The organism is Pseudomonas sp. 2725 (assembly GCF_050434585.1).
GTDB classification, from domain to species: domain Bacteria; phylum Pseudomonadota; class Gammaproteobacteria; order Pseudomonadales; family Pseudomonadaceae; genus Aquipseudomonas; species Aquipseudomonas jessenii.
Genome location: NZ_JBNDIV010000008.1, coordinates 114279 through 170254, shown reverse-complemented (window position 1 = coordinate 170254; position 55976 = coordinate 114279). Strand labels below are relative to the sequence as shown.

Annotated in this window: 53 protein-coding genes and 3 pseudogenes (2 of these 56 cut by a window edge); 28 read left to right on the top strand and 28 right to left on the bottom strand. The window is 57.8% G+C overall.

What is annotated here, in order from left to right; genetic code table 11:
- On the top strand, positions 1-282 hold the 3' end of the coding sequence (locus ABIE16_RS22955; RefSeq protein ID WP_429522008.1) for a hypothetical protein. The gene continues 495 nt to the left of window position 1, outside the view; the window shows 282 of its 777 coding nt (coding positions 496-777); its start codon lies beyond the left edge, outside the window; its stop codon occupies positions 280-282.
- Between the two features lie 151 nt (positions 283-433).
- Here ABIE16_RS22955 and arsH read toward each other — a convergent pair whose 3' ends face one another.
- The 4 genes from arsH to ABIE16_RS22935 are packed head-to-tail and all read right to left on the bottom strand — an operon-like array spanning position 434 to position 3294.
- Positions 434-1129 (bottom strand): arsenical resistance protein ArsH, encoded by a 696-nt coding sequence (gene arsH / locus ABIE16_RS22950; protein WP_057715353.1) that lies wholly within the window; start codon positions 1127-1129, stop codon positions 434-436.
- A gap of 11 nt (positions 1130-1140) precedes the next feature.
- On the bottom strand, positions 1141-1611 hold the full coding sequence (locus ABIE16_RS22945; RefSeq protein ID WP_429522007.1) for an arsenate reductase ArsC: 471 nt from the start codon (positions 1609-1611) through the stop codon (positions 1141-1143).
- Positions 1612-1639: 28 nt separating this feature from the next.
- Positions 1640-2923, bottom strand: a complete 1284-nt coding sequence (locus ABIE16_RS22940; protein WP_057715351.1) for an arsenic transporter — start codon at positions 2921-2923, stop codon at positions 1640-1642.
- A gap of 23 nt (positions 2924-2946) precedes the next feature.
- Positions 2947-3294: a metalloregulator ArsR/SmtB family transcription factor gene (locus ABIE16_RS22935; protein WP_429522006.1), complete on the bottom strand. Its 348-nt coding sequence runs from the start codon at positions 3292-3294 to the stop codon at positions 2947-2949.
- A gap of 158 nt (positions 3295-3452) precedes the next feature.
- On the opposite strand from ABIE16_RS22935, the gene ABIE16_RS22930 reads away from it, so the two are divergent.
- Positions 3453-3956: a GNAT family N-acetyltransferase gene (locus tag ABIE16_RS22930; RefSeq protein WP_429522005.1), complete on the top strand. Its 504-nt coding sequence runs from the start codon at positions 3453-3455 to the stop codon at positions 3954-3956.
- A gap of 42 nt (positions 3957-3998) precedes the next feature.
- On the opposite strand, the gene ABIE16_RS22925 is transcribed toward ABIE16_RS22930, so the two are convergent.
- From ABIE16_RS22925 to ABIE16_RS22895, 7 genes are all read right to left on the bottom strand, one after another.
- Positions 3999-4832: a DUF2950 domain-containing protein gene (locus tag ABIE16_RS22925; protein WP_057715348.1), complete on the bottom strand. Its 834-nt coding sequence runs from the start codon at positions 4830-4832 to the stop codon at positions 3999-4001.
- 80 nt (positions 4833-4912) lie between these two features.
- Positions 4913-6460, bottom strand: coding sequence for a DUF3300 domain-containing protein (locus ABIE16_RS22920; protein WP_154910533.1), 1548 nt, complete (start codon positions 6458-6460; stop codon positions 4913-4915).
- A gap of 165 nt (positions 6461-6625) precedes the next feature.
- On the bottom strand, positions 6626-7903 hold the full coding sequence (locus tag ABIE16_RS22915) for a flavohemoglobin expression-modulating QEGLA motif protein (protein ID WP_429522004.1): 1278 nt from the start codon (positions 7901-7903) through the stop codon (positions 6626-6628).
- 87 nt (positions 7904-7990) lie between these two features.
- Positions 7991-10117 carry a TonB-dependent receptor family protein gene (locus ABIE16_RS22910; protein ID WP_429522003.1) on the bottom strand — a complete coding sequence of 709 codons (2127 nt, stop codon included), beginning with the start codon at positions 10115-10117 and terminating at the stop codon, positions 7991-7993.
- A 106-nt stretch (positions 10118-10223) separates the two neighbouring features.
- Complete coding sequence (locus ABIE16_RS22905) at positions 10224-10964, bottom strand: Mut7-C RNAse domain-containing protein (RefSeq protein ID WP_057715344.1); 741 nt, start codon at positions 10962-10964, stop codon at positions 10224-10226.
- Between the two features lie 56 nt (positions 10965-11020).
- The gene (locus ABIE16_RS22900) at positions 11021-12154 is read right to left on the bottom strand and encodes an ATP-binding response regulator (RefSeq protein WP_429522002.1); all 1134 of its coding nucleotides are present in this window, start codon (positions 12152-12154) and stop codon (positions 11021-11023) included.
- A 117-nt stretch (positions 12155-12271) separates the two neighbouring features.
- Positions 12272-17134, bottom strand: coding sequence for a HAMP domain-containing protein (locus tag ABIE16_RS22895; protein WP_429522001.1), 4863 nt, complete (start codon positions 17132-17134; stop codon positions 12272-12274).
- Positions 17135-17417: 283 nt separating this feature from the next.
- On the opposite strand from ABIE16_RS22895, the gene ABIE16_RS22890 reads away from it, so the two are divergent.
- Both ABIE16_RS22890 and ABIE16_RS22885 read left to right on the top strand, forming a co-directional pair.
- Positions 17418-18059, top strand: coding sequence for a response regulator (locus ABIE16_RS22890; protein WP_057715341.1), 642 nt, complete (start codon positions 17418-17420; stop codon positions 18057-18059).
- Positions 18060-18357: 298 nt separating this feature from the next.
- Complete coding sequence (locus ABIE16_RS22885) at positions 18358-18678, top strand: hypothetical protein (RefSeq protein WP_223473749.1); 321 nt, start codon at positions 18358-18360, stop codon at positions 18676-18678.
- 152 nt (positions 18679-18830) lie between these two features.
- On the opposite strand, the gene ABIE16_RS22880 is transcribed toward ABIE16_RS22885, so the two are convergent.
- The gene (locus ABIE16_RS22880; RefSeq protein WP_340315729.1) at positions 18831-19484 is read right to left on the bottom strand and encodes a hypothetical protein; all 654 of its coding nucleotides are present in this window, start codon (positions 19482-19484) and stop codon (positions 18831-18833) included.
- Between the two features lie 276 nt (positions 19485-19760).
- A complete protein-coding gene (locus tag ABIE16_RS22875; RefSeq protein WP_090454856.1) occupies positions 19761-20039 on the bottom strand; it encodes a DUF2790 domain-containing protein in 279 nt (92 codons plus the stop codon).
- 491 nt (positions 20040-20530) lie between these two features.
- Between ABIE16_RS22875 and ABIE16_RS22870 the strand changes: the two genes are divergently transcribed.
- Both ABIE16_RS22870 and ABIE16_RS22865 read left to right on the top strand, forming a co-directional pair.
- Entirely contained in the window at positions 20531-21505 is a 975-nt protein-coding gene (locus ABIE16_RS22870; protein WP_429522000.1) for a quinone oxidoreductase family protein, read from the top strand.
- Positions 21502-22428 carry a LysR family transcriptional regulator gene (locus ABIE16_RS22865; RefSeq protein WP_429521999.1) on the top strand — a complete coding sequence of 309 codons (927 nt, stop codon included), beginning with the start codon at positions 21502-21504 and terminating at the stop codon, positions 22426-22428. Before ABIE16_RS22870 ends, ABIE16_RS22865 begins: the two co-directional genes overlap by 4 nt.
- Positions 22429-23372: 944 nt before the next feature.
- Here ABIE16_RS22865 and ABIE16_RS22860 read toward each other — a convergent pair.
- On the bottom strand, positions 23373-23711 hold the full coding sequence (locus ABIE16_RS22860) for a hypothetical protein (protein WP_218498403.1): 339 nt from the start codon (positions 23709-23711) through the stop codon (positions 23373-23375).
- A 314-nt stretch (positions 23712-24025) separates the two neighbouring features.
- Here ABIE16_RS22860 and ABIE16_RS22855 point away from each other — a divergent pair, with 314 nt between their 5' ends.
- The 5 genes from ABIE16_RS22855 to ABIE16_RS22835 are packed head-to-tail and all read left to right on the top strand — an operon-like array spanning position 24026 to position 29060.
- Entirely contained in the window at positions 24026-25498 is a 1473-nt protein-coding gene (locus ABIE16_RS22855) for a c-type cytochrome (RefSeq protein WP_429521998.1), read from the top strand.
- Between the two features lie 49 nt (positions 25499-25547).
- Complete coding sequence (gene ctaD, locus ABIE16_RS22850; protein ID WP_429522079.1) at positions 25548-27320, top strand: cytochrome c oxidase subunit I; 1773 nt, start codon at positions 25548-25550, stop codon at positions 27318-27320.
- The gene (locus ABIE16_RS22845) at positions 27317-28009 is read left to right on the top strand and encodes a cytochrome c oxidase subunit 3 (RefSeq protein WP_429521997.1); all 693 of its coding nucleotides are present in this window, start codon (positions 27317-27319) and stop codon (positions 28007-28009) included. The genes ctaD and ABIE16_RS22845 overlap by 4 nt, the downstream gene beginning before the upstream one ends.
- 6 nt (positions 28010-28015) lie before the next feature.
- A complete protein-coding gene (locus tag ABIE16_RS22840) occupies positions 28016-28729 on the top strand; it encodes a heme-copper oxidase subunit III family protein (RefSeq protein ID WP_340315736.1) in 714 nt (237 codons plus the stop codon).
- A 13-nt stretch (positions 28730-28742) separates the two neighbouring features.
- Complete coding sequence (locus tag ABIE16_RS22835; RefSeq protein WP_057715332.1) at positions 28743-29060, top strand: cytochrome C oxidase subunit IV family protein; 318 nt, start codon at positions 28743-28745, stop codon at positions 29058-29060.
- A 36-nt stretch (positions 29061-29096) separates the two neighbouring features.
- On the opposite strand, the gene ABIE16_RS22830 is transcribed toward ABIE16_RS22835, so the two are convergent.
- Together ABIE16_RS22830 and ABIE16_RS22825 are read right to left on the bottom strand one after the other, a co-directional pair.
- A complete protein-coding gene (locus tag ABIE16_RS22830) occupies positions 29097-29657 on the bottom strand; it encodes a hypothetical protein (RefSeq protein WP_057715331.1) in 561 nt (186 codons plus the stop codon).
- A 130-nt stretch (positions 29658-29787) separates the two neighbouring features.
- A complete protein-coding gene (locus ABIE16_RS22825; protein ID WP_057715330.1) occupies positions 29788-30081 on the bottom strand; it encodes a hypothetical protein in 294 nt (97 codons plus the stop codon).
- Between the two features lie 291 nt (positions 30082-30372).
- Between ABIE16_RS22825 and ABIE16_RS22820 the strand changes: the two genes are divergently transcribed.
- Positions 30373-31341 carry a LysR family transcriptional regulator gene (locus ABIE16_RS22820; RefSeq protein ID WP_057715329.1) on the top strand — a complete coding sequence of 323 codons (969 nt, stop codon included), beginning with the start codon at positions 30373-30375 and terminating at the stop codon, positions 31339-31341.
- 20 nt (positions 31342-31361) lie between these two features.
- Here ABIE16_RS22820 and ABIE16_RS22815 read toward each other — a convergent pair whose 3' ends face one another.
- Positions 31362-31823 carry a RidA family protein gene (locus ABIE16_RS22815; RefSeq protein WP_057715328.1) on the bottom strand — a complete coding sequence of 154 codons (462 nt, stop codon included), beginning with the start codon at positions 31821-31823 and terminating at the stop codon, positions 31362-31364.
- Positions 31824-32082: 259 nt separating this feature from the next.
- Between ABIE16_RS22815 and ABIE16_RS22810 the strand changes: the two genes are divergently transcribed.
- From ABIE16_RS22810 to ABIE16_RS22790, 5 genes are all read left to right on the top strand, one after another.
- Positions 32083-32769, top strand: coding sequence for a hydrolase (locus ABIE16_RS22810; protein WP_008020170.1), 687 nt, complete (start codon positions 32083-32085; stop codon positions 32767-32769).
- Between the two features lie 164 nt (positions 32770-32933).
- Positions 32934-33335, top strand: coding sequence for a helix-turn-helix domain-containing protein (locus tag ABIE16_RS22805; RefSeq protein WP_429369766.1), 402 nt, complete (start codon positions 32934-32936; stop codon positions 33333-33335).
- A gap of 205 nt (positions 33336-33540) precedes the next feature.
- Positions 33541-33960 carry an organic hydroperoxide resistance protein gene (locus ABIE16_RS22800; RefSeq protein ID WP_429521996.1) on the top strand — a complete coding sequence of 140 codons (420 nt, stop codon included), beginning with the start codon at positions 33541-33543 and terminating at the stop codon, positions 33958-33960.
- 32 nt (positions 33961-33992) lie between these two features.
- A complete protein-coding gene (locus tag ABIE16_RS22795; RefSeq protein ID WP_429521995.1) occupies positions 33993-35006 on the top strand; it encodes an alpha/beta hydrolase in 1014 nt (337 codons plus the stop codon).
- Between the two features lie 196 nt (positions 35007-35202).
- Complete coding sequence (locus ABIE16_RS22790; RefSeq protein WP_429521994.1) at positions 35203-35823, top strand: tyrosine-type recombinase/integrase; 621 nt, start codon at positions 35203-35205, stop codon at positions 35821-35823.
- Positions 35824-35907: 84 nt separating this feature from the next.
- Here the strand turns inward: ABIE16_RS22790 and ABIE16_RS22785 are convergent, their stop codons facing one another.
- A complete protein-coding gene (locus tag ABIE16_RS22785; RefSeq protein ID WP_429522078.1) occupies positions 35908-36171 on the bottom strand; it encodes a winged helix-turn-helix transcriptional regulator in 264 nt (87 codons plus the stop codon).
- Positions 36172-36298: 127 nt separating this feature from the next.
- Here ABIE16_RS22785 and ABIE16_RS22780 point away from each other — a divergent pair, with 127 nt between their 5' ends.
- Complete coding sequence (locus ABIE16_RS22780) at positions 36299-36868, top strand: carboxymuconolactone decarboxylase family protein (protein WP_057716630.1); 570 nt, start codon at positions 36299-36301, stop codon at positions 36866-36868.
- On the opposite strand, the gene ABIE16_RS22775 is transcribed toward ABIE16_RS22780, so the two are convergent.
- A complete protein-coding gene (locus ABIE16_RS22775; protein WP_057715324.1) occupies positions 36831-37058 on the bottom strand; it encodes a hypothetical protein in 228 nt (75 codons plus the stop codon). The two genes, ABIE16_RS22780 and ABIE16_RS22775, sit on opposite strands and share 38 nt — an antisense overlap.
- Positions 37059-37472: 414 nt before the next feature.
- Between ABIE16_RS22775 and ABIE16_RS22770 the strand changes: the two genes are divergently transcribed.
- A complete protein-coding gene (locus tag ABIE16_RS22770; RefSeq protein ID WP_057715323.1) occupies positions 37473-38042 on the top strand; it encodes a YSC84-related protein in 570 nt (189 codons plus the stop codon).
- A gap of 182 nt (positions 38043-38224) precedes the next feature.
- Here the strand turns inward: ABIE16_RS22770 and ABIE16_RS22765 are convergent, their stop codons facing one another.
- From ABIE16_RS22765 to ABIE16_RS22750, 4 genes are all read right to left on the bottom strand, one after another.
- Positions 38225-39142 carry a bifunctional helix-turn-helix transcriptional regulator/GNAT family N-acetyltransferase gene (locus ABIE16_RS22765; RefSeq protein WP_057715322.1) on the bottom strand — a complete coding sequence of 306 codons (918 nt, stop codon included), beginning with the start codon at positions 39140-39142 and terminating at the stop codon, positions 38225-38227.
- Between the two features lie 179 nt (positions 39143-39321).
- Positions 39322-39747 (bottom strand): GNAT family N-acetyltransferase, encoded by a 426-nt coding sequence (locus ABIE16_RS22760; protein ID WP_218498409.1) that lies wholly within the window; start codon positions 39745-39747, stop codon positions 39322-39324.
- Positions 39748-39825: 78 nt separating this feature from the next.
- Positions 39826-40152 (bottom strand): isochorismate lyase, encoded by a 327-nt coding sequence (locus tag ABIE16_RS22755; RefSeq protein ID WP_090454865.1) that lies wholly within the window; start codon positions 40150-40152, stop codon positions 39826-39828.
- Between the two features lie 217 nt (positions 40153-40369).
- A complete protein-coding gene (locus ABIE16_RS22750; protein ID WP_429521993.1) occupies positions 40370-41014 on the bottom strand; it encodes a TetR/AcrR family transcriptional regulator in 645 nt (214 codons plus the stop codon).
- A gap of 136 nt (positions 41015-41150) precedes the next feature.
- Between ABIE16_RS22750 and ABIE16_RS22745 the strand changes: the two genes are divergently transcribed.
- Positions 41151-42890, top strand: coding sequence for an FAD-binding protein (locus ABIE16_RS22745; RefSeq protein ID WP_429521992.1), 1740 nt, complete (start codon positions 41151-41153; stop codon positions 42888-42890).
- Positions 42887-43906 carry a zinc-dependent alcohol dehydrogenase gene (locus ABIE16_RS22740; protein WP_429521991.1) on the top strand — a complete coding sequence of 340 codons (1020 nt, stop codon included), beginning with the start codon at positions 42887-42889 and terminating at the stop codon, positions 43904-43906. Before ABIE16_RS22745 ends, ABIE16_RS22740 begins: the two co-directional genes overlap by 4 nt.
- Before the next feature lie 37 nt (positions 43907-43943).
- On the opposite strand, the gene ABIE16_RS22735 is transcribed toward ABIE16_RS22740, so the two are convergent.
- Together ABIE16_RS22735 and ABIE16_RS22730 are read right to left on the bottom strand one after the other, a co-directional pair.
- Positions 43944-44750, bottom strand: coding sequence for an SDR family oxidoreductase (locus ABIE16_RS22735; RefSeq protein ID WP_429521990.1), 807 nt, complete (start codon positions 44748-44750; stop codon positions 43944-43946).
- 8 nt (positions 44751-44758) lie between these two features.
- Positions 44759-45286 carry a VOC family protein gene (locus tag ABIE16_RS22730; protein ID WP_429521989.1) on the bottom strand — a complete coding sequence of 176 codons (528 nt, stop codon included), beginning with the start codon at positions 45284-45286 and terminating at the stop codon, positions 44759-44761.
- A 758-nt stretch (positions 45287-46044) separates the two neighbouring features.
- Here ABIE16_RS22730 and ABIE16_RS22725 point away from each other — a divergent pair.
- The 4 genes and pseudogenes from ABIE16_RS22725 (at position 46045) to ABIE16_RS22710 (ending at position 49252) form a co-directional block, all read left to right on the top strand.
- Entirely contained in the window at positions 46045-46350 is a 306-nt protein-coding gene (locus tag ABIE16_RS22725) for an SDR family NAD(P)-dependent oxidoreductase (protein WP_429521988.1), read from the top strand.
- A 26-nt stretch (positions 46351-46376) separates the two neighbouring features.
- Positions 46377-46859: pseudogene (locus tag ABIE16_RS22720) on the top strand (HvfX family Cu-binding RiPP maturation protein); the annotation flags it as partial.
- Positions 46860-47114: 255 nt separating this feature from the next.
- Positions 47115-47561, top strand: a complete 447-nt coding sequence (locus tag ABIE16_RS22715; RefSeq protein WP_057715312.1) for an HvfA family oxazolone/thioamide-modified RiPP metallophore — start codon at positions 47115-47117, stop codon at positions 47559-47561.
- Positions 47562-47803: 242 nt separating this feature from the next.
- Positions 47804-49252 carry an amidase family protein gene (locus ABIE16_RS22710; protein WP_429521987.1) on the top strand — a complete coding sequence of 483 codons (1449 nt, stop codon included), beginning with the start codon at positions 47804-47806 and terminating at the stop codon, positions 49250-49252.
- A gap of 117 nt (positions 49253-49369) precedes the next feature.
- On the opposite strand, the gene ABIE16_RS22705 is transcribed toward ABIE16_RS22710, so the two are convergent.
- The 3 genes and pseudogenes from ABIE16_RS22705 to ABIE16_RS22695 all read right to left on the bottom strand — a co-directional run.
- Positions 49370-50311, bottom strand: coding sequence for a GlxA family transcriptional regulator (locus tag ABIE16_RS22705; protein ID WP_057715310.1), 942 nt, complete (start codon positions 50309-50311; stop codon positions 49370-49372).
- Positions 50312-50538: 227 nt separating this feature from the next.
- Positions 50539-50670: pseudogene (locus ABIE16_RS22700) on the bottom strand (IS30 family transposase); the annotation flags it as partial.
- A gap of 322 nt (positions 50671-50992) precedes the next feature.
- A pseudogene (locus tag ABIE16_RS22695) lies at positions 50993-51535 on the bottom strand (patatin-like phospholipase family protein); the annotation flags it as partial.
- A gap of 661 nt (positions 51536-52196) precedes the next feature.
- Between ABIE16_RS22695 and ABIE16_RS22690 the strand changes: the two are divergent.
- The 3 genes from ABIE16_RS22690 to dsdC form a co-directional block, all read left to right on the top strand.
- Positions 52197-53537: a gluconate:H+ symporter gene (locus tag ABIE16_RS22690; protein WP_429521986.1), complete on the top strand. Its 1341-nt coding sequence runs from the start codon at positions 52197-52199 to the stop codon at positions 53535-53537.
- Positions 53538-53580: 43 nt separating this feature from the next.
- A complete protein-coding gene (dsdA, locus tag ABIE16_RS22685) occupies positions 53581-54933 on the top strand; it encodes a D-serine ammonia-lyase (RefSeq protein WP_429521985.1) in 1353 nt (450 codons plus the stop codon).
- A gap of 161 nt (positions 54934-55094) precedes the next feature.
- Positions 55095-55976, top strand: partial view of a DNA-binding transcriptional regulator DsdC gene (dsdC, locus tag ABIE16_RS22680; RefSeq protein WP_057716629.1) — the 5' portion only. The gene runs 87 nt beyond the window's last position; the window shows 882 of its 969 coding nt (coding positions 1-882); its start codon is at positions 55095-55097; the stop codon falls past the right edge of the window.

The window sequence follows — 55976 nt, the reverse complement described above, 5'->3', positions numbered from 1 at the left end:
GCCGCAAGAGCGGCTGGCGTACCGCGCGCAGAAGCGGATGCAGCCAGGGACGCTGCCCGGGCCACTGCAGATGCAGCGAGGGACGCCGCCAAGGCTGAAGCAGATGCCGCCAGGGATGCTGCCCGGGCTACCGCGGATGCTGCCAGGGACGCCGCCAAAGCCGAGGCGAACGCAGCCAGAGAAGCTGCCAAAGTTGAGGCGAAAGACGCCCGAGAGGATATGGCGGACGCCCCGGATGCCCCGGACGAACCGGATTTCGACGCGGTTGAGGTAGAGAACTAGACCTGCACGTTCGGCAATGAACACGGCAGGCATACCGTAGAAAACGTCCCGGGAGCTTGAGGGACGTATCGGCAAAGAGTCGCAAGCCCCGAAGCATCGTGGGGTTTGCGACTTTGTTTCGGCTATCGAGCCAAGGCGAACATTTCTACAGTCAGATCGACCGCTGATTCACGCGCTGACTCAGTTCCTGCGCGGACTCTTTGCGTTCCGAGTAGCGATCAACCAGATCGGGGCGATCCCGTAGCAGCAGGGTAAATTTCACCAGTTCCTCCATGACGTCCACCACCCTGTCGTACAGCGACGAGGGTTTCATGCGATTGGTGTCGTCAAACTCCAGAAAAGCCTTTGGCACGGAGGATTGATTGGGGATGGTGAACATGCGCATCCAGCGCCCCAGCACACGAAGCTGATTCACCACATTGAAGGACTGGGAGCCGCCGCAGACTTGCATGACCGCGAGGGTTTTCCCTTGGGTTGGGCGAACCGCCCCCAACGCCAACGGCACCCAGTCGATTTGCGCCTTGAACACCGCAGACATGGAGCCGTGGCGCTCTGGCGAGCACCAGACCTGTCCTTCGGACCATTGCATCAGTTCGAGCAGCTCCTGGACTTTCGGGTGATCGGAGGGCGCGTCGTCCGGTAGCGGCAGGCCTGATGGGTTGAAGATCCGTGTCTCGGCACCGAAGTGTTCGAGCAACCGGGCTGCTTCCTCGACCAGCAGGCGACTGAACGACCGCGCACGAGTCGAACCGTATAGCAATAGGATACGCGGTTTGTGCTGGTCGTCGCGTCCACTGTCGATGGGCTGGGTCAGTGATGTGTCGAGATTGGGCAGGGGATGGGTCATGGGGGCTCCGGTCATAGCGTGCCGATGCGGTCGAGTTCCCGCTTCAGCGCATCGCGGTCGAGTTGTGCAAAAGGCAGGTCGAGGAATGCCCGGCAGCGCGTTTCGATGCGCGCCAGGGTCGAGTGGAACGCCGCCGATACCGTTGCTTCATCCCCCTTTATGTCCGATGGGTCTTCCAGGCCCCAATGAGCTTTCAATGCCGGCCCGAAGTACACGGGGCACGCCTCACCAGCGGCCTTGTCGCAGACCGTGATGACGATGTCCGGCGGGTTGGCTTCGAAAGCCTCATTGCCTTTGCTGCTCAAGCCGTCGATGGCGATGCCGGCTTCTTGCAACGTGCTCAGGCTGCGGGGCTGCACCTGTCCCTTGGGGAAGCTGCCGGCACTGATCGCCTCAAAACCTTGCGGGGCGAGATGGTTGAACATGGCTTCGGACAGGATGCTGCGACAGCTATTGGCGGTACACATAAACAGAACGCGCATGGTGATTCCTCTTTGCAGTCGCACAGGGCTAAACGCTCAGGCGCAGGGCCAGGGCAGACAAGGTGATGAACAGAATCGGCAGCGTCAGGACCACGCCAACCTTGAAGTAGTAACCCCAGGTAATGCGGATGCCCTTGCGCTCCAGCACATGTAGCCAGAGCAAGGTGGCAAGACTGCCGATGGGGGTGATTTTGGGACCGAGGTCAGAACCGATGACATTGGCGTAGATCATGGCTTCACGCACCACACCGGTGGCGTCACTGGCCTGAATCGACAGGGCACCCACCAGCACCGTGGGCATGTTGTTCATGCCCGATGACAGCAACGCCGTGAGCAGGCCAGTGCCCAGCGCGGCGCCCCAGATGCCGAATTCGGCCATGTGGTTCAGCGCCATGGTCATGTAGGTGGTCAGTCCGGCGTTTTTCAGCCCGTACACCACCAGGTACATGCCCAGCGAAAAGATCACGACCTGCCAGGGCGCCTCGCGCAGCACCCGTCGCGTTGAAATCACATGCCCACGTGCAGCCACGGCGAACAGCATCGCGGCACAGACCGCTGCAATGGCACTGATGGGAATGCCCAAGGGTTCCAGAGCAAACAGCCCGATCAGCAACAGGGCCAGGACAATCCAGCCGACGCGGAAGGTCAGGGGATCACGCACGGCGCGTCGCGGGTCCATCACGTCATCGAGAGAGTAGTGCCTGGGGATGTCACGCCGGAAAAACCAGTACAGCACCACGAGCGTGGTCGCCACGGCAACGAAATTGACCGGCACCATGATGGCGGCGTACTCGCTGAAGCCCAGGTCGAAGTAGTCGGCCGAAACGATGTTGACGAGGTTGGACACCACCAGGGGCAGGCTCGCCGTGTCGGCAATGAAACCGGCCGCCATGACGAACGCCAGGGTAGACGCTGGCGAAAAACGCAGTGCGAGCAGTATTGAAACAACGATGGGGGTCAGGATCAGGGCTGCACCGTCGTTGGCAAACAGCGCGGATACGCCGGCCCCCAGCAGAATCGTGAAGACGAACAGGCGACGCCCGTCACCCTTGGCCCAGCGCGCCACATGCAATGCCGCCCACTGGAAAAACCCGGCCTCATCGAGCAGCAGACTGATGATGATGAGCGAGATGAAGGTTGCGGTGGCGTTCCAGACAATGGCCCACACCAGTGGAATATCGTCCAGCGTCACGACGCCTGCCAGCAGGGCCAGGATGGCTCCCAGGGAGGCGCTCCAACCGACGCCCAGGCCCTTGGGTTGCCAGATGACTAACACCATGGTGAACAGGAAAATGATAAACGCAGTAAACATGCGGAGTCTCGATGAATGAAGGGTCAGCAGCAGGCGGAAGTGTTGAGCGGACGGTCGCCCATCGCGGCAAGGCGAGTGCTGTCGTTCGAAAGCCAGTCGGCGTTTGCCAGCAAGGTTGTCTCGAGAACGTCGCGAACCCATGCGGGCAGATCGGGATTGAGCCGGTAATACACCCACTGCCCCTGACGGCGGTCGAGAAGCAGGCCACAGCCGCGAAGCTGGGCAAGGTGGCGGGAAATTTTGGGCTGACTGTCGTCCAGGGCGCAGACCAGCTCACACACGCATAACTCGCCTTCACAAGTAATGAGCAAAGTGGCCCGGGCGCGGGTTTCGTCGGACAGACATTTGAATACGGCGGCAGGATTGAGCATTGGCGTGGCTCGATACATATGGTTATTCGAATATACGATTTTCCATATGTGTTGTGCAAGCCGCTCGGGCTCGCGAAGGGAAGGCTCGGCCCGACCAGGTTGTTCAGGTATGAGATAGACTCGAGCCGATTCGGCACAAGGCACAGGAGAGGCGGTGAATGGAATCATTTAGCGTACGCGAGCTGAAAATGACTGACGCTCAAGCGTTGCTGGCTTTCGAAATCCAGAACCGTGAATGGTTCGAATCCCATATCGATGCGCGCGACCCTGCTTTTTACTCGTTGCAGGGTGTCGCCGATCATATCGAAAGCTATTTGTCCGATTTCGCCATCGGCGCCTGGCACCCCTTTGTCATCGAGGATTCCAGTCAGAGAATCGTCGGTCGAGCCAATCTGAAAAGCATCGACTCATCGACGGGTTCTGCCGAAGTCGGCTATCGGATCGATCAACGCGTGTGCGGGCAGGGGCTGGCAACACGGGCGCTGAGGCACCTGATCCAGGAGGCCCGGATACGTTGGGGACTTGCGCAACTGGTTGCGTATGCCTTCAGGGAGAACGCCGGCACCAGAAAAGTCCTGGATCGGTGCGGATTCAAGCTTGAGCAACCCTCCTGCAACGACAACACGGGGGGCGAAGATCGATTCGTCCTGTCGATCAGATAACTGCGTTCAACCATTCTGAAGGCTTGTAGCAGGTCATGCCTGCTACTCCTGATCTTCGGGCACCTCTTTCCAGCTGTCATCCGGATCAAAACGTTTCATCGCCAGCGCCAGTTTTTCACCTTCGGGCCCCAGGTCTTTTTCGAATACCTGTCCTTCATGACTGATCATGAAACTCATCACGCCGGTGTCGTTGTATTTTGCCGGCCAGGCGATCAGCGCAAAGCCGCGGCTCATCTTGTCACCGATGAGGTAGCTGTAGGCGCCACCCGGTGCCGAAGGACCCTGGCCATGAAGGATGCGGAAGCGATAGCCATGCCACTCTTCGTCGGCTATGGCTTTGCCGAACGAAGGCCCCAGCGGGCTGATCTGGCCGCTGTCGTCTTCGTCCCAATAGAGTCCATCGTGCATGCCGGGGGTGCTGAAGATTTTCTGCGCATACTCGAGTGCGCCATCATCGTCCCGATCCACTGACGCATAGTCCATCTGGGCGTCGTGATAGGCCAGCACCGATTGCACCGCGGCAAGTTCATTGCGGCCGATTTGACGTGCACGGATCTCTGCACTGCCGGCCTTCATGTCGAAGCGCCAACCGTTCTCGTTCTTTGTAAGGGGGATAGGCAGTGTCCAGTTCTCACTGCCGACCGCCAGGACAGCCTTGCGGTCACTGGTGTTTTCAAAGTGGTGTTGCTCGCGGTACTGCTGCAAGAACGCATCCACATCTTTGCGCTGCACGCCTTCGCGGGGGATGTAATTGTGCCAGTCATTGCCCAGCAGTTCGGTCAGGCGTGCCTGGTCGGCGTGTTCCGTGCCCAGTGCTTCGACAAAGGCTTCTGCAGCCTTTTCCGGGGTTGGAAAGGCCTGCTGTGCCGTCGCCATGCACGACCACAACAAGCCGGTGGCTATAACCAGGACATGAGGGAGCAAGCCCGTGAGTCCCTTCAATCGAGGATGGTTGTTCAACGACGGCCCCCCCTTTGACGCGATGGTGGATTGGACGGCCGGCTGACCTGGTGGCCGGCTGATCGCGAAGCACTGGGGCGTTGGGCGGAAACCTGGCTGGCCCGGCCACGATTGGCCTGGACGTTGGCCTGGGATGGTGAGCGTGCGCCGGCGAACGCATTGTTGCGGGCACTGCCGGCACTGGCGGCAGGCCGTTTACTCGTCGCTTGCCGCGTCTGCGCGGAGCCTTCTCTGCGCTGATTCAACTGGGCGCTCTGGTTCCTGGGTTGCTGGGTCTCTCTCCTGGGCTGCTGATTCTCCCGGGTGTTCCTGGCCGTGCCCTGGCTTCTGTCCGCCGCCTTCGGTCTGTCTGCACCGGCCTGTAACCGGTCGCCGCCCGAGGCCCCGGACTGGAGTTTGCGTGTTTGATCACGGGCTTCGCGGTTGCTGGTGGCAGGTCGTTCGATACCGTGCCTGTCCATTGAGGTGCGGGCATTTTCACGGGCCTGGGCGCGTTGGGCATTGTCCCCGCGATAGGCTTCACGCTGGTTGGCACCGTTGAGTTGGCGGCCGTACTGTGCGCGGCTTGCGTTGTCTCGATAGGGCACGCCATTACGGTGCACCGGGTTGTGTTGCCATTTGTTGTTGGTGATCCGGTTGTTGGCATTGATGTTGTTGTAGCGATTGACGTCGATGTCGATGTCGTTATTGCCCCAGTCACATTCACCCCACAACGATCCAATGATCGCCACACCGGCACCAAACGCGAGTCCGGCCATCAGGGCCTGACCAGGGTAATAGGCCGGTGGCGGTGGATAGTACGCGGGCGGCGACGCCGGGTAGGGCCAGGTACCGTAGGTGGTGGTCGGGTTATAGGTGGGGACGTACACCACCTGCGGATCGGCAGGCTGAATGATGATGGTGGAGTTGCTGGCGGGGGCCGATTCAGGGGCTGGAGCCGGTGCCGCAGTCGTGGTCGCCGGTGCCGGTGCCGCGACATTCTGGATCGTCACGTTCTGATATTGGTTGCTCTGCAGATTGCCGGCTGCCTGTGCCTGGCGCCGCAAGCGTTGCGCGCTTTCCATGACATCGTCGGGCTGCGCCAGGAAGGCATCGCCCAGGCGCTGGACCCAGACGGGATCCTGTCCGAGCAATGCCAGCACCTGCGGGAAGGCGACCAGTGCCTGCACGCTTGGATCCCATGGCTGGTTCGCCACCTGTTTGACCGCGTCGTCACCCTTGGCGTCCGGGTGGGCTTTGGACCAGTTGACCGCCTCGCCGACTTCCCCGGGGTAGGTGGTGGCCATCAGCACCTGTGCAAACAGTGGGTCCGGGTAAAGCGCAATGGGCGCCAGCATCTGATCCAGTTGTTCCTGGGTGAATACCGGATCCTTGGCCGCCGGGGCGACGGGCGCTGCATTGGCTGTGCTTGCCGGTGCGGGTGCTGCGGCGGGTGCCGGAACCGGGGCAGGTGCTGCAGCGATCCCCTCCGTACCCAGTGCCAGGCAGGACGATCCGCTCAAGAACAGTACGGCCGACAACGCGTAAAGTAATGGATTGTGCATTGCACCCCCCATGGGGTCAGGCAGGCTTGAAATGAGTGGATCAATCCCTGGCAGGTGAAGCCGACTTTGCAAGCCACAGAGCCTGACCTCGACACCGCTTCCTAATGGTAGCAGTTGATTTTAAAAAGCCAGGTTGACTTTCAAACGGTGTGATCCTGTTCCTGGTCAATGTGCACTGGCATCGCTTTCGTGTTCTTCGGCGAATGCCATGAACACATCCAGGTCCAGCACCTCCAGCTTGATCTGGGCGATGAACGCCGAGAAGGCCAGGTTGGCGGCCAGCAGGCGCAGGTCGCTGGCCCAGGCCGGAAGATAGACCGGCCCCTTGAGCCAGCCAGACTCGAACAGGGGCGCCAGGCGCACGGTGTCAGCCAGGCTGAGGCGCCCTGCAAACAGATGCCCGACCAGTTCCGGCCGGTTGTCGCGGATAGCAATGCGCAGCAGGGTGTGGACGCCGAGCAACCCGGTCAGGTAGGCGGCGTCCTTGGTGAACGCCGAACCGCCCCGCAGGTCGGCGCCGCGGAACACCCGTTGGGTTGAGCGGAAGGATTCCTCTTCTGTCTGTCCGGCCGCCAGAAAGCCTTCGAACACCTGGATGAAATCCGCACCCTCCAGTGCCTGCTGGACGGCGAGCACGCGCAGGGCCAGGCGCCGCAGGCGGTTGATGTCCATGCTGCCGGTGAACAGTTCGGCCAGGGTGGCAATACCTTCCTGGGTCTGGGTGGTGCGGGGCGCCCCCAGGCCCAGGCTCGTGAGGTTAGGCTGGCGCGCGCCGTTCTGTGCCGTGGCGACATGTACGAACGCCTCGTGTTGCAACAGCTGATGCTTGTCCAGTTCCGAGAACAGTGCGCTGGCCCGCAGGCGAATGCGGCTCGATCCGGCGATGGCCTTGGCGGCCAGGTTCGGATCGAGCACGACCGTGATTTGTCCGACGCCGAAGAATCGGTCCAGTTCCGGTTGAATCCAGGCGGCGAACGCCTTGGCCGGGATCTCGGCCGGGCAGGGTGGAATCCGCGCACTGCCCAGCAGGGCGTCGGTGGTCTTGAGGAAGAACCGGGCCGCGTCAAGCATGCTCAGTTGCAGGCGTGTGTAATAGAAATCCGGGCGCCGGTACAGCGCGGATGAATACTGCGTAAAGGCGGGAGTACCGATGGCTCCCAGCATGTGCCCGGCCGTGGCATAGCTACGGGCGGTCATGGCCAGGTAATTGCCGGCCGGATGCCCCACATCGCAACGGCGGATAAAGGTTTCCAGGGCGGCGATGTCGGCGCTGTGGTCGCGGGGCTGCAACTGGACCTGGGGTAACTCGGCCCGCCCGCCGCGCCATTTCGCCAGGAAGTCTTCCTCGACGCCGTCCGGCCAGGACAGGGCATCCAGCACGCGGATCTTGCGGGTCAGGCCGGGTAGGGCGGCATCGAGTTCGGACAGGGCGGCGGCGCTCATGGATAGCTCCTTGAGGGACGAAGTGGCGTTACAAAAGCTTAGTCGTCGCGCGCGGTTGTGTGCGTTTACGAAGTGAGGTAAACGGCCTCAGAGCAGGCTCCACGACACCCCGATGTACATTGCCATGCCCTCACCGGGGGTGGATCGTGCCGCGTCCAGCCCTTTGTCGTCGTAGCCCGGCGTGACCGTGGCGGCATAGTGCTTGTCGGTCAGGTTGCGCAGGTCCAGCCAAGTCTGCCAGTCGCCCTTGGGCGCGTTGTAGCCCAAGGTCGCGCCGAATATGGCATAGGGATCGGCGTAGTAGCTGTTGGCGTAATCGACGGCCACCTTCGACACCCATTGCGTGTTGACCGCGGCGAAGAAGCCTTGTGGCCAGTCGTAGCGCAGTTCGCCCTGGTAATAGTGCATCGGCAGACCCGGCAGGCGGTTGTCGCCGAAGCGCTCATCGTCGCGGTAGTGGAAGTCACTGAAGGTATAGCTCTGGCGCAGGCTCAATTGGCCGCCATCGCCCGGCGACCAGAGGGGGCTCAGCAGGCTGGCTTCCACGCCCTGGTGCACGGTCGGGCTGGCGTTGAGCTCGTAGGGCGTGGTGGCGTTGGCGTCCGGCAGCACCGAAAGCAATTCGTGGCGCACCTGGGCGTAGTACCAGGCCAGGCTCCACTGCCCCAGCGTGCTGTCGCCACGGCCGCCGATTTCCAGGGTGGTGGCGGTCTGGTTTTGCAGCGTGACCGGTTTGCGCTGGGCGCCCGTGGCGACGCCACTGCCGGCGGGGAATCGGATGTTCGAGCTATAGATCAGCGACCACGGATGTGGCGCCTCGACCGAGCGGCTGAGATTGCCGAACAGTTGCAGGTCCGGTGTCAGTTGGTAGCGCAGGCCCACGCGCGGGGCGTAGTCCCAGTCGTGCAGGCTGGTCTTGCCACCTTCCTGCGGGTAGGTGACAGCGCTTTCACGGCGGGTGTAGATCGCGGCGAGGCCGGTGGTCAGCCACAGGTCGTCGGCGATTTCCAGGTCATTGCCGACATGCAGGACCGTGTCCGAGCCCTGGTAGGTGAAGTTGCGGATCAGCGTGCCCGGTGCGTAACCGGCGGTGTTGCCGGTGGGGATGCGCACGAACTCGCTGGCACCGGCGTTGGGCAGGTGTTTGGTCACTCGCAGGCCCAGGGTGCTTTGGCTTTCCAGCCCCCAGAGCGTGTCGCGACGCTTGTAGTCGAACGTGCCGCTGACATCCGTGTACGCCACCTTCAGGCGGTTGGGGCCCTCGCTCAGGTCCATGGGATAGTCGTGGTAGACAAGGCCGGTCTGGATGCTCGTATCGTCATCGATGTACCAAGTGGTCTTGTTGCCGATAAAGGTGCTGCCCGGCTCGTCGCGGTGGTCGTCCCGCGCCACGTAGGCAGGGTTGGCCGCCCGTGGGTTGTGCTCGATGGAGTGTTTGGTCACCCGTCCCGCGAGATCGTTGTCGGTCTGGCGGTGGCGCAGGTAGAAGCGTGTTTCCAGGTTGGGGTTGAAGCGATAGCCGAAGTTGGCGATGACACCCTGGCTCTCGCTGGCCGTGTGGTCCTGGTAGCCGTCGGCGTTGGCGTCGGTCATGGCCACGTAGTAATCGAAGGCGCCGAGCACCTGTCCGGAGCTGACCTGGCGCTGCTGATAGCCGTGACTGCCCATTGCGTAGCGTACCTGCAACTTCGGCGCGTTGTAGCCGGTATGGCTGACGTAATCGATGGCTCCGCCCAGAGCCAGGGCGCCCCGGTCGAACCCGTTGGCGCCGCGCAGCACTTGCACATGGTCGAGCCACAGCGGTTCCAGCAACTCATAGGGCGTGCCGCCGGGGCCGGTCAGCGGCAGACCGTCGAGCATGGTGTACAGCCCGGAGGCGTGGGCGCCCGGTGCACGGTTGATCCCCGATCCGCGGATAGAGATCTTCACCCCTTCGTTGCCCGCCGACTGGGCATAGATCCCCGGCTGGTAAGCCAGCACATCCTGATTGCTGGCCACGCGGCCCTGCAACGGACGGCGCATGTCGACCACGTTGGTGCCGCCGGGCACCTGGGCCAGCCGGGCCCTGGCGTCCTCGATCCCCTGGTCTTCGTCGCTCTGGTCCTCAGCGCCAATCAGCACTTGTCCCAGCTCCAGGCCCTGAGCCTCGGTCATGGCCGGATAAACAAGGGCCAGGCCCAGCAGCGCAGCGGGCAAGGAATGAGGCGAGGGCATTGGGAAAACTCCAGACGTACGGGAACGGGCAATGAACAGTGCGACGCAAGAAGGAACGAAGGGAGCACATGGCAATTTTGTTATTTTGCCCGCCAAGGACTGGCGGCTATCGATTCAGCAGCGGTGCCAGCAATGCGCACATACCGCGCCAGTGCGAACCTTCCCAGTAAACCCGTTGGCAGGCGTCGCAGCGCAGGAAGTGCGAATAGAGGACGCCAATGCGTGGCGGCACCTGCGTCCGGGCCAGTTCCAGGCTGATCTCGTGCAGCGGCAGGTTGCAATGCAGGCACAGGCTGAATGGCCGCGCACTACGCGCCAGGTCGAGGCGCTCGTACAATTCGCGCAGCTGCAGCGACGGTTTCAGGGCATGCACATAACAGCCGTGGCTGATGATTCGCCGCTTGAGCAGTTCGCGGTCGCGGGTCAGCACGATGCGTCCTTGCTGCGCAGCGATCTCGGCGATCTCGCTATCCTCGAAGCCATTGTCGTAGAGGGTGTCGAAGCCGCTCATGCGCAGCAGGCTGGCCAGCCCGCCAAGGTGCGCATCCGCGACGAAACGCAGCACCCGTAAAGGTTGCGCACGAACCTTGAGCAGCGGGCTGATGTCCAGCGCTTCGAACTTGGGATACACCGCCAGCCGGTCATTGTCGAGGATCACCCGCTCCAGGCCCACCGACTCACCGTTGAGCAGCACCAGTTCGACCTCGGTGTGCGGTATCCCGAGCGCCTCGATCATGTGCTTGACCGTCGCCCCTTGCGCGCACTCACAGGTGAAGGGTTGCCGCCGCCGTTCGGCCGGCAGGAAATCGTTGAGCTCCTCGTAGAAGCGGAAAGTTGCACTGGTCATGTTGAACAGTATGGCAGGGCTGCAGTGTGGTTGTTCTGGTGTTGATGCCAGCCGGGTCAGTCCAGTGGCAGCGATATCGTTAATCTCGTTCCTTTGTCCGGTGCGCTGTCGATCGTGAACTCCCCGCCCAGCATGCTGATGCGTTCCTTCATCCCCACCAACCCGAACGAGTTCAGTTTTTTGCGATCCGTCATGCCTACGCCGTTGTCTTTGATCTGCAGGAAAAGTCGGCGACCCTCCCTGGAGAGTTCGATATGCACCTGTGTCGCTTGCGCGTGCCGGGCAATATTCGACAGCGATTCCTGCACGATGCGGAACAGAGTGGTGGCGGATTTTTCATTCAGATCGCAACGGAAGTTTTCGTCTTTCGCCGACATCGTGCAATCGATCGCGCTGCGCTGCCGGAACTCTTCAAGTTGCCACTCGATCGCTGCCTGCAATCCCAGATCGAGTACGGGTGGCCGAAGATCATTGATGATACTGCGGACACTGCGGATGGCTGTATCGAGGTGATTCAGAGCATCGCTGGCCTTTTCGTTGAGCTTGGGGTGCATGGTACTGGTGCGCGTCTGCAACATGGAGACATCGATTCGCAACGCCAGCAGACTCTGCCCCAGCTCGTCATGGATGTCCCGTGCGATCCGCTTTCGCTCTTCTTCCTTGATGTGCTCCTGATAGGAGGCCAGTTCACGCAGCTGCAGCTTCGATTGCAGCAATTCTTCGGCCTGCATTGTCAGTTTGCGCTGCAAGTAGAACAGGTCGACAAACACCTGGATCTTGGCGCGAAGAACCTCGGCCACAATCGGCGAGAAGATGTAATCGACTGCGCCGGCCGTATAACCGCGGAAACGCTCGGAATCGGTGTCGGCCTCCGCCGTGACGAAGATAATGGGCGTGTGGGCCGACTTCGGGCGGCCGTGAATGAGTGCAGCGGTTTCAAAACCGTCCATCACTGGCATTTTCACGTCGAGCAGAATGACGGCGAAGTCGCGCTGCAATAGCAGGCGCAGCGCCTCGCGTCCGGAAGTCGCCGTGGCAATATCGAGGCCCATGTCGGCAATCACCGCGGCGAGCGCCGTGAGCTTGGCGGGATTGTCATCCACCAGCAACACGGATGCTGGCACGCCATCAGGCGGGAGCGGGTGCCGCACCTGGGTTCTCTCATTGAATACCGGGGGTTCCTGCTGCATATTTATGCCACTTCGGTTTGCGCTAGCGCCTCTTGCCGTTACGGCAACACCGGTAAAGTCGAGCCGGCCTTGCGCACTTTGCCACCTTTGCTGTCGCGCAATCAGCGCGGCACAGAATCATCGATAGAGCCATTTGCGCATCAGTGACAGTAGCTGGTCGGTGTCCACCGGCTTGCTGACATAGTCCGAGGCTCCTGCCTCGATGCACTTTTCACGGTCACCCATCATCGCCTTGGCCGTCAGCGCAATCATGGGCAGGGCTTCAAATCTTTTGAATGTACGGATCTGGCGCATGGTTTCAAAGCCATCCATCTCGGGCATCATGATGTCCATCAGCACGATGTCGGTATCGGGCTGCTGCTGCAGCAGTTCTATGGCGGTTCGGCCGTTTTCGGCCGTGGCCACCAGCATTTTGTTGCTCTCAAGCACGCTGGTCAGGGCAAAAATATTGCGCACGTCATCGTCGACCACCAGGGCCTTTTTACCCTCGAGACTGTCCGAACCCTCATAGAGTTTTTCCAGCATTCTGCGCTGGGTCTGCGACAGCCTGGCGACGACACGGTGTAGAAACAGAGCGGTTTCGTCGAGTATGCGCTCGGGGGACTGAACGGCCTTGATGACGCTCTTGCCGAGCAGTGTCCTGAAACGCTCGTGTTCCGGTTTGGTCAGCGTCTCTGCACCATAGACGACGATCGGCAATTCACGCATGGCGTGGTCTTCCTGCAACGCCTCGAGAAACCTGATGCCGGATGCGTCGGGCAGTTTGAGATTGATTGCCATGCAGTCGTAGCGTCTCTTTGCCAGTTTCTTCATGGCGTCAGCGCCGCTGTCGGTCGCTGTGATCTTCACGTCGGTGTTATCGAGCAGATCGAGGATGCGGGCGCGGTTCCCTTCGTCGCCGTCGATGAGCAGCAGGTCCCGGGTCTTGCGCCGAGCGAATGCCACGATGGCGGCCAGCGCATTTTGAATCTCGTCGGCTGTGACCGGCTTGAGCAGATAGTCGAAAGCGCCATAGCGCAGCCCGCGGGTGTGGTCGTCAGCGATCGAGATGATCTGGACCGGGATGTGACGCGTGGCGAAATTGCGCTTCAACTGCTCGAGCAGCGACCAGCCATCGATGTCCGTCAGGCCCGGGTCCAGCGTGATCGCGGCGGGTTTGAAGCGCTCGACAAGCTCCAGTGCATCCGCGCCACGGGTCGTGACGATAGCCCTGAACCCCTTCTGGTGCGCGGCCTCGAGCAGAATGCTGGCGAATCGGGTGTCGCCCTCGAGCATCAGCAGCACTTGATCCCCGGGTTGGACAGACTCGCGGTCGTCCAGTACCTGTGCAGTCGGGTTTGACATGAGGTCGCGCTTGACCTGGCCAGGTACTGCCTCTGTCGCTGATTCGTCTAGCGTCTGACCCTGGGTATCCTGTGTACGCAAGGGCACGTACAGCGCGAAAGTACTGCCCTTGCCGATCTCACCGGGGATCAGTCGCAGCTCACCGCCCAGCCGGTGTGCGAGCTCGCGGCTGATCGACAGGCCGAGGCCGGTGCCGCCGTATTTTCGTGAGGTTCCGGTATCGCCCTGCTGGAACGCTTCGAAGATCAGCTTTTGCTTGCCGGCAGAGACGCCAATGCCGGTGTCGGTGACCACGAAGGCGACCACCGCATCGGCACGATTGAGTTCGCTGTTATCCACGCTCCACCCGGACACAGCGGGCGCGATGCTGATCTTGACGCTGCCTTGCTCAGTGAACTTGAAGGCGTTGGACAGCAGGTTCTTGACCACCTGCAGCAGGCGCTTTTCGTCGGTCCGGATGACGGGGGGCAGGGTAGGCGCCAGTTCAATCGTGAAGGAGAGGCCCCGGCTTTCGGCGACCGGCCGGAAGGTGCGTTCGATCTGGTCGTGCAGGTCGGCGAACAGCGCTTCATTCAGATCCAGTGTGACCGTACCCGACTCGATCTTGGACAGATAGAGAATCTCGTCGATCAGCTCCAGCAGGTCTTTGCCCGCGCTACGGATGGTCTTGGCATATTCGACCTGCCTGGGAGTGAGATTGTGTTCCGCGTTGTCGCTGAGCTGGCGGGCCAGGATCAGCAAGCTGTTCAATGGCGTTCTGAGCTCATGGGACATGCTGGAGAGGAATTCGGACTTGTACTTCGAGGTCAGCGTCAGTTGCTCCGCCTTCTCCTCCAGCGATAGCTTGGTGATTTCGACTTCGCGGTTCTTGCGCTCGACTTCGGCTTTCTGCTCCGCCAGCAGTCCAGCCTTGTCCCCCAGTTCCTCGTTGGTCTGTCTCAATTCTTCTTGTTGCTTTTGCAGCTCCTGCGCCAGCGATTGCGACTGCTTGAGCAGTTCTTCGGTACGCATATTGGCTTCGATCGTGTTGAGCACGATACCAATCGATTCAGCAAGCTGATCAAGGAAGGTTTGATGAATGATGCTGTAGCGCGTGAACGAAGCCATTTCGACGACGGCCTTGACCTTGTTCTCGAACAGGATCGGCAACACGATAATGTTCAGCGGGGCGGCGGCACCCAGTCCGGATGAAATCGCGACGTAATCTGCGGGTACATCGGTCAGCAGGATGCGCCGCTTCTCGTAGGCGCATTGCCCGACCAGGCCCTCGCCGAGCCGCCACTCATCGTTCACATTGATGTTTCCCTTGTACGCATAAGCGGACAGTAGCTTGAGTTTCGCAGGATCGGGCGGGCTCTCGTTCATCATGTAGAACACACCGTGCTGGGCGTTGATCAGCGGAGCCAGTTCAGACAGCACCATCTTGGAGACTGCCGCCAGATCGCGCTGGCCCTGCAGCAGACGGTTGAATTTCGCCAGATTGCTCTTGAGCCAATCCTGCTCCGCGTTTTGCCGCGTGGTTTCCCGCAGGTTGCGGATCATCTCGTTGACGTTGTCCTTGAGCTCCGCCACTTCACCCTTAGCTTCCACCTCCACGTAACGCGTCAGATCGCCCTTGGTCACGGCAGTCGCCACATCGGCGATTGCGCGCACCTGATTGGTCAGGTTGGCCGCCAGACCGTTCACGTTGTCGGTCAGATCGCGCCAGGTGCCGGCAGCACCCGGCACGTTGGCCTGGCCCCCCAGCTTGCCCTCGACGCCCACTTCACGCGCCACCGAGGTCACCTGATCGGAGAACAGCGCCAGCGTATCGGTCATACCGTTGATGGTGTCGGCCAGTTCGGCGATCTCACCCTTGGCTTCCAGTGTCAGCTTCTTCTTCATGTCGCCGTTGGCTACCGCGGTCACCACTTTCGCGATGCCTCGCACCTGGCTGGTCAGGTTGGCGGCCATGAAGTTCACGTTTTCGGTCAAATCCCTCCAGGTGCCGGACACGCCTTGCACCTGTGCCTGTCCCCCGAGCTTTCCTTCGGTGCCGACTTCGCGCGCCACCCGCGTCACTTCGGCGGCAAAGCTATTGAGCTGGTCCACCATGGTGTTGATGGTGTTCTTCAGCTCCATGATTTCGCCCTTGGCTTCCACGGTAATCTTGCGCCCCAGGTCGCCTTTGGCCACCGCCGTCGTCACGTCGGCGATGTTGCGCACCTGATTGGTCAGGTTGGCCGCCATGCTGTTGACCGAGTCGGTCAAATCTTTCCAGGTTCCACCGACGCCTGTCACCTTGGCCTGGCCACCGAGCTTGCCGTCGGTCCCCACTTCGCGAGCCATGCGCGTCACTTCGTCGGCAAAGGTCGAGAGCTGGTCCACCATCGTGTTGATGGTTTCCTTGAGTTGGAGAATTTCTCCTTTCGCTTCGGCTGTGATCTTGCGTGACAGGTCGCCGTTGGCCACCGCCGTCGTCACGTCGGCAATGTTGCGCACCTGGGTGGTCAGGTTGGCCGCCATGCCGTTGACCGAATTGGTCAAGTCCTTCCAGGTACCGGACACGCCGGTCACTTCGGCCTGTCCGCCCAGTTTGCCTTCGGTACCGACTTCCAGTGCGACGCGTGTCACCTCCGCAGCGAAGCTGGAGAGCTGGTCGACCATCGTGTTGATGGTGTTTTTCAGTTCGAGAATCTCGCCCTTGGCTTCAACCGTAATTTTCTTGCCGAGGTCGCCGCGCGCCACCGCCGTCGTCACCTGTGCGAGGTTGCGCACTTGGGTGGTCAGGTTGGCCGCCATGCCGTTGACCGATTCGGTCAGGTCGCGCCAGGTGCCTGATACGTCGCGCACTTCCGCCTGACCGCCCAACTTGCCTTCGGTACCGACTTCCAGCGCCACGCGGGTCACCTCCGCAGCGAAACTCGAGAGCTGGCCGACCATCGTATTGATGGTGTTCTTCAGCTCGAGAATCTCACCCTTGGCTTCGACGGTAATCGTCTTGCCCAGATCGCCTTTGGCCACCGCAGTCGTCACGTAAGCGATGTTGCGCATCTGGGTGGTCAGATTGGCGGCCATGTCGTTGACGGAGTCGGTCAGGTCTTTCCAGGTGCCGGACACCCCTTTGACATTGGCCTGCCCACCGAGAATCCCTTCAGTGCCGACTTCGCGCGCCACGCGGGTCACCTCGGAAGCGAAGGAGCCCAGTCGCGTCACCATGGTGTTCACGATCTCGGCGGATTTGAGGAACTGACCCCGCAGTCTCAGGCCGTTGAGTACCGGCGGTACCTGCTGGTTCAAATTACCCTCGGCAACCGAACCGACAACGCGAATGATCTCGTTCATCGGGCTGATGAGGTCGCTGGTGAGCGCATTGCTCGAGTTGACGATCTTTTGCCATGAGCCTTTCATCATCGGCAATTCGATACGCTCATCGACCTTGCCCTGCTTGCCGATCAGACGCGCCACGCGTTCGAATTCGGTGGTGGTGTCGGCTGCCATGTCGATGATCTCGTTGAGCGTGTCGGCGATCTTGCCCGGCATGCCGGTCCAGTCTTGCGGCATACGCGTAGTGAAGTCACCTTTGCGCAACGACTTCAGCGCTGCCAGCAACGTCTTCATGTCGAAAACTTCGATCGGTGTCGTCACTGTGGCCATGCCTCTGTCCAGTCATAATTGATGCCACGGGCAAGGCATTACCCATGGGCGTGCAGACAATCCTAAGAGCTTAGGCGCCGCTAACGCCTGAGGCAAAAGTGCAAGTGTGCTCTGTGCCTGCTAACGTCAAACTCTGCAGTAGATTCCATGGCTTGCTGGCCACTGGCCGCAGGGCTGGTGTGGGAATGCATGGGCGCGCGCCACTGTGCCGGCGGGTTCAACATCATCTGTACGTCGAGACACGATACGGCCGGGGCCATGCGGGTGCGAATGGAAAATACAGATGATTGACCACAAAATCAGAGTCTTGCTGGTGGATGATCACAGCATCGTGCGTAGCGGCGTGCGACGCATGCTGGAGACTGCCGGCGAGATCGACGTAACGGGTGAAGCCGAGACGGCACAAGACGCAATGCTCCTGGTCCGGGAGCAGGATTTCGACGTGGCGCTGGTGGATATTCAGCTTCCCGACAAGACCGGCCTCCAACTCCTCAAACTTATGCGTGCGCACAAGCCCAAGCTCGCCGTTCTGATGCTGAGCATGCATTCGGTCGAGGCCTATGCGTTACGCGCAATCAAGCTCGGCGCTGCGGGCTACCTCACCAAAGATATTTCCGCAGCCACCCTGGTTACGGCAGTTCGCAAGGTGGCCTCAGGTGGCAAGCACGTCAGTCCTGAGCTGGCGGAAAAACTGGTCAACGCTATCGGCAAAGGCGACGCGGCGCCCCACGAAGCGCTATCCGACCGGGAGCTTGAAGTACTCAAGCTCCTCGCTGCAGGCGAGAGAATTGTCCGCATCGCTCAGATATTGCACTTGAGCCCGAGTACCGTCACGACGTACCGGGCACGTATCCTGGAAAAAACAGGGATGGACAGCAACGCGAAACTGGCCCGCTATGCACTCGAAAACGGCCTGTTGACTTAGATCGCCCTGCCATCCGACGCAGCCGGGCACCAGACTGTTTGTAGTGGAATCGCTACAAGCTCTTGGTCGAAATCTCCACAAAGATGTCCTGCTAACGTCGATAGCGGGAGCCGTTCCAATCAAGCATATTTACCTCTCGACAAATTTTCGTTCGCTCAATGGAGTTGTCTTCGTCAAAGTCTTGTACCGCCATGGCCTTCAGGATATGCATGAGAGCAAGTTTCACGAGTCAGAAAAGACTCCGGAATTGATACTCGCAAGTTGAGCGCGGAGTGCACGTTGCATTCATGTTGAATCAATGTTCAAACTGGAGGGCATCATGATGATAGGTTATTGGTTATGCGCATTGCTGTGGGGAGTGGTGCTGCTGGAGGAGATCCAACTCATACCCCGACAGGAATGGAAAGACGAGGGCCTGAAAAAGGTTCTGTTGCTGCGCCGGACTAGAAACCGGACAGGCTACTTTATTGCGTTGATCGCGGGCGCCATGTGTCTTTATAGCGAAATCCTGGTGGCGCCGGTCGATCAGAGTGTTTTCAATCCGGAGTTGATACTTGCCCTATGTGGTGTTCTTTGGGGTGCATATCTTTCCGTAGTCTGCATGAAGGGGAAGCGATAGATGCCTGTCTCCATGACTACTGCGGGTAATTGAAGTTTCAGTATCGTCGCCCGGCGGGGAAACTTTGCCGGTCAGGCGCTCAACTCAAATTTTGCGAACGGCTAACAACGGATTTTATTGGCTAAAGCTGAACTTCCTTGTTCAACTTGGCTTCACCATCCAGCGAGGGCGGCATTTCCCAGGGGCCTGGTGCCTTGCTCCAAACGCGCTTCGGTGTCTCTGTCTTTTGCCCAGGCGGTGAGCAGTACCATCATCCCGAAACCGCCGACGATGAGTACCGGATAGGCTGCCAGCAACTCCACCAGCGAGTACTTCCAGGCCAGCGGACGACCAATACCCAGCATGGCGGCATAGAACCATGACACGCCAGAGAGGGCGCCGGAAAACAGCGCCAGCATGCGCAGGCTGAAGGAGAGTTTGAGTAACGAACCGGCTTTTTTCAGTGCCGGCAATACCGCGCTATGCAACAGGATGCCGTTAAAGGTCAACAGCACTACTATGCCGATTTTGGCTTGCAGTTTTGGATTGAGGAAATATTCCATCCCCTTGCCGGCATAATCGATCCCGACAATACCAATGCCCGTAATCCAGAGCGCTACAAGTGCAAGCACTACGGTTTTTTGAAGGCTTTCCATGTGCGCGTCATCGTGGTGGCCTGACGCATCTCCCTTCAGGAGTTGCTTGACCATTGCAATGTCGCTGGTCAAGACCAGCCCGATTGCCACACAGCAGGCGATAAGATGAAAATATACAACGCCCAAACGCACATATTCCACGGTGGACGAAGAAAACATACTAAGTTCCATGGTGACCTCTTGGCTTCAATAGTGAATCAACTTGGCTCTCGGCACGGCTTGATTGGAATTTACCGTTGCTGACTGCCATTTAGATCCAGTAATTGTTATGGGTTAATCTTGCGACATTACGCCGCCAAGATAATAGTGAGTTTCTCGAATGAACTTTTAGTCATTCGATCATGTCCATTTTCAGGTAACCAAAAACCTCAATCGCACTGAGTGCATGGGAGGTTTAACTTCCGCTTCTGGGGGGCGGTGAGGCCCGGAACTCGATCGACGAGCGAATCAGGCAATGCTGGTAGGGTCGGCGGGGCTTCCACCCCATTCGAGGAAACGGATCTTGTGAACCTCGCCCTCGCTGTCTTCGTAGACCAGGGTCACCGGTACCACGCCGGTCTTGTCGGATGTATCGGTGCGCTGCAGTACCCGTTTCACATCGATCTCCATCCCGTAGTGGTATTCGACGGCTGAAACATGCGCACCGGGTTCTTGCAGGCTGCTCTGGTCAAAGACACTGGGTGCGAGACTGGAAATCACGGCACTGACAATCGTGGCCATGCTCATAAGGCTGTACCTCCACTGAAGTTCGCTTGACAAGGACTTAATGTGACACGTGGTGAAAGTGAAGTTCACTTGACCGCGACGAACGCGCCTGCCTGAAAAGCCTGTAGTGGCTGCAAACTCCCGGCAATTCCCCACGCTTGACGCCTCTCGACCGTTCGTCCTTTAACCCCCGTATTTGCTGGAAAAAGTCCGTTTTTCAAGGAGGTCATGACATGTCATGACCGATTGTCACGCGTCGGGTATTGGCCGATTTCTGCCTGTCACCGAGGGCTATATCCGACCCATGGAGGACTCTCGGAGGCAATCTTTGGCATCTCCAAAATCACAATGAAACCAACATGCTCCACGTAGTAAAGCGTGCTATCCGCGATTATATTGCTGCAACAGGTGCATTAATGTCCTGCAATAAACCCGTCTTGTTCATCAGTGGGTTAGTTATCACACTGAGGTCACTCATTTGATAACGGCTTCTGACTGAAGGAGAGATGACCATGGTATCTGCGATCCGGTTTAACCAGTTCGGCAACCCTGAAGTACTGAACCTGGAGACACTGAGCGAACAAGCGCCCGGCCAGGGCGAGGTATGGCTTGAGCAAGAGGCTGTAGGTGTCAACTTTCTCGACGTTACTCAACGAAAAGGGGCGGTGCCCATTGCTTTGCCATCTGGGCTTGGGCTGGAAGGCGCGGGGCGTGTCGCCGCTGTGGGTGCGGGTGTCAGCAACGTGCGAGCAGGGGATCGCGTCGCCTATGCCACCGGCCCCTTGGGTTCCTATGCTTCGGCCCGGCTTTATCCGGCAGCGCGGCTGATCAGAATTCCGGATTCGCTGTCATTTGACGATGCAGCAGCCGTCATGTTCAAGGGCATCACTGCGCAGTACCTGTTGAAAGCCACCTATCCTGTGGGGCCCGGTACAACCATTCTTCTCTACGGTGTGGCTGGAGGGCTGGGGGAAATAATGGTGCCGTGGGCGAAGCACTTGGGTGCCATCGTGATCGGCGTGGTTTCAAAGCAGGCCAGTGTCGAGAAAGCTCTGGCGTCGGGATGCGATGAAGTCCTGGTGTTCGATGCGGACAGCCTGGCTTCCCGGGTCGCTCGTATCACCAAGGGTAAAATGGTCGACGTCGTCTATGACCCGATTGGGCGTGTTTCTTTCCAGGCATCCCTGGATAGCTTGCGACCACGAGGCCTGATGGTATCGTTCGGAGCCTCATCAGGTGCGCCGTCAGCGGTGGAACTGTCGACACTCAATACCAAAGGCTCGCTGTTCCTGACACGTCCTTCGTTGGCAGCCCATACGGCGAGTGTCTCTGAGTACCAGGAACGAGCGCAGGATGTGTTGGCCGCCATTGGTGCAGGTATTATCAAACCTTCGGTCCGGGCAAGTTACCCTCTGGCGGACGCAGCATTGGCGCATGCGGACCTGGAGTCGGGGCGTTCATCGGGGGCGATCATTCTAAAACCATGAATCTTGATGTTCTGAACAATCAGCACAGCGACGAAATCGCTGCGTTTCTGGCCGTGGCCTCGCAAGGCTCGTTTGTCGGGGCAGGCCGGCTATTGCAGCGACACCCAACAGTCGTTTCGAAACGACTCGCCGCAATGGAAAAGCGCCTTGGCGTTCGGCTTGTGGAGCGCTCCACCCGCCAGGTTCGAATTACTGAAACAGGTGCCAGGCTGGAGCAACGCCTTCGCTCAGCCATCGAATTGATGAATGAAGCGCAGCAGCAAGCGTCCGAGGGCGCCAGCGAAATCCGCGGTACTTTGCGCCTTGCATTGCCGGCAGCCATGGGCAGGCGTTGGCTTGGCCCGATGCTGCCGGAGTTTCTCAAGGCTCATCCGCATGTCTCGATCATCGCTGACTATAGCGAGCGTCTGGTCGACATCATCGATGAAGGTTTTGACGCGGCGATCCGAATCGGAGAGTTGGACGACAGCCGGCTGATAGCCAAAAAACTGAGTGACCATCGCCGGATACTGTGTGCCTCGCCTGCTTACATCACAAAGCACGGCATGCCCGAAACGCCACAGGACCTGATCAGGCACAATTGCCTTCGCTTCAGTGGCCTTGCGTCTTTTCCTCAGTGGAGACTCCATCGCGGCAATGAACTGCAGACGGTTTTTCCCAAAGGAAACCTGACGGCCAATGACAGCGAATCATTACTTGCAGCGGCCTGCGCCGATGCGGGAATACTGGGGGCAGGTGACTGGTTGATGAGTCGTGATATTGCTGCCGGGGGACTGTTGCAGGTCCTTCCTGACTGGCAATTGGATACCGCCGGTGGGGTCTACCTGGTCAGGCCATCAGCCAAGTTTCCGGGTGCCGTGGTCGTCGCGTTCAAACAATGGATCGAGTCAAAGTTTACCCCCGCGCCCCCATGGACCATCTGACCGGCTGACCTTCGATTCACCTGACCGACACATGGCTGCCGGTCATGTGTGTTCATAAAATCAGCATTGCATCAAAGCCAATACAGGATAGTAACGGACCACAACCAGCCGATGCAGAGGGTGATGGCAAGGTAGATCGCCACAATCATCAGAGGCTGATTCCACATGACACACCTCCCATAACCGTTTTCTTTGCATGGGTGCCTGGTAAAACGGGCGCTCGTCGCATGAGCAATAACTCGTCAGAACACTCCAAGGGTCAATTCCATCGCCAGTACAGCGGACAACGCCAGCGTCATCACCAACGCGATAAACATCAGGCCCAACTCGGCCAGCTGCTTATATAGGGCCATCGGCCGTTTCGTGATTCGAGCAATTGATCTATCAGTGGAAGCCATCACTCATCCTCACTCTTGCGTGGAATACGCACCACAGGCTTGACTTGGGCAGTAAGGCGATGGAACCGCATGGTGGTGTCGCGCGTTTCATTTCCTACCCCTCGCGTCATGCCGAATCCGGCGAGCCCCGCCGTCTCCATGATGTCCGGGACGACAGCTGTTGCGGGTACCAGGGGTGGTGCAACTAATGAGCCATTTCAATACGGCGAAGAAAAAACTCAAATTAATTAACAAGCTGTTTGCGAGGGGTTTCAAGCGAGAGAAAGGGGGGAGGGGGGAATATTCCTCAAAGTTGGTGGTAAACGCCTGGTTGGGTGGGTGTAGTACCCCATTTTTGGAGAGAGTAGCGGCCCTGTTTCACCGATTGTTTTTGGTAGGGGCTACTTGTCCCTGAGGCGAGGTGGATTTAACGGGGCGGAAGGGCCGCTTCTAACTGTGGTTTCAACCGGTCGAAGCAACACACTGAATTCTGTTTAATAGACGAGTGAGTTTTCGGCACCGCACATTACCCGCAGAGAAACATCGATGCCGAGAATCACGTAACCGCTACTCAAGCAGCTGATCTATCAACACCGCATTGGTGTAGATCAAACTGCCGTCACTCGCCCGGTGTCCAACCAGATGGAACTGTCCGCGTTCGTGGTGCAAATAGACACGCATCTGACAGTCGGACAAGGGGGCGTATCCCTCGGGCATGATCAGATCCATCGAGTCCATATCGACATCGACCATGGCTTCCGGCTCGTGGGTCTTCTGCAAGCGCTCTTCGGCCTCCTCCAGACGGACATGGAGAGGTCCGTCGACGTAGAAATGGACTTCCCCCATCGGGGTGGACTTTTGGGCGCCGCTGGTTTTGCACCAACCTTCGATCGTCAGGGCACTCATGACGAAACCTCCCATGTGGATTGCTGGAATCTGTATCTATCGTTCCTGCTCGATGCCATCACTTATGTTGGATGACTGCACAAGGGCAGGGTTCGATTTTTGGCGCCGCTTCTGGCCGACCCTGCTGCCCGTCATCAGACATTCAGTATAGCCGGTCGCCGGGCCTCGCTTGCCAACCTCACGTACAACCCGATGGGCTCTATACTTCTTACTGACTTTGCCGCCCCGATGGGTGGTATTTGTCTGCCCTGCTTGGACGTCAGTGGCGATGCTTTTGCATAACCAATGAACAACAGGAATAGGATGAAGAGGAAATGGCAATAGCAATTGTCCTGATACTAATCGTTATTGCATCAGTGCTATTCCACATACTGGCGCCTTGGCACGCGACACCGGCAGCTTCCAACTGGGGTTCCATAGACACCACCCTGTTCATCACCCTGATCATTAGCGGAATATTTTTCATTGCCATCACGGTATTCATGGCTGTAGCGGTGATGCGGTATCGTCACAAGGAGGGTGCCAGGGCGGCCTACCAGCCAGAAAATAAAAAGCTGGAACTGTGGTTAATTATCATAACGTCGGTAGGTATTGCCGGGATGCTGGCGCCAGGTCTTGTTGTCTACAACGATTTCATCCGGGTGCCGAAAGAGGCTTACGAACTTGAAGTGGTCGCCCAGCAGTGGCAGTGGGCCTTTCGTTTTCCCGGGCAGGACGCAAAGCTGGGCAAATCGGATATCAGGTTTATTGATTCCGCCAATCCCTTCGGCCTTGATCCCAAGGATCCTGCAGGGCAAGACGATGTGCTTGTAATGAATAATGAAGTTCGCCTTCCGCTCGACCGGCCGGTGAAAGTCTTGTTGCGCGCTAAAGATGTCCTGCACGATTTCTATGTACCGCAAATTCGCAGCAAGATGGATATGGTGCCAGGAATGGTGTCGTACTTTTGGTTTACGCCAACTAAAACCGGAAAATACGAAGTCCTTTGCGCTGAGTTTTGTGGTGTAGGTCATTACAACATGCGCGGCCATATGATCGTGGAAGAGCAGGGCGTCTTCGATCAATGGCTCAACGGCCAGCCGACTTTTGCGCAGACATTGACGACAACTGCCAAACCCGGTCGCGACAGCGTGCTGGAAAAAGGCCGCCAGTTGGTCGAACAGCTCGGCTGCAAGGCCTGCCATAGCCAGGATGGCAGTGCCAGTCTCGGCCCGGGATGGAAAGGGCTGTACGGCCGCACTGAACAGTTTGCCGATGGCACCAGTGCGGTGGTCGACGAGGCCTACCTGAAAGAGTCGATTCTCGATCCGAAGGCCCGGCTGGTACAGGGCTACCCGCCGGTGATGGTGGCCTATACTCTCAAAGACGATGAAATGGGCGCTGTCATCGCCCTGATCAAATCACTGGGCGCTGCGGGGCAAGACGATGAACCTTCGACCGGCGAAGCGTCGAGCCCGGGTGAAGACCTGGTGGCGCAGGGGCAGCGACTGGCCGGCTCGCTCGGCTGTCTGGCCTGCCACAGTGTCGATGGCAACAAGGGCGTCGGCCCCAGCTGGCAGGGCCTGTATGGCAAGACGCAAACCCTTGCCGACGATACGAGCGTAAAGGTCGACGAGGGCTATATCAAAGAATCGGTTCTGCATCCCAATGCCAAAATCGTCAAGGGCTATGCAGCCGTCATGCCGGCCCTGGCTCCGAGTGACGAGGAGCTCAATGCACTGATCGCTTTTATCAAATCCAAAGCGAATGCTGACGCAGATGCGAGCAAGGCGGAGCCAGGGAAGTAGCCGTAAAACAGCCAGGAATGCACTGAAACTTCGGCAGGAGGATGACGTGATGGCCTATGCGGAGCAAGCCGAGACAGAAGCACTGCACGAGCCCAAGAGTTTCCTGACCAAATATATCTGGAGTCAGGACCACAAGGTCATAGCCATTCAATATTCCGTGACGGCCATCTTCGTGGGTCTTATCGCTCTGGTGTTGTCCAGCTTGATGCGCATGCAGATAGGTTTCCCCGGCAGTTTGGCGTTCATGGACGCCAGTACTTACTATCAGGCGATGACCATGCACGGCATGATCATGGTCATTTACTTGCTCACAGCCTTGTTTCTGGGTGGTTTCGGCAACTATCTGATCCCGCTGATGGTGGGCGCCCGCGACATGGTCTTCCCCTATGTCAACATGCTCAGCTACTGGTTCTACCTGGTGGCGGTACTGGTGTTGCTCAGCAGTTTTTTTGTCCCTGGCGGCCCCACAGGTTCGGGCTGGACGCTCTATCCGCCACAGTCCATTACCCAGGGGACACCGGGGGTCGAGTGGGGCATTGTCCTGATGCTCGTCTCACTGGCGATTTTTATCGTCGCCGCCACCATGGGCGGGTTGAACTACGTCACCACGGTGTTGCAGGCGCGCACGCACGGCATGACCTTGTTTCGCATGCCGCTCTCGGTATGGGGCATCTTCATGGCCTCGATCATGGCCTTGCTGGCCTTCCCGGCGTTGTTTGTCAGTGCGGTCATGATGTTGTTCGACAAGCTGTTGGGCACCAGCTTCTTCATGCCGGCGATGATCTCGCTGGGGCAGCAGCTCGATCACCAGGGTGGCAGCCCGATATTGTTCCAGCACCTGTTCTGGTTCTTCGGCCACCCGGAGGTCTACATCGTCGCTCTCCCTGCGTTTGGTCTGGTCTCCGACTTGATCAGTACCCATGCGCGTAAAAATATCTTCGGCTACCGAATGATGGTGTGGGCCATTATTGCGATTGGCGTACTCAGTTTTGTGGTCTGGGCGCACCATATGTATGTCAGTGGAATGAACCCGTACTTTGGCTTTTTCTTCGCCGTCACTACCTTGATCATCGCGGTGCCGACGGCGCTGAAAGTCTATAACTGGGTACTGACCCTGTGGCGCGGCGACATCCACCTGACGGTGCCGATGCTGTTTGCCCTGGCCTTTATCGTCACCTTCCTGGTCGGCGGTCTGACCGGGTTGTTTCTCGGCAATGTGATCGTGGACATCCCGCTCTCGGACACCTATTTCGTCGTGGCCCATTTTCATATGGTCATGGGGGTAGCCCCGGTACTGGTGGTGTTCGGAGGCATTTATCACTGGTACCCGAAAGTCACCGGGCGCCTGTTGAACGACACCCTGGGCAAGTTGCATTTCTGGATAACCTTTCTGGGCACCTACGCCATTTTCTTCCCCATGCACTACTTGGGTTTCCAGGGCATGCCACGTCGTTACTACGCCTATGAAAACTACGCGTTCATCCCGCAGTCCGCGCAAGACTTGAATGCCTTCATTACGGTGATCGCATTGACTGTCGGCGTTTCCCAGTTGCTGTTCCTGTTCAACCTGGCCTGGAGTGCATTCAAGGGCAAGCCCGCAGGCAGTAATCCCTGGGGGGCGGCCAGCCTGGAATGGCAAACGCCGGACACCCCGCCGAAACACGGTAACTGGGGCGCGAAGTTGCCGGTCGTGCATCGCTGGGCCTATGACTACAGTGTGCCGGGCATAGAGCAGGATTTCGTGCCGCAAACGGTCTCCGCCGAGGAGCTGGAGCAGATGCGGCAACTCAGTGCCGGAACCAAGGCGGACATCAAGACATGAACAGGCTGCTATTGAGAAACGCCGACGGCGCTGATCCCGGCGGTAGCTGGAGTCGCGACCCTGAGGGTATTCCGGCCGCCGAGGATGCCGATAGAAGGCAAACCGCAAGGGTAGGCCTGCGCTTGTTTCTGGTGGTGGTGAGTTCGTTATTCTTCCTCTTCCTGATCGCCTTTATTGCCCGTTCTCAAATGGCCGACTGGCTACCCCTGACAGAGCCTTTGGCGCCGTTAGGCAATCTCCGGCCGCTCTGGCTGAATTCGGCTTTTCTGGTATTGAGTTGCATCGCACTGCAATGGTCGCGTATGGCCGCCCGAAAGGCTCGGCTGGGCGCAACGGTCATTGGTTTTGCATTGGGGGGTGTGTTTGCCATTGCCTTTCTGGCGGGGCAATTCTGGGTCTGGCAGCAGTTTGTCGCCTGGGGCTACTTTGTCGCCAGCAATCCGGCCAACAGTTTCTTCTACCTGTTGACCGGCCTGCATGGGCTCCACCTGCTGGGCGGGCTGATCGCCTGGTGCTGGATCGTCGCCAGATTTCTGCGTCATGTGCCACTGGCGCAGCTTGGTGCCAGCGTAGAGCTCTGTGCCATCTATTGGCATTACTTGCTGGGCCTTTGGTTCGTGCTTTTCGCGCTGCTGGCCAGCACGCCGCAAACCTATGAAGCCATCGCCAGATTCTGCGGCCTGAGGTGAACAGTCATGGCATTGCACCCACAAGCCCAAGTCGAATCCAGTTCATCCAATCCACCAGGTTCGCCGCCTGCACCGGGATGGCAGGGCATCGCCAGCGATTGGTCCTCGGATAAAGAGGCCTTCAAGCAGGTGCCCTGGGGCAAGGCGATGATGTGGATATTCCTGCTCAGCGACACGTTTATATTCACCTGTTTTCTGACCGGATACATGTCGGTACGCATGACCATCACCAGCGCCTGGCCGAACCCCAGTGAAGTGTTCGCATTGACGATCGGCGGCAAGGAAATCCCGCTTATTCTGATCGCCATCATGACCTTTGTGCTGATCAGTAGCAGCGGCACCATGGCCATGGCCGTCAATTTCGCCTATCGCCGTAATCGCGCGAAAACCGCGGCCCTGATGCTGGCGACCGCTGCCTTGGGTGTGACTTTCGTCGGCATGCAGGCATTTGAATGGAGCAAGCTCATCGCAGAAGGGGTGCGTCCCTGGGGGAACCCCATGGGAGCGGCGCAATTTGGCGCCAGCTTTTTCATGATTACCGGTTTTCACGGACTGCATGTATCAATCGGCGCCCTCTACCTCAGCATTGTGGCGCTGAAGGTATGGCGCGGAGATTATGAGCGTTCCGGCAACTATCAGAACGTCGAGATAGCCGGGCTTTACTGGCACTTCGTGGATTTGGTGTGGGTATTTATTTTTGCATTCTTCTATTTATGGTAGAGGAGCACGGGTGATGGCACATGCTCAGGGTCAGCAACATCCAATCAGTTTGTACCTTAAAATCTGGGGACTGTTATTCGTCCTCAGCACGCTGTCGTACCTTGTCGACTATTTCCACTTCCATGGCTACCTTCGGTGGTCCCTGATCATCACTTTCATGTTGTTGAAGGCAGGTTTGATTGTCTCCATCTTCATGCATATGGCATGGGAGCGCCTGGCATTGGTCTACGCCATACTGGTGCCACCTTTGTGTTTACTGGTGCTTATCGGGCTGATGGCCTCCGAGGCAGACTATATTTTCCTCAGCAGGGGCATTTTCTTTGGCCAGTAGGCAAGCAGCTTTCGGATGGCCTTGAGTCCCCAGGCGCTAACCCGATATCACTCGCTTGAACTGATGCCATTTGTGCTGCCAGGCCACTGTCCAGTGGGGGGCCGCCGTTCCCGTGCCGGCGATCTTCAGCTTCGGATGCTGTTTGATGACCTGGTCCAGTACCGATTCCTGATTCGGTTCAACATCCACGAAGAAGATATGTTTGCCTTCTTTTACTGCCTGCTTGAAATTGCGGAAGTGAGTGTTCGGCACCTGGAACCCAAAAAAGCCGCCTTCCCAGATGCAGAAGCCCAATACAACAATGGCAAGGAAGATAAAGGGCATCCAGCCTGCGGCGGATTCGGTCCAGCCCATCCAATAGGCGCCACCCAGGACCAACGCTGCGAGTGGCACGCCGATCACCGCACCAATCTCACCAGAGTGAACAGCATCCTGTTCCATCAGCGAGCTGATCTCGTGGAGGTGATGTTCTTCTACATCAGCAACTTTTTCACTGAGCACATGAATCTGTTCGGAATTGATGCCGCTGGCTTCCAATTCATATTCAACGTTTTCAAGATCGTTGAGATTGTCACTGATGTAATAGTGTCGGTTCATGCCACACCTCCCATCTCGGGTTTGCTGCAGACCTCCTCTGTCCGGCAGCACTTGGCAGCTGTACTGTGGGGAACGTTGCACACCCGGTGCAATTTGAAAAAAGTATAGCACTCACCATCCTGCGGACCGGTCACTGGCTGATCTGCACAATGACCGGACCTTCCGTCACGATCGGCGGGTTCGCGCGGATATTCGATGCATTTTTCTGAATCCAGTCACGCGCGACTTTCAGGCTCGCATCGCTGCCGGCCTTGTCCGTGCAAACAGTCACCGCTGTACCACCATCACCCGTATTCAACAGTGTGTAGCTGACGAGGCCAGGCACTGTCCGCAGGGTCGCTTCGACGTCGGCATTGCGCTCTTCCAACAACTCGAAAAGCTGCTTTGCTCCAGTACCCAGGTAGGTTCTTATAACCGCATACATAGTCGTCTCCCTTGGGAGTGTCGCCTTGATGCCAATCCAGATCCGTTGATGGCCGCTATTACTCAAGGCTTCAGCTCGCCTTGATTTATTAAGCTTAGCCAAACGTCGGCGACAATCGTAATGCAACGACCACCGGCCATTTTTGGCCGATAACTGCCTGTCGTGAGGGGCTGCAACCGACCTATTGCAGCCAGTCGGCATAACAGTTTTCAACCAATCGCCGGAACAATGTGGCTGCTTCACCCAACCCCTTCTCGTATCATCAGCGCCTTTGCATCTGGAACGAACTGTGTGAAATCGCCAACTGGAAAAGCTCCGGCTGCCTCTGACGGGGCGAAGTGGGACATAGGCGAGGCTGTCAATCAGCTCTCGTGGGACGACTTGCGCATCATCAAGACGCTCAGTGATTGCGGCAATCGTTCGGCTACGGCCAAGAAGCTTGGCATCAATGTATCCACCGTTTCGCGCCGAGTTGCTCAAGTTGAGCGAACGCTCGGCATCGCGCTGTTCGATCACCGCAAATCAGGGTATCTGCTCACCGCCGAGGGTGCCGAGTTGCGAGCACTCGCCGAGCGAGTGGAGTTGGATATCGTCAGCGTCACGCGGCGTGTTTCACGTTCAGGCCAAGGCCCCCTCGGGAAACTTCGAATTACCACCAGCGACTCGCTGCTGCTGTACTTCTTCACCCCCATCATCGCGGACTTCAAGGCCCTGAACGAGGGGATCACCATCGAGGTGCTGGTGGGCAACGAAACCCTTAGCCTCGCCCGGGATGAATCGGATATCGCGATTCGAGCGACGAGAAAACCTGCAGAAAGCCTGGTGGGCCGTAAACTGGCGAACATTGCCTGGGCACCTTACTGCTGTGCCAAGCAGATGACTGCCTTGCCCCTTTTCGAAGAGGGCCAGGCATGGGTGTCATACTCCTCAGCGCTCTGCGGTTTGAAGGCGACAAGCTATGTCGAAAGCAGAGTCGCTGCTGAGCGCATAGCGTACCGCACCGATTCTGTTGCAGCAGCAAGCGCTGCAATCGCGGCGGGTCTGGGATTTGGATTCCTTCCCTGCATGTTGGGCGACATAACCCCAGGGTTGGTACGCGCCGGCCCGGTAGTGCCAGAGCTTCAGGATGAGTTGTGGCTGCTGACTCACCAGGACATTCGAAAATCGTGGCGAGTCAAAGCATTCATGACCTTCTGCGCCGCTGCCGTGGCCAGTCAAAAGCCCTTGGTCGAGGGGCAATTGATACTCCCGGTCACCTAGATCGAAACCGGGAGTGCAGCTCAGATGTCTCGGGCGCCAATCACGGCCTTGCACACGATCTCAATCAGCTGCGGACGCTGGGCAAGTCTCGACACCCCAATGATATTGCTCGCGCACTGAGGCCGCTCAGTGCCATAGGCCGCCTTGCGCACTTTGCCGACCACCGCGAACGCAGCGTCCATGTCCAGCACATAAAGCGTTTCCTCGACAACATCTTGCATAGTTGCGCCATACAAGGTGAGCAGCTTCGAAATGTTGTCGTAAGAGACCCGCATCTGCTCTCCCATCGAAGAGAAATCACTGGGCTTACCATCGGCGTTCAGCGGCGCCGGGGCTACCAGATTACCTGCCTCATCATGGTTGAATTGACCTGATACGTAGATCTCGTTTCCTACCCGCCGTGCCTGCGGATAGCCATACGCCTCCTCCCAGGAAACGCCCCAGTAGGCGGTCTGCTTGTTGAACGGTTGTGAAGCTGCCATTGCATTCTCCTGCACATGAGGGACCGGAATGATCCGAATGGGTGGGCGAATGCTAGCAGCGCGATCGCGTATTTTATGGCTTATAAATGAGCCGACAGGAGCGCAAAAATGCGCCACCGACAGGCGCCTTGTTTCGTTATCTTTTGCTCGTCCTCAAGCAATGACGCTGAGGAGTGCACTCGTGGCTACGGTAATGCCTGCAAGGTGCGGGACCCGAGACTTGTGCGATTGAACATCATCGAGCTGAAAGGAAACAAAAATGAGCAATCCTAAAACTGAAGTCCTGACTCCGCTTAATAGCCAACTGATCTTCATCGATCAGCAGCCACAGATGGCCTTCGGCGTTCAGAGCATTGACCGGCAAACGCTGAAAAACAATACCGTTGCCTTGGCCAAGGCAGCGAAGATTTTTAATGTCCCCACTACCTTCACCACGGTTGAGACAGAAAGCTTCTCAGGTCACACCTACCCCGAGCTACTCGCTGTGTTCCCGGACGCCCCGCTGCTGGAGCGCACCTCCATGAATTCCTGGGATGATCAGAAGGTACGCGACGCACTCAAGAGAAATGGTCGCAACAAGATCATCGTCTCCGGCTTGTGGACCGAGGTATGCAATGCCACCTTCGCCCTGTCGGCAATGAACGATGCCGGCTATGAAATCTATATGGTTGCAGATGCCTCCGGCGGCACCACCAAAGAAGCCCACGATTACGCCATGCAGCGCATGATCCAGGCCGGCGTGGTACCGGTGACCTGGCAGCAGGTGCTGCTGGAATGGCAACGGGACTGGAAGAACCGCGACACCTACGACGCCGTAATGGAACTGGTAAAGGAACATTCTGGTGCATATGGCATGGGCGTCGACTACGCCTACACCATGGTGCACAAGGCGCCTGAGCGCGTTCAGCATGGCCCCACCCTGGCGCCTGTCGCTGCATCTGTCTGAGCCATCGCCAGCCCCTGCCCTGGGGGCTGTTCACAGACTTGCGAAGGGTGCGCAGTCGACTGAACCGAGTCAACGAGCCTGGCCTGGAACCTCTGAGGATTTCCAATGCCCAGCGCTGTTCGAGTCAGGCGCTCGCATCCTGTTACCTGGATTAATGGATGTGTATGAACAAGGACAAATCTACCGTGCTGGCGACTCTCACACTGGCTTCGACAGGGCAGCTCAAATCCTGGCAGATAAGAACTGCCAAACAACTGATGCTGGACAGGCTGGATACCGGCATTTCAGTGACTGAACTAGCCGAAGCTTGCGCATTGTCGCGCAGTCACTTCTCACGCAGGTTCAAGGAAAGCACCCGGATGTCCCCGCAGCGATGGCTGCGTGAACAGCGGGTCATGAAGAGCAGAGAGTTAATGAAGGCTTCCACGATGTTGCTCACAGAGATCGCGCAGGAATGCGGCTTCAGCGATCAATCTCACTTCTGCCGTACATTCGTGAAGGCTGAAGGCATGACACCGAAGGCTTGGCAGCAGCAAGCAATCTGCCCGATTCCGGTCGTTGCTTGAGACGGTAAGGCATCATCAACGCGCGGGCGAGCCCAAGCGGACTGAGGTGTAACCCCCTTGAAAATCAATTTGTTACAGCTATCGACGATTTTTTATAAATCTTGCGCACTAAATTATTGAGCGGCAACTTATTGCACATTGTTATAACGCAAACATTTAAATCGCTAACAGAATCCCTCGAAGACATTCAAAAGTGAGGAAAGCCATGAAAGTTCTCTACACCGCAGTCGCAACCGCAACCGGTGGTCGTGATGGCCGAGCCATTTCCAGCGACAAGAACCTCGACGTGAAACTGGCCACTCCGAAGGAATTGGGCGGTGCCGGCGGTGATGCCACCAACCCTGAGCAACTGTTCGCCGCTGGTTACTTGGCCTGCTTCATCGGTGCACTGAAGTTCGTCGCCAGCCAGAGCAAACGCAGCATTCCAGCCGACGCCTCGATCATTGCGCGGGTCGGCATTGGCCAGATCCCAGGCGGCTTTGGCCTGGATATCGACCTGAACATCAACCTGCCAGGCCTGGAGCAAGCCGATGCACAAGCGTTGGTGGAGGCGGCCCACCAAGTGTGCCCGTACTCCAACGCAACCCGTGGCAACGTCGATGTCCGTCTGCACGTCACCGTCTAACTTCCCGCCTCACGAGAAACAGGAGATATGAAATGAACGTTTTGACCAAAACACTCGTTGGCTCGGTCCTTGCCTTGTCGATCGGTAACGCATTCGCTGACTCTGGCGTCGAACACAACACCCAGGCATTCCTCGATGCATTGAACTCAGGCAGTGGTAAACCCATCGAGCAGCTTTCGCCGAAGGACGCCCGCGCGGTACTGACCGGCGCTCAGGCCGGGGTAAAACTGACACTGCCCAAGGCGGATGTCAGCGAGAAGACCATCACCGTCGACGGCCAGAACGTCAGCTTGACCATCGTGCGTCCGGCGGGTGTGAAGGGGACCTTGCCTGTGTTCATGTACTTCCACGGCGGTGGCTGGGTGCTCGGCGACTTCCCGACCCATGAGCGCCTGGTGCGCGATCTGGTTGTCGGGTCCGGGGCGGCGGCGGTGTTCGTCAATTACACCCCGTCCCCTGAAGCGCACTACCCGACGGCGATCAACCAGGCCTACGGGGCAACCAAATGGGTGGCCGAGCACGGCAAGGAAATCAATGTCGACGGTAAGCGCCTGGCGGTAGCGGGCAACAGCGTCGGCGGCAACATGGCAGCCGTGGTCAGCCTGATGGCCAAGGATAAAGGTACCCCGGCCATTAAGTACCAGGTGCTGCTGTGGCCAGTGACCGACGCCAACTTCGAGACAGCGTCGTACAACCAGTACGCCGAGGGGCACTTCCTCACCAAGAACATGATGAAGTGGTTCTGGGACAACTACACCACCGACCCCAAGCAACGTGCCGAGATCTACGCCTCGCCGCTGCGCGCTACCACTGAGCAGTTGAAAGGCCTGCCGCCAGCGCTGGTCCAGACCGCGAGTGCCGATGTGCTGCGTGACGAAGGGGAAGCCTACGCTCGCAAACTGGACCAAGCCGGCGTGCCGGTCACTGCGGTGCGCTACAACGGCATGATCCATGACTACGGCTTGCTGAACGTGGTCAGCCAGGTTCCGGCGGTACGCTCTGCAATGCTGCAGGCTTCCAAAGAGCTGAAAGTTCATTTGAAGTGACCCCCACTCAAGACCGGAGATGTATGCCATGAACTGGTAATCACCGCCGGAAACGAAAAGCCCGCTAAACAGCGGGCTTTTTCGTTTCCGGTGTAGCGTTAGCAGCCCTCCGCCAAGGGCACCTATGGGTAGGATAGCGACCACCAGCCATTGTGACTGACCCACCCTTGTCCTCCCTCAACCTGGAGGACGAGGCATGAACACTATTGCTAGATACAGCCATCAGCCTTGGAACAAGGGAAAGCTTGTCGGGCAGAAAGCCCCGCTTCGAGTCAGAGATATCTGGGCCATCCGGGTCAGACTTCAGCTTGCTGAGAAGACGCGTGATTTGGCGCTCTTCAACTTGGCCATCGATAGCAAGCTGCGTGCCTGTGACTTAACCAAGTTGCGAGTCCGAGACATCGCCCATGGGGAGCATGTGTCGTCACGAGCCATCGTGATGCAGCAGAAAACTCAGCACCCAGTGCAATTTGAAATCACTGAGCAAACCCGAACGGTTCTGGAGGCTTGGATGCATCGGGCCCATCTCCGCAGTGAGGACTTCTTGTTCCCGAGCCGCTTGCACGCCTCAGACCATCTTTCCACCAGGCAATACGCTCGAATAGTCAAAGCGTGGGTGACAGCCATTGGTCTTGATCCAACCATGTACGGTACCCACACGCTACGGAGAACCAAGGCATCGTTAATCTATCGCAGGACGAAGAACCTGAGAGCTGTCCAACTCCTGCTTGGTCATACGAAGCTTGAAAGCACTGTCAGATACCTGGGAATCGAGGTCGATGATGCCCTGGAAATGGCAGAACAAACGGAGGTCTGATCATCTATAGTGACGGTCGATGCTAGACCGTCGCTATCCGACCCAAAGGGGACATTTCGCCGAGAATCAAACGCTATTTTTACTCTACGAATTGGCCCATTTTTTGGCGAACCTGTAGAGAGGTAAGAACGAGTCCGATAGCTCCTTACCCAGTGGTGTTAGTCCATAACCGCCATCGTTTGACTCGATGAAGCCCGCCTCTCGGAGCTCATTGACTCTGCTTTGCAAAACGGTGGGCGAGATATCGCCACACGCGCTTCTCAATGCACGGGAACTCAGTGAACCGTGCTGAAGCTCCCAGATAATCCGCAAGGCCCATTTTTGTCCGAGCACATCCAGGAGCGCCATGATCGGACGACGCCCGTCTAGCATTCGTGAATCCAAGTTTTGCTCATCACTCATAATTATGGCCCTTGTGTGCTACTTATTGTGTAGCGAATACTGGTACTACATATTTGATAGCGGAGGGTACACCGTGGCTCGAATTCAAGCACTCAGCAAACCCTACACAGAAGAACTCCAGGCAACGTTCGACAAAATAATGGGGGAGGGTGTCCCACCACTGTTGTTGTTCACGACCATCGCCAGCAGCGAGAGGGCGTGGCGCAAGTTCAGGGGCGGTTCATTGCTGGATGGAAACCTGCTGACGCTTCGTCAACGGGAACTGATCATCAACAGGGTCTGCGCGCGTACTGGATGCGAATATGAGTGGGGTGTGCACGTTATGGCTTTCGCTGAGAGCGCCGGACTGACCAGAGACGATATCGGCCACACGCTGGACCATCCACTCCGGGCGGAATACTGGAAGGAAGAAGAAGCGGTGCTGCTGGCTACGATCGATGCCCTGCACGATCGCGCTACATTGACCGAAGCGGAATTTCAGGCCGCTCGAAAGTACCTCGATGACAATCAGATTCTTGAAGTGCTCATGCTGGCGGGCTTCTATCGAACGGTATCGTATATTGCCAATAGTCTGGCTCTTCCGCTTGAGCCAAACGCGGCGAGGTTCAGCGAGTTTCGTCATGAAACCGCGCAATCGTCTTAGGCTCACTGTCCGCTTCTGGCTGTGGATTCAACCGGTCGATCGCCTCCAAGGCGTCGCGTACGTTGTCGGCGACCTCAGCTGACCCACGCTGCTCAACCCAGTTGGATAGTTCCAGGATGGCGGCTTCGAGGGCGAGTTGGTTTTCGTTGATTTTGAGAAGCAGGGAGGGGAGCAGGTCAAAATTAGGCATCGCGGATCCTCGGTTATGAGGTGAGCGTAGCACCAGGCAGAAAAAGCAAAGCCCCGAAGGTTCGCGGCTCCGGGGCTTCTATTTTCGCCCCCATCCCTTAATGTTTGGCGAACGTGGCGCGAAGATTACCAGTGATGTACTAGCGCATCACTACTGCGATAGGTGGATTGTGTTCCGTTGGCACGACGCCGGAGAGAGGGTGGAAGCTGTCTAAAACCACTGCGATCTATTTTGGTTTTGCTGGGCCGATCCGAAGCGTTCATCGCATCGTATTTGACCAAACGCTTAGCAGGGCTAAAGTCCAGTTGTTTCTGAGCACGACGCAATAAAGGTCGGACCTGTTAGACGTTAACCAGCAACGGCTGTCGTCACGCAGGTTCATCAGTGGCGGGGGGTAGAAAAAGAGTATTCCTCATGATCAAACACCTTCAAATAATGGCATTGGTTTCTATCTTCGCGATCGTTGCGGGGTGCCAAACGGATCAATCGACTTCCGCCTCTGGTGCGAAGGCTGCGAACGCTCAGATGGATCAGGAGGCAAAAGCGGCGTTAAAGAGTTTATATATCAGTACGCCGGAAGCGCGTGTCTTAGCGCAGAAAGCCAAGGGTATCCTCGTTTTCCCGGATGTGCTGAAAGCGGGTCTCATCGTCGGTGCACAGCATGGCGAAGGCGAATTGATCGAGAACGGCAAAGTCACGGGATACTACTCGACCACTGCAGCATCATACGGTCTTCAGGCGGGCGCGCAGAAGTTTGGTTACGTGATGTTCTTCATGACCTATTCAGCGATGAACGATCTGAAAAATGTTAATGGCTTTGAGGTCGGCGTGGGCCCAAGCATTGTGGTCGTAGATTCAGGCATGGCTAAGTCGCTGACCACTTCAACGGCTCAGTCTGATGTTTATGCGTTCATCTTTGATCAAAAGGGCTTAATGGCCGGGCTGGGACTGCAGGGTTCAAAAATTACTAAGCTCGATCGTTGAACCCGTCGGTCGGTCGCTTCAGCTGAAGGCTCGAGCGACAGCTAGCGAGCCTCCTCGTTGCCATCAGGAATGCGGAGTTGGTCAAACCACAGCCAACGAAAAAATTACAGGTAGAAAGAGGTGTGGTTTCGACCCATTGCGGACGGTGAGCAACACCAACACTTTCAGTGTCGTCAACGCCACTACAAGTCCCGAGCCCAGGTCTGGCTGACGAGGTCTTTTCCGAAGCTGTGTACCTGTTCTTCTTCGACCAGTTGAAAACCTGCTTTCTGGTATAGCTTTCGGGCATCGGAAAGCACGCTGGTTGTCCAGAGGATCATGCTCTTGTAGCCCACATGGCGTGCAAATCGGAGACTCTCTTCCAGCAACCGATTGCCGATTCCCATGCCTCTGGCACTCGCATCCACATACAGCATCCGTAGCTTGGCGGTCGTCTCATCATGTCTGACGACAAAGACCGAACCGATGACCATGCCATCTTTTTCCGCGATCCAGCACCGTTCGCAAGACTGATCGAACTCACGAAGGTATTTGGCGACGATTTCCGCCACCAGCGCTTCGAACTCCGTATTCCAACCGTATTCGCGGGCATAGAGTTGAGCTTGCTGCTGAACGACAATGCCCATGTCACCCGCTCGTGGATCGCGCAGAAGGTAGGAGGGATCCCTGTCGCCCAATTGCGTCTGTATCCGTCTCATGGCTTGGATCAATTGCTCTTGCTGTGGCTCAGGCAAGCCTTGCAGCATCACCACGACTTCTTCACGAGCGGCTTGCTCCAGCGAGGCCAGCACGGTACGACCTGGATCGGTGAGCTGGATTTGAGATGCTCGGGCATCGGTTGCCGAGCGAGTCCTGCTGATCAATCCTTTTTTCTCGAATCCGCCGATGACGCGGCTGAGGTAGCCAGCATCTAGGCCGAGCATATGGCAGAGGTCTGAACTCTTCAGGCCAGCACTGGCGCCCAATTCATAAAGGATGCGTGCCTCGGTCAAGGAAAACTCGGCTTGCAGCAGGTGCTCTTGCAGGGCGCCGATCTGCCGGGTGTAGAAACGGTTAAAGCGGCGGACTGTGTCAGCGCGCTCCATGATGGTTGCGGTCATGAAAACCCCATATAGTTGCTTTTGGCAATTATATTATTGACTTAGGCAACCATGTCAATCCTGCGATGGTCAGGTGCAACGGCAGTTTACGGTTAAGACGTATTGGGTCTGACCGTCTGCTTTTGGCCGATTGCTGCCTGCTACAAGGCGCAGCTATCGGCCCAAGATCCAAATCGCGATCAGCACAACGACTTCTGGTAATAGAACCGGGTATGTCCCGGTGGATAATCTGCCAGGCGGCCGAATTCGGAGTAACCAAGTTTTCGATAAAACCCGGGTGCCTGAAAGCTGAAAGTCTCCAGCCAGATACCAATACAGTGCTTTTTCTGCGCGACTTCTTCGGCCATGCGCATTAGCTGTTCTCCGATACCCTGGCCACGCATCGACTCGGGAACGCTGACAAGATCGATGAGCAGCCATCGATAAGAGACCTTGCCGTACAGTCCGCCAATGACTTCGTTACTGTCAGGGTCCCGTAGCAACAGAGCAAATGTTTCATGTGCGTCGTCTCCACCGTTGACCTGGTTATGGGCCAGCAACGGGGTCAAAATTCCCAGCCGCTCTGCTTCAGTAGCATTTTCAGAAAGTTGGATTTCTACAGACATGGTGCTCTCCCTGAGCGGTGAGTAACTGGGTCAACAAGGTATCCCATTCCTGTCACCCCATGGCGGACAGTCCGGACACTAGAGTCCGGTGTTGGATTGATGAGCCGCCCAGTGTTTCATCTCTTCTGCAATGAAGTGGTTCACCAGGTCACTGTACATCCTCTCGATTGCATCCGGGCTCAGGCCCTCAGCCTCGGCCCACTCGCGTCTTGTCGCCAACATGGCCTTGAATCGCTCCGGAGCACGCACCGAAGTCACTGAGGTCTTGTACTTCGAGGCAGCCAGTACGTAGTGAAAACGCTTGCCCAACAGTTTGATAACAACCTGATCAAGGGCATCGATTTCACGTCGAATATCCTCCATTCCTGCACACTCTTCGGGCTGCAACTGATTGATGACGTCCATGTAGGTGACTCCGTTTTCTGAAAAAATCGTGGGCCTTCGCAAGAAGTATCGGCGTTGGCTAAGGCGGATCGGCGAACTCTTTAGACTGCGTTAATCGATAGGGCGGTGGGCGAGGGTGACTGTGTTTGAGTGACCGCTGATAGTTGCCTGTCACGAATTTTTTCATCGAGACAATCAGGACTCGCTGAATTTTCGGCTAGAAAACCGGATTAATCTCTTACTCAGGAGCCCTGCAAACAAGTGTCGGCTGAAGCATTGCCAGTTGCTCACGAATTGCATGTTCATCGGCAGGAACAAGACAGTACGCGAGCCCGATTCGACTGATCAGCGCGATGATGTTCTCAAGCGACGCGACAGACCTGTTGTTGCGTTCGACATAACGACGATAGGGCTCTTCCAGCAAATCACGCCACATCGGTGCGATGTTTTCGAGGATGTAGGTGAACACCTCCAGGGTTGAGTTCTTCGTCAGATAGCTGTGGTGGAAGCCGCCGTTATGACGATCCAGGTAGCGTACGGAGAAACACACGCACTCTGTGAGATAAGCCTCGAAGTCATCTTCGAACTCATTCAGGGAGCGTTGCATTTCCTCAAAAAAGGCAGCGTTCTCTGCACTGACGACAGCCTGAATCAGCTCCTTCTTGGAACCAAAATACCGGTACAGGGTGCGTCGCGAGATGTTGGCACCGCGGGCCACGTCATCGATCGAAAAACCTTCGGCGCCCTCGGCAATCATCGCATCGAGGGCGGCACGCAGGATCAGCGACCGGCCATCACTGGCGTTTTCCATCCTGCTGGCATCACCCCAGCGTAATTGTCGACTCATTTGCACCTTCACACGCTCGGGGGGCGGGGCGGGCATTCGTGCCCGGCCCTTGGGAAAAGCAATTGAGCCCGATTTTCACATGGCATGGCACAAAAAGCCATTTCGTGCCAATCTCTGGCACAGATAATAATAAGTGTGACATAGGGTCGGCCATTTAAAAGGAGGCATAGCCATGACCAGTAATCAGCAGGACTCGAACCGGGACGATGAGTTTGATGTGGTGATTGTCGGTTCGGGCGCCGGCGCCTTGACTGCAGCACTGCGAGCGCACGACAACGGCTTGTCGGTACTCGCGATTGAAAAGAGCGATGTCTATGGCGGTACCACGGCGGTATCCGGGGGAGGGATCTGGATTCCGTGTAACGACCAGATTGCCGCACTGGGGGGCAGCGATTCATACGACGAAGCGATCAGCTATCTGCGCGAGGTGGTTGGCGAAGATTTTGATCAGCAGCGCATCGATGCCTATCTCGACAATGGCCCGAAAATGGTTGAGTACCTGGCACGTCAGGCGCGCACGAATTTTCGCGCGGTGCCGCGCTACCCCGACTACTACCCGGACCGCAAAGGTGGCAAGCCCGGCTACCGCACCATGGAGCCGGCCCCGTTCGACGGGGCGCGCCTGGGTGAACACTTCGAGCTGTTGCGGGCGGCTTCGCCAGCGACCCTGATTGGCGGACGTATCGCCATGACCCAGGTCGAGGCCCACACCATCCTTGCCAAGGAGCGCGGCTGGTTGCTGCTGACCGCCGGGCTGGCGTTGCGCTACCTGAGTGATTTTCGCTGGCGTCGCCGCAGCCGGCGAGATCGCCGCCTGACCCTAGGTAACGCCTTGGTGGCGAGCCTGCGCGCAGCCTTGGCCGAGCGAGGCATTCCCTTGTGGCTGCAAACCTCAATGCAATCATTGCACCTGGATGAGGGCCGGGTGGTTGGCATCGATGTGCTGCGCGAGGGTCGCATTCAACGCCTGCGGGCGGGGTACGGTGTGGTGCTTGCCTGCGGCGGTTTCGAGTCGAACCAGGCGATGCGCGAACTGTATCTGCCCCAGCCCACACAGGCCCAATGGACGGCGGCGCCGCCGATAAACCATGGCGACGGCATTCGCGCTGGGCTGGAGGCCGGCGGTGCGGTGGCGCTGATGGAACACACCTGGGGCGCTCCGACAGTGAAGGTGCCTGGGGAGTCGAGCCAGCGTGCCCTGTTCGTTGAGCGTGCGGCGCCCCGTTGCGTGATGGTCAATCGACTGGGCCAGCGCTTCGTCAATGAAGCCGCGCCCTACACGGACATCATCTATGCGATGTATGCCGACCATCAGCGCACCCAGGCCAATGCACCGGCCTGGCTGGTATTCGATGCCGAGTACCGCAAGCGTTATCCCTGCGGTGTGTTGCTGCCGGGCAGTGTGCAGCCGGACAGCAAGATCCCCGCCGGCTGGCTCGACAACGTGATCTACCGCGCCGAAACACCGGCCGAGCTGGCAACCAAGATCGGCGTCGACGTCGCCGGGCTTGAAGCCACCCTCGTGCAGATGAACCAATACGCCGCCGCTGGCGTTGATCCGCAGTTCGGCAAGGGTGGCAACCTGTTCGACCGCTACTACGGTGACACCACCTGCAAACCCAACCCCTGCCTTGGCCCGATCGATCGCGCGCCGTTCTATGCCTTGCGCATCGATCCGGGCGAGCTGGGTACCAAAGGCGGACTGCGCACCGACGCCTGCGCGCGCGTGCTGCGCCCGGACGGCTCGGCCATTGCCGGCTGCTATGCGGTGGGCAACACCTCGGCTGCGCTGATGGGCAAGACCTATCCCGGCCCCGGTTCGACCATTGGCCCGGCGATGACCTTCGCCTTCATCGCCGCCGATCACATCGCCGCCGAATCGGCGTCAGCCACCAACAGGACTCAACAATGAACCATGTGATGAAACAGGTACGACTCCACGGCCCTCGAGACCTGCGGGTGGACGAAGTCCCTTTACCATCCCCGGGTGAGACAGATGTGCTGGTCGAAGTCGCCGCGTGCGGTGTTTGCGGGAGTGACCTGGGCTTCTATGAGAGCGGGGGCATTCGCCGCGATGGGGCACCGATGCCATTGGGGCATGAGTTCTCTGGGGTCATCCGCGAGGTGGGCACGGCGGTCGTCCACTACCGGCCCGGCATGCGGGTCGTGGTCAATCCCATGGCCAACGGCGCGATGATCGGCGTGGGCAGCGATGAGGGGGCGCTGGCGAACCTGGTCCGGGTGCGCAACGTAAACAGTGGCCCGATTCTGCATCAACTGCCGGCGAACCTTCCCCTGGAGGTGGCCGCCCTCGTCGAACCGCTGGCGGTGGCCTTGCACGCGGTCAATCGCTCACGGGTGACGGCCGGTGAGTCCGTGCTGGTCCTTGGTGTCGGGGCCATTGGCCTGGGAATCGTCGCGTGCCTGAAGGCCCGGGGCATCAGCCAGATCGCTGTGGCTGACCTGTCTGCCGGGCGCCTGGAGATTGCTGCCGGGCTGGGGGCGAACCTGACGCTCGATCCGACACGAGACGACCTGTGGAGCGAACTCGCACGGGCCCATGGCCGCGTGCCGACTTTCCTGGGGACGCAAGCGCCCGCGACCCAGGTGATCTTCGAGTGTTCAGGGGTGAGTGGCGTGCTGCACGAGGCCATCGCCAGGGCCCGGGATGCCGCCCGCATCACCGTGGCAAGTGTCTACAAGCAACCGCAGGCTTTTGACTTCTCGATCCTGCAGGTCAAGGAACTCGAACTGATCGGCACCCTGTGTTATCCGACGGAGTTCGCGCAAGCACTGGAGCTGCTGGCATCCGGCGCATTCGACCCGGAATCCATGATCAGCCACCGTTTCTCGCTCGATGACGTCGCGCAGGCTTATAAAACGGCGGCTGACCCACAGCGGTCGGCCAAAGTCATCATCAAGCCCTGAACCATCGCACGGCCGGCAATGCCGGCCGTGCTGTTTATCAGAGGTGCCGGGCCGGGCCTGCGGGTGCAGTGGCCGCCGCATAGATCTCGGAAATAGAGGGATTGCGTCGAAGCGTCTGTCCGCCGCTGACATGAATGACCTGACCGGTCACGAAGCTGGACTCGTTGCTGGCCAGCCAGAGTGCCGCATCGGCCACGTCGGCGGATACACCACTGCGCCCGAGGGGGATTTCGCGGTGATAGAGGGCAGCGATAGACGGGCTCAGCAGCCCGCCACCCGACATCGGCGCATCGGCAACACCACCGGGGGCAATGGAGTTGGCCCGGATCCCGTGCTGACCGAATTCGTGAGCGATGCAACGGATGACGTGGTCGATGCCGGCCTTGGTGCCCATGTACGCGGCGTGGTTGTCGAACATGATGCTGGCCGTGACCGACGAGATCTGGATGATTGATCCCCCCGTCGGCATATGACGCAGCAGTGCCTGAAAGTATTGGAACGGGCCGGTGAATTGCACCGCGTTCATTTTCTCCAGGTCTTCGCGGCTGTGTTCCAGGAACGGCTTCAAGAGCCCCCAGCCCGTGGCATTGACGCCGATGTCCAGGCCGTTCAGGCACTGATTGCTCTGCGCCACCAGATCGTCGACCTCGACCTGCGAGGTGATATCGCACGCCAGCCAAGGCACCCCGAGTGACTGTGCAACCGCCGCCACTGCATCGGCGCGGCGCCCTGAAACCAGCACGCGCGCCCCTTGTTCGACATAACGTCGAGCCACGGCTTCGCCGACGTTGCCAGGTGCCACACCCAGCACCAATGCCGCTTTACCTTCAAGTCGTTTCGACATGCTGTCCCTTACGCCCCCACATCAATAATGTGAACCGGATCCGTGCCATCCCAGTGCCTGGCGGCTTCAATGCCCTGCTGGATCAACTCGCGCATTCCAATCCCATGGATGATTTCGTAAAGCACTCCAGGCTCCGAATGGTTTTCCAGATAGGCCACGCGGGTCGTTGGATTGCTGGCTTCAAAAACAATCTGCAACCCGGTCGCAGTCAATCGCACAAGGGTCTGGTCGAAGTCATCGACGACCCAGGCGACATGGTGCATGCCCCGGATTGGATGGCCTTCAGCATCTCGATAGGGCGACTTCGCATCGTTGGTCACCTGGATCAGCTCGATCTGGATATCCCCTTGATACGCAAGCCCGACATCGATCGTGACAGTGACCGGCTCACCTCGATACTTGCCTTGGAGGCTGACGTTGCGAAAGAGCGTCCAGGGCCCGACACCGAGATACTGTCGCCAGCGTTCCATGCTTTGTTCCAGGCTCTCGACCAGATAACCGATCTGACTGATCGGACCAAGCAATGCACTGCTCATGACGCCTCCTTGGGAGTGATGTCATTGGGAAAAGGCTACTGACGAAGGTTCAGCCCGGGGTTGGGCTCTGTGACGCCAGTGGTGGTTATGGCACAAAAATCAATTTATGCGCCAAACATAATGGCACAAAATTGTTTATCTGTGTCACGCCGATCGAGGGAGTAGGGTGAGCCTTTCGCCGACGTCTCGCTGGAGGACGGAATGATTTGCCATGCAAGCAACAGCCCTGCACGTGTGCGCGAATGAGTTGGCTATGTTGTTCGCGGGGAACCGAAATCGAGATTGCACTCTTGATTTGGCGTAGGCCCCGGCACTGGACAGACATTCGAGACGAGCTTGATAGACGGCTCTCGGAGAAAAAGGCTTGAGCCATAACTCGTGTAGCAGAAGTGCGCTTCAGCCAATAGCTGCCGGTGAGAGCCGGCAGAAACCGGTCAGATCAGTCAGGCCGCTTGCTGTTCGACAATTTTTTTGTCCGTAGAAACAAGCTACTTCTAATCCAGCAACTCATCTCGAATGAGGTTGAACAGGGGCAGTAGCTGTTCACCGCACCGAATCACCCAGCGCGCCAGCGTCTGGCGCGGGATAGCTCAGCTTGCGGGTGCGAGCTTCATTCCGAGCCCGAACGGGCAGACTCAAAGACGTGAGCTTCGCTAACGTGACGGCGCAAAAGGAGGTATCTGCGTCATTTAGGTCACAAGCCTGTTGGCGTAGATTTGTTCCTGAACCCGGTACCCCGCCGGTTAAAGGAAACTGCCATGAACACCCGCATCCACCAAGGTACTGCGCTGGCAACTGGCGCATCTTCTGGTATTGGCGCTGTTTACGCTGACCGGCTTCCCCGTGCTGGCTACGATCTGATCCTGGTTGCGCACCGCGTCGAAAAGCTTCGCGAACTGGCGCGGGCGATTACCACGTGCACTAGCCGCTCAGTTGAGACTATCGCAGCTGATCTCACTGGCGCTGACGATCTGGCCCGTGTTGAGCGCGTACTTCAAACCGATTCCTACATCACCGTGCTCGTCAACAATGTGGGTATCGGCGCGACCGGCCCTTCGAAATAGGGCACACGTTGCCCGAGGAAAACCAGATGTCGAACCGAAACCAACAAGTCGAGCAGTCGCTGACATCCCGTATAGATGTTGTCGGGCTTTGGTTGGCGCCCTTTGGGCTCCGCATTTTGCTCGCATGGGAATTCTTCGAATCCGGACTTGAGAAGCTGCAAGGGGCGAACTGGTTCGCCGACCTTGGCGACAAGTTCCCGATGCCCTTCTCTTTGCTGAGCTCGAGTACGAATTGGACCATGGCAACCTGGTTCGAACTGGTCGGCAGCTTCGCTTTGCTGCTCGGCTTGGGCACCCGTTTTGTCGCATTGTCACTGTGGGTGCTGACAATAGTGGCCACCTACACCATTCACTGGCCGTCAGATTGGTCGAGCTTGAGCGAGCTGTGGCAAGGCTACGCAATCAGCAACGATGGCTACGGCAACTACAAGCTGCCGTTGATCTACCTGGTGATGCTTTTGCCTCTCATCCTCAACGGATCCGGTCGACTAAGCCTCGATCATCTCATCGAAGTCCTCCGAGACTCAGCAAGTAAGAGCTCTGCTGGTCCGAGCGTTTGGGGGCTTGTGCTCCTGACGTTGGGGGTGACGGTTTCGCTATTGTTGCCGTGGGTGGGAGGAACGTTGGCGGGCATCGCAGCGATCCTGCTGGTTTTTCCCCGCAGACCTGGCTCCGTTCACATGCCGCTTTCCAAATCTTGACTTGCTACTGCATTTCGCAGTGCTACCCAGCGGCTTCGCCGCACCCCACCTGGAGAAAATGTAATGTCTGATAAAACCATCCGTAACAAGAGTATTGGTCTGATGAGTGTCGCGCTGGCCGGGATCGTTCTGAGTGGATCGGCTTTTGCCGTACAACAATTGCCGCAAGGCTACATGCTTGCCGCGTCGCACACCGGAGCTGAAGGGAAGTGCGGTGAAGGTAAGTGCGGTGGCACGGAGACCAAGACACAGGCAAAGACCACCGAAGGGAAGTGCGGTGAGGGCCAGTGCGGTGATGCGATCTTCAACGCGATCGATACTGATGATGATGCGCGAATCTCGCGCGCCGAGTTCCTCGTGGTTGAGCCGAAGGGGCAAGCCGTATTCGCGAAGAAGGACACCAACACAGACGGCTACATTGATGAAATGGAGTCGTACCTGAGCGTCAAGGCGGCCTATAACGAGAACGGCAAGGAACTGCCCAATGGTCTGTTCTCTACCAAGGAGTGAACCATTCACTTCATCGTCATGCGCCTCCGCTTTACGCGGGGGCGTTTTTTTATGTTTCTGCCGACGATGTTGACCTTATCTCAACGCGATGTGGATCTTCGTTAGGTCGCTCTGATCCATTGGCGGACGGGCAATGTCCCTAAACGAGGTATATTCGACATTTCGGACTTTGCGCGGTGTGGGTAGATTCAAGTCATGACGGGAGCATCCCTCGTCTCAACCCAACCTACCGTGAGGTTTATATGCTTAAGGGCGATGACACTGGAATATCACCTGACAGGTTCAGCGAACTTGGTGTTGCTGCTGCGGCTGCCGCCATACGTAGAGGCGACATTTCGTCAGAATCCTATACTGCGGCGCTACTTCGGCGAGCTCACACTTTCTCTGACCTGGGCGCCTTTATCACGATCGACGAAGCCGCAGTACTTGCCGCGGCGAGAGCCTGTGATACCACTCGCGCTACTGGTTCTACCGCCCCGTTGTTGGGCGTTCCGGTTGCGGTCAAGGACAGTTATCTAACGCAAGGTCTACGGACAACACTCGGCATCCGCAGTTTGGAGAACTTTGTGCCAGCTCGAGATGCAGAGGTCGTTAGAGCGATCAAGGATGCCGGGGGCATAGTGTTCGGCAAGAACAATCTTGTGGAAATGTCATATGGTTTGACCGGACATAACAGCCACTTCGGCCAGGCGAAAAATCCGCACAATCCTGAACACGTGACCGGAGGCTCTTCGAGTGGCGCGGGAGCATCGGTAGGCGCTCAGATCGTGCCCGCGGCTCTCGGCGGTGACACCGTGGGTTCTATCCGCGTGCCAGCGTCGTTCTGTGGTGTAGTGGGGTTCAAGCCCAGCCCGGGGCGGTGGTCTGGTGATGGGATTGCTCCCATCTCCCATACGCTCGATACAGCGGGTGTATTCGCGCGCACCGTCGAGGATTGCGCACTGATCGACCAGGTCGTCACGAAGGCCACATCTACCGTTCATGGTGACTGGACGGGTCTTAGAGGAATCCGGCTAGCCTATGCTCCCCGGCAACATCTTGAGCGTATCAATCATGAAGTTGAGGAGCACTTCAAAGAGACGATTCGTCGGCTGTGTGACGCTGGTGCGGAAGTTGTCGAAGTAGACCTTGGTGAAGATTTTTTCGCCATGACCGAAAGGTCGACGTGGAGTATTTTCTTCCATGAGACGATGGAGTCGGTCGCAGGCTTCCTTCGCAAGAATCGGATACCGAGCTCATTTGAAGATATCTACAATGAATTGAAGCCTGGCTTGAAAGATGCTTGGGGCCATCTTGTATTGCCGAGTGGCGCTGGATTCATTTCCCATGAGACATATCAAACCGCGCTTGATCATGATCGTCCGGAAATCCAGCGCCGATTTAACATGGCATTTTCCAGCAGTGGGGCTCAGGCGCTCATCATGCCAACTACACCCTGTCCTGCACCAACGATTGAGCAACAGACGAAGTTCACCATCGCAGGGCAGGAGGTCGACGACCTGGCTCTCGCGAGGCATACCGTCGCTGGGAGCATCGCAGGGTTGCCGGGCATTAGCATTCCGATGGGAATGTCCAGCAACGGACTTCCTATCGGTCTGGAAATAGACGGCAAGAATGGTGACGACCGAAAGCTCCTTGAACTTGCTCGTCGCGTGGAGGCGGCAGTAGGAGCGGTAGCGCGCTCCGTCTGAACGATAGGACATGTATCAATTGTGTAACCGTGGTTAACGGAGATACGTCTAGTCATGGCCCGGACTTAACTGGTCCGGGTCGCAAAATTTAATTCAATCCCATAGTGATCAGCATTCCTAAACTTCCGCCAATCGCGCATTGCGTCGCAGAACCTGCGGGGGCTGCCCGAATGCACGCAAGAATGCTCGGCGCATTCGCTCTGTATCGATAAAACCGGTTTCGGAGGCGACTTCGTCTATTGAATGACGGCTTTGCTCTACCATTACCCTCGCTGCCTCTAAACGAAGGTGTTGGACTGCTTTGGCGGGCGATTGTCCGGTTTCGGCTCGAAACGCTCGACTGAACTGCCTTGGGCTCAGATGGGCTGCCATTGCCAGTTCTTCTACTGTAAGTGGGGCGCGCAGGTTCTGGCGGGCGTGTGCCAATGCACGTTGGATGCGATCGGACTTGGCGTCTAACTCCAACAGCGCCGAGTGCTGAGACTGTCCGCCGGCACGTCGATGATAGACGACCAAGTCTTGGGCAACCCTACGGGACAGTTCCGGGCCAAAATCCTTCTCGATCATGCCAAGCGCCAAGTCTATGCTGGCGCTCATCCCGGCGGAGGTCCAGATAGGTCCGTCGATGATGAAAATTCGATCGTCCTCTACATGTGCTTTCGGAAACTGTTTCTGAAGATCGCGCGCATGAAACCAGTGCGTGGTGACTCGTCGACCATCGAGCAATCCTGCTTCACCAAGTATAAAGGCCCCCGTGCAGACCGATGCAGTGCGCCGTGTGGACTCGGATGCCTTACGCAGTTGCGTTATCAAGTCAGACGGAGAGGGTGCCGGATGCATCGAGCCAGTGACGATCAGCGTATCAACCTTGCTGCTCGACAGCGGACTCGTTTCAACAGGGGCACCAAACGAGTTGGGAACAGCGCCACCGCTCTCCGAGAGGAGTCGGATGCCATACAACGGCTCATTCGCCGTGCCGTTAGCGAGTTCGAACGCGGAAACTGCTGCCAATCCCATGATTTGGAAGCCGTGCGGCAAAACAAAGCCAATCGTGATCATAGGACAAACCTCTGTGGCCTGACATGAGCTATACGAGTATTTCAAGCCATGGTCAATCACCTTGCATCCCACTCGGCCCCTGAGAAAATGCCGGTCGATTCCCTTGTTATTCAAAGGTCACGAAGGCGGGCTGTAATGTGAAGGTCGGGGTCTATAAGGAATAGATCGGCGGTAGGGGCATTCGCGCTGCCAGGTGGAGATTTGGTTTCTGGCCATTGGCTGTGGACTCAACCGGTCGACGCAACAGATTGGCTCAATCGTTCAGCGGGTGTTTCGTAGTTCAGAGTTTTCCGAGGGCGGTGATTTATGCCACGGATAGCCCTTCGCGCTGAGTTGAAAGGCGTAATCGAATAAACGCTTCATGTACTCGCCATCGAATTTCTTATTGCGCGGAAAGTAAAAGTCGGAGCCAATGTACGCAAGATTGAAATCCGCTCCATCCTGCTGCGCCATACGGTAAATTCGCTCCAGGTCGCTGATCCCCTGAGTTTGAATCAATGCACTGATGGCTCGACCGCCGATGCTCAATGTACGGCGTTTCGTCCCGGACCACTGCGGCTCCAGTGTCCCATTACGAATGACATAGAAATGCCGTTCGAGTCGCAAAGGTGCTCCGGTGGCTCTGTTCAGCGCCATCTTTGTGCCAGGTGGGTAAAGGAACACCTGAGTGATGACCCCACCGTCCACGTGCATTTCCTGAAACTGTTTGCCGTCAACGTCTACATCGATCATGACGGGTGAGACGGCGCCGGGAATACTCATCGACGCGATCATGATGTTGCGGAAGAGGTCGAGCGCTCCCGGTGCTTCGCTTGCGGCAATAGTGCCCATGTTCCAAGTGACTGGCCGCCCTGAATCAAGGTCGGTTGTGCCGATCAGCAGGATTCGCCCTTTGGCGTATTCCGACGCAATCGCCGCAAGAATTTCCGCGGTGATGTACTTTGTGATGAGCCGCGACAGTGGTTTGCTGTCCGCTATACCGTCGCTGGCAAGACGGGTCAGCACGTTTCGCGAATGAAAAACGTCTTTTGGACCGATGGCGTTGGCGATATACCGAATGACTTCGTCGTACTCGGATCCCAGGTAAGCGAACGGGGCGACCAGGGCGCCCGCGCTAATGCCCGTGACGACCTTGAACATGGGGCGAGTCCCATGCGTGGTCCACCCCGTAATGAGTCCTGCTGCGAATGTGCCTGCGTCACCGCCTCCCGAAACTGCCAGCATATTTGCCAGCGGCAGGATGTTGTTCGGTTTCCCTGCCTTGGCGAGAGCCTCGCTCTCGCGTTTGTTGCCCTCAGTTGCATCCTGAATGAACAGAGTCAGGTCGTGGTCCAACCAATAGCGAGCATTGGGAATGCCAGGGATGACCGCTTTTTCCGTTAACGTTTGCGGCACAGCATCACGGCGTGGCAAGCCCCCTTGCAGGAACATGTTCAGCGTCGAGGCGCCAGGTCTGAGCGCGAATGGTTTCAAAACGCCTCCTCCGGCCCCTGCAGTCGACAGCAAGCGCGCGCTCATCGTACTCGAGAAAGTCCTTACCCATGGTGCCCGAGATGTCTGCACTCCAGCCGACTGCGACACATCATTCGAACGCCAGCCAGCTCATTTTGCGCTCCTTGACATGATAAAAAAACTCATTGGCCCCGTGCTTCAGGTTCACTTGGCCTGCGAGGCTTGCTTCCAGGCTTTGATAGCCTCCAGTCCCTTGTAGATATGGCTCGAACTTTCATCACTTCACGCCATGCACTCACCATAGATGACCTCATGTCATCCATCCCTTGAAAATCCATCCTTTGTCAGGTCCCTGTGTTGCGCTCTCTAATGCCGAAAAGCTGAGTGACCAAGATCACTTATTTCAACAATAAAAGCTCTTTCAGGAGATTGTATGCACAGTGGTCCCACTCTATTGGTGGTGTTGTTTTCCGCCATCATTCTGATCGTTTTTCTAATCGTCAAAGTGCGTGTCCACGCATTCCTGGCCTTGACCGCAGCGAGCTTTGTGGTGGGCATCGGTTCCGGCATGCCACTGGCGCAAATGGCCTCTTCCTATGAAAAAGGTGTCGGTGGAACACTCGGATTCCTGGCAACGATCATTGGCCTTGGCGGCATACTCGGCAAGATGCTGGAAGAATCCGGTGGCGCGGAGCGCATTGCCCAGACGCTATTGAGCACCCTGGGTAAAGAGCGTGCCTCATGGGCCATGATGCTTGTAGGGTTTATCGCGGGTATCCCCGTGTTCTTCGAGGTTGGATTCGTTCTGCTGATTCCCCTGATCTATGTGGTCGCCAAAGAGACCCGGATCAACCTTTTGTACCTGGGCGTGCCCTTGGCCGTGTCGCTGATGGCGGTTCATTGCATGTTGCCCCCGCACCCTGCCGCGATGGCCATCACCGGGCTGCTGGGCGCCGATGTCGGCAAGGTCATTGTGTATGGCCTCATTATCGCGCTGCCTACCGCCATCATTGCCGGGCCGCTGTGGATCAAGCTGGTCTGCAAGAGTGAAGCGCCCGACACTCAAGAAGCTTTTCTGGACGAACATTGCGTTGACAGCGCGACCCGGGACTTGCCAGGCCTTGGCTTGACACTGCTGACCATCTTGCTGCCACTGCTGCTGATGGTCGGTAAAAGTTTTGCGGCCGGACTGCCCCATGACTCCTGGCTCTTCAGTATCGTTTCGTTCCTGGGCACGCCGCTGATAGCACTGTCCATTGCTGTGGTGTTCGCTTACTGGGCGCTGGGTTTGCGCCGCGGCTTATCAATGCCTGACTTGCTCGCGCACACTCAGAAGAGCTTTCCTCCGCTGGCCAGCATTCTGCTGATCATCGGTGCCGGTGGGGCATTCAACGGCATCCTGGTCGACAGCGGCGTGGGTAACGCGCTGTCCGGTTCGTTGACGCAATTGAATATGAATCCCATCGTCCTGGCGTGGTTGGTGGCAGGGCTGATGCACTTCGCCGTCGGTTCAGCAACGGTGGCAATGATCAGCGCCGCCGGCATGGTGATGCCGATGCTGAGCGCTCATCCCACCGTGAGTAAGGAAATTATCTGCATTGCCATCGGTGCCGGCGCCATTGGCTGGACCCATGTGACGGACTCGGCCTTCTGGGTGGTCAAGGAGTACCTGGGTGTCTCACTCGCCGAAGCGTTGAAGAAATTCACCTCGGCCACCGTACTGGCTTCATTGATTGCGCTGGGGCTGACCCTGCTGCTGTCGCAATTCGTTTGATTCAACCCGTATTTTCCGCCTGATTGTTTAAAGGGACCACGCCATGATTTTGGGCAAGACACTTGAAAGCTGGTACGCCAGTTATCCTTTGATTCGCGATCTGGTCGCGCTGCAAGAAACCACTTGGTTCAACCCTGCCGTGGCCCCGGTCGCGGAATCGATTGGCGATGTGGGGTTGACGGCCGCAGACGTCGCCGATGCCAGCGCGCGACTGACGCGTTTTGCTTCTTACCTGCGGCGCGCGTTTCCGGAGACGGAGTGCAGTGGCGGCATTATCGAATCGGACATTCTGCCCGTACCACACCTGCAGCAATTGCTCGGCGAGCGCTACGGTCAGGCGTTGCAAGGGGCGCTGTGGCTCAAGCGGGACAGCCATCTGCCGATTTCGGGCTCCATCAAGGCGCGCGGTGGTATTTATGAAGTACTCAAGCATGCCGAAGACCTGGCGTTGGCCGCGAATCTGCTGACGCTTGATGATGACTACGCGGTGCTGGACAGCGATAAGGCGCGTGCCTTTTTCGGCCAATACAAAATAGCCGTTGGCTCGACCGGCAACCTTGGCATGTCCATCGGCATCATGGGGGCGGCATTGGGTTTCCAGGTGACCGTGCATATGTCGGCGGATGCGCGGCAATGGAAGAAAGACAAGTTACGTTCACACGGCGTTACCGTTATTGAGTACTCCTCCGATTACAGTGTGGCCGTCTCGCAAGGCCGTCAACAAGCGGAGTCCGATCCAGCCTGCCATTTTGTGGACGATGAAAACTCGGTCAACCTGTTCCTGGGCTACTCGGTGGCTGCCGAGCGCCTGAAAAAGCAATTGGCAGCGGCTGACATCACCGTGGATGCGCAACATCCATTGTTTGTTTATCTGCCCTGTGGGGTGGGTGGCGCGCCAGGCGGCGTGGCCTTCGGCCTGAAGCTAGCCTTTGGCGACGCTGTCCATTGCATCTTCGCCGAGCCCACACACTCACCATGCATGATGCTGGGCGTCTATACCGGCCTGCACGACGAAGTGAGCGTGCAAGACTTCGGCATCGACAACGTGACGGCTGCGGACGGCCTGGCCGTCGGACGCGCTTCAGGTTTTGTCGGCAAGGTCATGCAGCGCTTGCTTGATGGTTTCTACACGGTCAGCGACGAGGAAATGTACAGTTTGCTGGCACTGATGGAGCGCAGCGAAGGTGTGCGCCTCGAGCCATCCGCGCTCGCCGGCGTGCCCGGCATTGCCAGAGTCCAGGCCGACCAGCAGGGCTACCTGGCTCGTGCGCGCCTGGACCGTCAGGCCATGGTGCAAGCCACCCATCTGGTTTGGGCAACGGGCGGCAATATGGTGCCTAGCGACGAGATGGAAGCTTATCTGGCCAAGGGCCGTGAATTGCTCGCCAAAGGTTAATCTGGTCTGAATGGACCCGAATTGCCTGGACTCGACAGAGTTCTCGCTGATTTAAGCCTGAACCGAATGTGGCAAGATCAACGTCTTGCCACATTCGTTACGTTTGCCCGCTGGAAATGCGTACAACGCAAGGCGGCTTTTGGGTTTGAGGGAAAACTGTCGTGCTCAACCTTCCTCCACGTATCAGCTCCAGGCTCAACAGCAGCCAGTTCGCGAACCTTCACACCTTTTTGGTTGCCGCTCGTCATCTGAGCTTCGCCCGTGCGGCAGAGGAGCTGTGTTTGACCGCAAGCGCCGTGAGCCACCGCATAAGTCGTCTGGAAACCGCCTTATCCATGAAGCTGTTCCAGCGCCTGACCCGGCAGGTCAGCCTGACCGACGAAGGCGAGCGTATCTTCGAAATACTCCAGAATGCGATGGGAGAATTGTCCGAGGCACTCGAGCAATCGACACAGGCGGAAATTGCCGGCTCGATCGCGCTCTATGTCAGGCCTTCCATTGCCCAATGCTGGCTGGTTCCCAGGCTGGCGGATTTTATCGAGCGATATCCCTTGGTGTCATTGGACCTGCGGGTAGGCAATGACAATGTCGACTTTCGAACCCGTAAAATCGACTTGGCTCTGTACTACGCCAATGGCGAGTTTCCCGGGTTGACGAGCCATCGGTTGATGCGCGAGCGGCTGGCCCCGGTGTGTAGTCCCGAGTATGCGCGACGCCATCGCCTGGAGGAGAACCCGGACAACTTAAGGAACTGCACAATCTTGCATGACTCCCTGGCGTGGGATCATGCGGCCTATGATGCCGAGTGGACGCTTTGGGCAGAGCAACACAACATGCTCGCGGCACTTCCCAAACGTAGCTTGACCTTCGATCGCTCTGATTTATGTGTGACCGCAGCCATGAACCACGCCGGCATTGCGATTGGCCGTCAGCAGCTTGTGCAGAAGCGGGTTGATCGCGGCGAGCTCGTCCTGCCGGTCGCTGAATTCAGCCGCTCAGGCCACTACGATTACTATCTGGTTCACCCGTCGCTCGGCACTATC

What these genes read in the sequence shown, in the direction of transcription:
- ABIE16_RS22890 (WP_057715341.1), top strand. Translation starts at nt 17,418, where the DNA reads ATGATTGACCACAAAATCAGAGTCTTGCTGGTGGATGATCACAGCATC.
- ABIE16_RS22725 (WP_429521988.1), top strand. Translation starts at nt 46,045, where the DNA reads ATGAACACCCGCATCCACCAAGGTACTGCGCTGGCAACTGGCGCATCT.
- ABIE16_RS22840 (WP_340315736.1), top strand. Translation starts at nt 28,016, where the DNA reads ATGGCATTGCACCCACAAGCCCAAGTCGAATCCAGTTCATCCAATCCA.
- ABIE16_RS22910 (WP_429522003.1), bottom strand. Translation starts at nt 10,117, where the DNA reads ATGCCCTCGCCTCATTCCTTGCCCGCTGCGCTGCTGGGCCTGGCCCTT.
- ABIE16_RS22755 (WP_090454865.1), bottom strand. Translation starts at nt 40,152, where the DNA reads ATGGACGTCATCAATCAGTTGCAGCCCGAAGAGTGTGCAGGAATGGAG.
- ABIE16_RS22835 (WP_057715332.1), top strand. Translation starts at nt 28,743, where the DNA reads ATGGCACATGCTCAGGGTCAGCAACATCCAATCAGTTTGTACCTTAAA.
- ABIE16_RS22745 (WP_429521992.1), top strand. Translation starts at nt 41,151, where the DNA reads ATGACCAGTAATCAGCAGGACTCGAACCGGGACGATGAGTTTGATGTG.
- ctaD (WP_429522079.1), top strand. Translation starts at nt 25,548, where the DNA reads ATGGCCTATGCGGAGCAAGCCGAGACAGAAGCACTGCACGAGCCCAAG.
- ABIE16_RS22800 (WP_429521996.1), top strand. Translation starts at nt 33,541, where the DNA reads ATGAAAGTTCTCTACACCGCAGTCGCAACCGCAACCGGTGGTCGTGAT.
- ABIE16_RS22920 (WP_154910533.1), bottom strand. Translation starts at nt 6,460, where the DNA reads ATGCACAATCCATTACTTTACGCGTTGTCGGCCGTACTGTTCTTGAGC.
- ABIE16_RS22785 (WP_429522078.1), bottom strand. Translation starts at nt 36,171, where the DNA reads ATGGCGCTCCTGGATGTGCTCGGACAAAAATGGGCCTTGCGGATTATC.
- ABIE16_RS22915 (WP_429522004.1), bottom strand. Translation starts at nt 7,903, where the DNA reads ATGAGCGCCGCCGCCCTGTCCGAACTCGATGCCGCCCTACCCGGCCTG.
- ABIE16_RS22860 (WP_218498403.1), bottom strand. Translation starts at nt 23,711, where the DNA reads ATGAGTGCCCTGACGATCGAAGGTTGGTGCAAAACCAGCGGCGCCCAA.
- ABIE16_RS22885 (WP_223473749.1), top strand. Translation starts at nt 18,358, where the DNA reads ATGTTCAAACTGGAGGGCATCATGATGATAGGTTATTGGTTATGCGCA.
- ABIE16_RS22750 (WP_429521993.1), bottom strand. Translation starts at nt 41,014, where the DNA reads ATGCCCGCCCCGCCCCCCGAGCGTGTGAAGGTGCAAATGAGTCGACAA.
- ABIE16_RS22875 (WP_090454856.1), bottom strand. Translation starts at nt 20,039, where the DNA reads ATGAGCATGGCCACGATTGTCAGTGCCGTGATTTCCAGTCTCGCACCC.
- ABIE16_RS22710 (WP_429521987.1), top strand. Translation starts at nt 47,804, where the DNA reads ATGCTTAAGGGCGATGACACTGGAATATCACCTGACAGGTTCAGCGAA.
- ABIE16_RS22795 (WP_429521995.1), top strand. Translation starts at nt 33,993, where the DNA reads ATGAACGTTTTGACCAAAACACTCGTTGGCTCGGTCCTTGCCTTGTCG.
- ABIE16_RS22765 (WP_057715322.1), bottom strand. Translation starts at nt 39,142, where the DNA reads ATGACCGCAACCATCATGGAGCGCGCTGACACAGTCCGCCGCTTTAAC.
- ABIE16_RS22905 (WP_057715344.1), bottom strand. Translation starts at nt 10,964, where the DNA reads ATGACCAGTGCAACTTTCCGCTTCTACGAGGAGCTCAACGATTTCCTG.
- ABIE16_RS22690 (WP_429521986.1), top strand. Translation starts at nt 52,197, where the DNA reads ATGCACAGTGGTCCCACTCTATTGGTGGTGTTGTTTTCCGCCATCATT.
- ABIE16_RS22715 (WP_057715312.1), top strand. Translation starts at nt 47,115, where the DNA reads ATGTCTGATAAAACCATCCGTAACAAGAGTATTGGTCTGATGAGTGTC.
- ABIE16_RS22825 (WP_057715330.1), bottom strand. Translation starts at nt 30,081, where the DNA reads ATGTATGCGGTTATAAGAACCTACCTGGGTACTGGAGCAAAGCAGCTT.
- ABIE16_RS22770 (WP_057715323.1), top strand. Translation starts at nt 37,473, where the DNA reads ATGATCAAACACCTTCAAATAATGGCATTGGTTTCTATCTTCGCGATC.
- ABIE16_RS22855 (WP_429521998.1), top strand. Translation starts at nt 24,026, where the DNA reads ATGGCAATAGCAATTGTCCTGATACTAATCGTTATTGCATCAGTGCTA.
- ABIE16_RS22880 (WP_340315729.1), bottom strand. Translation starts at nt 19,484, where the DNA reads ATGGAACTTAGTATGTTTTCTTCGTCCACCGTGGAATATGTGCGTTTG.
- ABIE16_RS22775 (WP_057715324.1), bottom strand. Translation starts at nt 37,058, where the DNA reads ATGCCTAATTTTGACCTGCTCCCCTCCCTGCTTCTCAAAATCAACGAA.
- arsH (WP_057715353.1), bottom strand. Translation starts at nt 1,129, where the DNA reads ATGACCCATCCCCTGCCCAATCTCGACACATCACTGACCCAGCCCATC.
- ABIE16_RS22925 (WP_057715348.1), bottom strand. Translation starts at nt 4,832, where the DNA reads ATGGCGACGGCACAGCAGGCCTTTCCAACCCCGGAAAAGGCTGCAGAA.
- ABIE16_RS22830 (WP_057715331.1), bottom strand. Translation starts at nt 29,657, where the DNA reads ATGAACCGACACTATTACATCAGTGACAATCTCAACGATCTTGAAAAC.
- dsdA (WP_429521985.1), top strand. Translation starts at nt 53,581, where the DNA reads ATGATTTTGGGCAAGACACTTGAAAGCTGGTACGCCAGTTATCCTTTG.
- ABIE16_RS22730 (WP_429521989.1), bottom strand. Translation starts at nt 45,286, where the DNA reads ATGAGCAGTGCATTGCTTGGTCCGATCAGTCAGATCGGTTATCTGGTC.
- ABIE16_RS22815 (WP_057715328.1), bottom strand. Translation starts at nt 31,823, where the DNA reads ATGGCAGCTTCACAACCGTTCAACAAGCAGACCGCCTACTGGGGCGTT.
- ABIE16_RS22805 (WP_429369766.1), top strand. Translation starts at nt 32,934, where the DNA reads ATGAACAAGGACAAATCTACCGTGCTGGCGACTCTCACACTGGCTTCG.
- ABIE16_RS22865 (WP_429521999.1), top strand. Translation starts at nt 21,502, where the DNA reads ATGAATCTTGATGTTCTGAACAATCAGCACAGCGACGAAATCGCTGCG.
- ABIE16_RS22845 (WP_429521997.1), top strand. Translation starts at nt 27,317, where the DNA reads ATGAACAGGCTGCTATTGAGAAACGCCGACGGCGCTGATCCCGGCGGT.
- ABIE16_RS22935 (WP_429522006.1), bottom strand. Translation starts at nt 3,294, where the DNA reads ATGCTCAATCCTGCCGCCGTATTCAAATGTCTGTCCGACGAAACCCGC.
- ABIE16_RS22810 (WP_008020170.1), top strand. Translation starts at nt 32,083, where the DNA reads ATGAGCAATCCTAAAACTGAAGTCCTGACTCCGCTTAATAGCCAACTG.
- ABIE16_RS22735 (WP_429521990.1), bottom strand. Translation starts at nt 44,750, where the DNA reads ATGTCGAAACGACTTGAAGGTAAAGCGGCATTGGTGCTGGGTGTGGCA.
- ABIE16_RS22740 (WP_429521991.1), top strand. Translation starts at nt 42,887, where the DNA reads ATGAACCATGTGATGAAACAGGTACGACTCCACGGCCCTCGAGACCTG.
- ABIE16_RS22705 (WP_057715310.1), bottom strand. Translation starts at nt 50,311, where the DNA reads ATGATCACGATTGGCTTTGTTTTGCCGCACGGCTTCCAAATCATGGGA.
- ABIE16_RS22930 (WP_429522005.1), top strand. Translation starts at nt 3,453, where the DNA reads ATGGAATCATTTAGCGTACGCGAGCTGAAAATGACTGACGCTCAAGCG.
- ABIE16_RS22940 (WP_057715351.1), bottom strand. Translation starts at nt 2,923, where the DNA reads ATGTTTACTGCGTTTATCATTTTCCTGTTCACCATGGTGTTAGTCATC.
- ABIE16_RS22760 (WP_218498409.1), bottom strand. Translation starts at nt 39,747, where the DNA reads ATGTCTGTAGAAATCCAACTTTCTGAAAATGCTACTGAAGCAGAGCGG.
- ABIE16_RS22945 (WP_429522007.1), bottom strand. Translation starts at nt 1,611, where the DNA reads ATGCGCGTTCTGTTTATGTGTACCGCCAATAGCTGTCGCAGCATCCTG.
- ABIE16_RS22900 (WP_429522002.1), bottom strand. Translation starts at nt 12,154, where the DNA reads ATGCAGCAGGAACCCCCGGTATTCAATGAGAGAACCCAGGTGCGGCAC.
- ABIE16_RS22895 (WP_429522001.1), bottom strand. Translation starts at nt 17,134, where the DNA reads ATGGCCACAGTGACGACACCGATCGAAGTTTTCGACATGAAGACGTTG.
- ABIE16_RS22790 (WP_429521994.1), top strand. Translation starts at nt 35,203, where the DNA reads ATGAACACTATTGCTAGATACAGCCATCAGCCTTGGAACAAGGGAAAG.
- ABIE16_RS22870 (WP_429522000.1), top strand. Translation starts at nt 20,531, where the DNA reads ATGGTATCTGCGATCCGGTTTAACCAGTTCGGCAACCCTGAAGTACTG.